This is a genomic window from Saccharopolyspora sp. 6M, from assembly GCF_020176775.1.
Taxonomy (GTDB): Bacteria; Actinomycetota; Actinomycetes; order Mycobacteriales; family Pseudonocardiaceae; genus Saccharopolyspora_C; species Saccharopolyspora_C gregorii.
This window is the reverse complement of record NZ_JAIUJZ010000115.1, coordinates 1-41,367: the sequence shown is the minus strand read 5'-3', so window position 1 is coordinate 41,367 and position 41,367 is coordinate 1. Positions and strand designations below refer to the sequence as shown.

The window sequence follows — 41,367 nt, the reverse complement described above, 5'->3', positions numbered from 1 at the left end:
ACTCGACCCCCGCCGCCGGACCGCCCCCACCGACCGGAGGAACCCCACCGACCGAATCGACCCCGTGCCCATCACCGCTCAACCGCACTCCGGCGGACTGCACCGCCCCGTCCGGGGTGCGCAGCACGGAGGCCGCCGCCCACGCCCCGCGGTCCGCGTCGAGCGCGTCCTCCAGTGCGGCGAGCCAGCCCGGTTCGGGTGCGGCGTCGTCGTTGAACCAGGCCACGAACGGGGTGCCGATCCGCGGCAGCGCCGCCGCGATGCCGCCCGCGTAGCCGAGGTTGCGCCGCAGCCGCAGCACCTCCGGCCGGGACGGGTGCCGGGCGATCAGCTCGGCGGTGCCGTCGTCGGAGGCGTTGTCCACCACCAGCGTCCGATGTGGACGGTTCAGTGCGGCGACCGCGTCCAGGCAGGCGGTCAGGTGCCGCCGCCCGCGCCAGGTCACGACCACGACCGTGCTCCGCACACCGCCTCCGTTCCGCGTCCGGCCCCGAACCCTAGGTGACGGCACCGCGCTTCCCGGCGGTACCGGTGAATTCGCAGCGTAGGGTTCTGCTCGGCGTGCAGGTGGCCGCCGCCCGCGAACCGGAGAGGTGATGAGGTGCCCGAGTTGGTCGTGATCGCCGAGCAGCTGGTCGCCCCGGTGCCGGGCGGAACGGGCCGCTACACCCGCGAACTGCTCGCCGCGCTCGCCGCCACCGCCCCCGCGGGCTGGGAGGTGCGCAGCGCGATCAGCCGGGGCGCCGATCCCGCCCGCGCCGCGGTGGACGGGGTGCGCGCCCCGGCGGTGCTGCCGCTGCCGCGCCGCGCCCTCACCGCGGCCTGGGAGCGCGGCCTGCCGCCGTGGCCGGGCGGCGACTCGGTGCACGCCATGACCCCGCTGGCCCCGGCTCGCAAGCGCGGCCGCGGCCTGGTGGTGACGGTGCACGACACCGTGCCCTGGACCCACCCGGAGACGCTCACCCCGCGCGGCGTCGCCTGGCACCGCCGCGCCATCGCCCGCGCCGCCCGCGACGCCGACGCGATCGTGGTGCCCACCGAGGCCGTCGCCGCCGACCTCGCCACCCGCGTCGCGCTGCGCGTCGACGTGCGGGTGATCGGCGAAGGGGTGCCCGGAGCGCTGCTGGCCGAGCCCGACCCGGACCGGGCGCGCACCGCCGCCGCGAGCCTCCCGTCCCGGTACCTGCTGACCGTCGGCACCTTCGAACCCCGCAAGGGCCACGCGCACCTGATCGAGGCGCTGGCCCGGCCGGAGGCACCTGACCTGCCGCTGCTGCTGGTCGGTGCGCCGGGCTGGGGCGGGGTCGACCCGGTGCGCTTGGCCGAACGGCACGGCCTGCCCGCCGGGCGGGTGCGGGTGCTGCGCGACATCGGCGACGCCGAGCTCGCCGTGCTGCTGCGGCGGGCGACGGCCCTGGTGGCGCCGAGCCTCGCCGAGGGCTTCGGTCTGCCGGTGCTGGAGGCGATGGCGCTGGGCACCCCCGTGGTGCACTCCGACGCTCCCGCCCTGCTGGAGGTCGCCGGGTCGGCCGGGCTCACCGCGCGCCGCGCCGACCCGCGCGCGCTGGCCCGCGAGCTGCGGATCGTCGTCGACGACGCGGACCAGCGCGCCCGGATGTCGGCGGCCGGTCCGCGCCGCGCCGAGCTGTTCGGCTGGCGGCGCGCGGCCGAGCAGGTGTGGCGGGCGCACCTCGAGGCGTGATTTGCGGAACCCCCCACGATCCGCACCGGCACCCCCGTACGCTGCACGCGTGCACAGAGGCGAGCCGCAGCTCCTCGTCGACGCCACCGCCGTCCCCGCGGACCGCGGTGGCGTCGGTCGCTACGTGGATTCCTTGTTGGCCGCGCTCGACCAGGACGGCGCGCAGCTGAGCGTCGCCTGCCAGCCGCGGGACGCCGCGCTGTACGGCAGGCTCGCCCCGAACAGCCGGATCATCCCCGCGGCGGAGGCCGTCGCGACCCGCACCGCCCGCCTCACCTGGGAGCAGACGACGCTGCCCCGGCTGGTGCGCAGGCTCGGCGCGCAGGTGCTGCACTCGCCGCACTACACGACGCCGCTGGCGAACCCGGCGGCGTCGGTGGTCACGCTGCACGACGCCACGTTCTTCACCGACCCGGCGCTGCACTCACCGGTGAAGGCCCGCTTCTTCCGCTCCTGGACGAAGGCCGCGCTGCGCCGCGCCACCCTGTGCGTGGTGCCGAGCGAAGCCACCGCCGACGAGCTCGCCCGCAGCGCCGGGGCCGACCGCTCGGCGATGCACGTGATGTACCACGGCGTCGACCCCGAGCACTTCCACCCGCCGTCGCCCCCGGAGATCGCGGCCGTGCGGGACCGGCTGGGCCTGCACGACCAGCCGTACGTGGCGTTCCTCGGCGCCCTCGAACCGCGCAAGAACGTGCCCGCGCTGATCAAGGGCTTCACGATGGCCGGCCGCGGCCGCTCCGACGACCCGGCGCTGGTGCTGGCCGGTCAGCCCGGCTGGGACACCAGGGTCGAGCGGGCGCTGGAGGCGGTGCCGCACCGCGTGCGGGTGATCCGCGCCGGCTACGTGCCGTTCGCCGAGTTACCCGGTTTCCTCGGTGGCGCGCACGTCGTCGCGTACCCGAGCATCGGCGAGGGCTTCGGGCTGCCCGTGCTGGAGGCGATGGCCTGCGGCGCGGCGGTGCTCACCACCGGACGGCTCAGCCTGCCCGAGGTCGGCGGAGACGCCGTCGCCTACTGCGGGGTGCGGCCCGCCGAGATCGCCACCGGGCTCACCGGGCTGCTCGACGACCCGGCCCGCCGCGCCGCGCTGTCGGCCGCCGCGCAGCGCCGCGCCAAGGAGTTCACCTGGGCCGCGTGCGCGGCGCAGCACCGCGAGGCCTACTCCCGTGCGCACCACCTGCACCGCCGCAGCCGCTGACGGGGCCTCACCGCCCCGCGGCCGCCGAGCGCCGTTCGGCAGAATGTCCGGGCGTGACCGCCTCTTCCCGCAGCCATGGCGACGAGCTCGCCATCGTCATCGTGACCTACTCGCCCGGCGAGACCCTCGACCGCAACCTCGACTCGATCCGCGCTGCCACCGAACGCCCGGTGCGGGTGGTCCTGGCCGACAACGGGTCGACGGACGGGGAACCGGAACGCGCCGCCGAGACCCGCTCCGAGGTCGAATTCCTGCCGACCGGGGCGAACCTCGGCTACGGCGGGGGAGCGAACCGCGGGGTGGCGGCGCTCGGCGAGGAGTACGGCTGGGTGGTGATCAGCAACGCCGACGTCGAATGGGCGCCGGGTGCGCTGGACGAACTGCTGGCCGCGGCCGAGCGCTGGCCGCGCGGTGGTGCCTTCGGCCCGCTGATCAACGAGCCCGACGGCACCGTCTACCCGTCCGCGCGGCTGCTGCCCTCGCTGGGACGGGGAGCGGGGCACGCGGTGCTCGGCCGGATCTGGCCGGGCAACCCGTGGACCCGCGCCTACCGGCAGTCCGAGGCGGTCGTCGAAGAGCGCACCGCGGGCTGGCTGTCCGGCTCCTGCCTGCTGCTGCGCCGCGAGGCGTTCGACGGCATCGACGGCTTCGACCCGCGCTACTTCATGTACTTCGAAGACGTGGACCTGGGGGACCGGCTCGCCCGCAAGGGCTGGCTGAACGTGTTCGTGCCCAGCGCGCGGATCACGCACATCGGCGGGCACGCCACCTCCAGCGCACCGGCGAAGATGCTGGTGGAGCACCACCGCAGCGCTTACCGGTACCTCGCGGACCGGCACCGGGGCGCGGTGTGGGCGCCGCTGCGGCTGGCGCTGCGGGCCGCGCTGGCGGTGCGGGCGCGGCTGGAAGTGCGGGCGCGCGGGAAGTAGCCGGGCGGGGCGGCGCGAGCTCCGCGCCGCCCGTCGAGCCGCGGCTAGTACTGCTGGCGGGCCGCGCGGGAGCCGAGCGGGCCGAACTGGCCCTCGGTGCGCTGCGCTTGGTACGGGTTCGGCGGCAGCTGCTGGCCGAAGTCCTCCTCGGGCCAGCCGTACGGGTCGTTCCGGCCGCTCTGCTGCTGGCCCTGCTGCCCGCCCTGCTGTTGCTGCTGGCCGCTCTGCTGCTGGCCCTGCTGCTGTCCGCCCTGCTGCGGGGGCTGCTGCCCCGACTGCTGCCCGGACTGCGGCCTGCCCTGCTGGTCACCGCCCTGCTGCGGCCGGTTCTGCGGCTGCCCAGACTGCTGCCCCGACTGCTGCTGAGCGCCCTGCCGGGCCTGCCCCTGCTGCCCGGTCTGCTGCGGCCGCTGCTCGGCGCGCTGCTGCTGCGGCCGGGCCGCCTGCTGCTGGGATCCGTGCTGCTGCGGGGGCTGCTGCTGCGACGTGGGCTGCGGGATCGCCGTCGTCGCGTCCGCGTCGACCTGCGCGTGGTCGGCGGCGGCGATCACGGTGCGCGGGATCCGCACGGTCGTCGAGGCGTCCATCGGCGAGGTGGCGCTGTCCGGTGTCACGACGAACGCGCCCCGTGCCCGCGCACGAGCAAGTGTTTCGTCGGCTCGGTCCCGCGGGTCCATAGCGGTGCCTCTCCATGCTTTCGCCGTCGGGTTCTCGGCCGCGTCGCGACCGTCGCGCTACCGCGGTGCGCCGTCGAGGAGCTCGTCGCGCCGCGGTCCCTTCATGTTGTCGCCGTCCCGCGGCAAGGTATGCGTGCCCTGTCCGCGTCCCGGCACGGGGTTCGACTTCGGTCCGCGCCGTGGCGCGGGGTTCGGTCCTGTTCCGCTGCTTCGCACTGTATCCGCCGTTGCCGTTCCGGGGCGGGTATCGGCGGTGGTCGGGCGCCCGGTGTCGTCGCGGCGCGACGATCGTCGTGCCACCACCGGGAGCGCTTCCGCGACGCCGAGGTGGGGCGGAGCCGCGGTCGTTCGGTCGAGTTCGGGGGCGGCCGTCCGGACCCGGGACCTCGCCGCGCCGTCGCGGCGGCCGTCCCGCGCGTGCCACCGGGAGGATGGGGGGTGTGCTGCGGTGCCGGGGCGCCGTGCCCGCGGAACGGACCGGTAGTGACCGATTCCACTGAGCCGGAACCCGGTCTCCATTATGCCGCCGTCGTTGTCACAGTATTCCCCCCAACGGGTTTTCGTCAGGATCTACCGGACGCGCTCGGCACCGGCGCGGGGAAGCCCCCGCCGCCGATGACCGCGGCCGCGTGCCGGTACCGGATGCCGGGACGAGCCCGGCGCGAGGAAGGAGGTCCGGTATGACCGCCGGTCCCGATGGTTCGCCCGGCCCGCTGCACGACGCGGAGGCGGTGGTGCTCGTCGGCGGCAAGGGCATGCGCCTGCGCCCCCTGACGCTGTCCGCGCCGAAGCCGATGCTGCCCACCGCCGGAGTGCCGTTCCTGAGCCACCTGCTCGCGCGGATCCGGGCGGCCGGCATCCGGCACGTCGTGCTCGGCACCTCCTACAAGGCCGAGGTGTTCGCCGAGCACTTCGGCGACGGCTCCGAGTTCGGCCTGGAGCTGGAGTACGTCGTCGAGGACGAGCCGCTGGACACCGCGGGCGCCATCCGCAACGTGGCGCACCTGCTGCGGGAGAAGGACGTGCTGGTGTTCAACGGCGACATCCTCTCCGGCCTCGACCTGCGCTCCCTCGTCGAGACCCACCGCGCCGGCGCGGCCGAGGTGACGCTGCACCTGGTGAAGGTGGCGGACCCGCGCCAGTTCGGCTGCGTGCCCACCGACGGCGACGGCCGGGTCACCGCGTTCCTGGAGAAGACCGAGGATCCGCCGGTCGACCAGATCAACGCCGGTTGCTACGTGTTCCGCCGCCCCGTGATCGAGGACATCCCGGCCGGTCGCCGGGTGTCGGTGGAGCGCGAGACCTTCCCGGGGCTGCTGGCCGCCGGTGCTCGGTTGCAGGGGCACGTGGACTCCTCGTACTGGCTGGACATGGGTACGCCCGCCGCCTACGTCCGCGGGTCGGCGGACCTGGTGCGCGGCGAGCTGCCCTCCGCGGCGCTGCCCGGCACCCCGGGCGAGGCCTTGCTGCTGCCCGGCGCGGACATCGCCGCGGGCGCCGTGGTCGACGGCGGCAGCACCATCGGCGCGGGCGCGGTCGTCGCGGAACGCGCCCGGATCACCGGCTCGATGGTGTTCGACGGCGCGCGGATCGGGGCCGAGACCGAGGTGGACGGTTGCGTGATCGGCGCCGGGGCCCGCATCGGTGCGGGCGTGGCGCTGCGCGGCGCGGTGATCGGCGACGGCGCGGTGATCGGCGACGAGTGCGAGCTGCTGGACGGCGCCCGGGTGTGGCCCGGTGTGGAGATCCCCGCCGGTGGCGTGCGGTTCTCGGCGGACCGGAGATGACCTGATGCGCACCACCTGGCAGCCGCCCGGCCCGCTGGACCTCCCGCAGGTGCTGGCCCCGCTGCGCCGCGGCAGCGGTGATCCCGCCAGCGCGGTCCAGGAGTCCGGTGCGTGGTGGCTGGCGTCGACCACCGCGCACGGCCCCGGGACGCTGCGGCTCGCCGCCGACCCGGCGGGCGCGGTCGTCGCCGAAGCGTGGGGCGACGGCGCGGAACCGCTGCTGGCCCAGGTGCCGGAGCTGCTCGGCGCGGCCGACGACGACGGCGGGTTCGTGCCCGTGCACGACGCGGTCCGGCGCGGCGCGCGGGCCGCCCGCGGCCTCCGGCTCTGCGCGACCGGGGGGGTGTGGGACGTGCTGGTCGCCGCGGTGCTGGAGCAGAAGGTCACCAACCGGGAGGCGTGGCGGTCCTGGCGCGAGCTGTGCCGCCGGTTCGGCACTCCCGCGCCCGGTCCGGCGCCGCGCGGGCTGTGCGCGCCGCCGAGCCCCCGGCAGCTGCGGGAGATCCGGGACTGGGAATGGCACCGGGCGGGCGTGGACGGTGCCCGGCGGCGCACCCTGATCGCCGCGGCCGGCGTGGCGCACCGCCTGGAGCGGGCCGTGGAGCTGGGCGGGGAGCCGGGCCGCGCGCTGCTCCAGCACGTCCCCGGCATCGGGCCGTGGACGGCGGCGGAGGTCGCGCAGCGCGCCTGGGGCGACCCGGACGCGGTCAGCGTCGGCGACTACCACCTGTCGACGATCGTCGGGATCGGGCTCGAAGGACGGCCGATGGACGACGCGGAGATGCTCGACGCGCTCGCCCCGTACGCGGGCCAGCGGCACCGGGCGGTGCGCTACCTCGGCGCGGCCGGGGTCCGGCGCCCCCGGTTCGGGCCGCGTCTGCCGCCCCGCGACTACCGCGTGCTCTGAACCGGGTGCGGGCGGGCCGCGGCCAGCAGCGGGCCCAGGTCGGACTCCGCGGGCAGCGCGTCGATCGGCCACCAGCGCAGGTCCAGCGACTCGTCGCTGCGCACCGGCTCGGCGCCCGCGGGCGCGCGCACCAGGTACCGCACGTCGAAGTGCCGCGTCGGCACGCCCAGCGAGCAGGTGATCGGGTGCACGTCCAGGTGCACCGGTTCCGCGGACACCGCCAGCCCGTCGATCCCGGACTCCTCGGTGGCCTCCCGCAGCGCGGCGCCCGCCAGCGAGGTGTCCTCCGGTTCGCAATGCCCGCCGAGCTGCAGCCACTTCCCGACCCGCGGGTGCAAGGTGAGCAGCACGTGCTCCCCGGCCGCGTCCAGCAGCACCGCCGACGCCGTCACGTGCCCCGGCGCGCAGGCGCGCAGGCACGCGTCCTCGCGCGCGTCGAGCAGCGCCAGGAACGCGTGCCGCAGCGCCTCCTGCCCGTAGTCGGACGGCCGCCATCCGCGCAGCACCTGTTCCGCGTCCGCGTGCAACACCTCGGCCCCCACGACCGAACCTCCTCGCGCTCGCACCCGCTCACTCGGCGGAACCTGCGGTGATGTCAGAGTTCCAGCAGCCCGTCGTCCAGCTCGCGCGGCGGCCGCGGGCCGCCGCCCGGCTCGGCCGGGTGCCCGACGGCCACCGCGCCCAGCGGTTCCCACGACTCCGGCAGCTCCAGCGCCGACCGCACCACGTCGGGGCAGAACATCGTCGAGGACACCCAGCAGGAGGCGAGCTCCTCCGCGGCCAGCGACACCAGCAGCCCCTGCACGGCGGCACCGCCCGCGACGGTGAACATCTCCCGCTCCGCGGCGGTGCGCCGCGCGTCCGGGTAGTCGTGCGCGCCGTCCCGGACCAGGAACGGCAGCACCAGTTCCGGTGCCGCGTACAGCAGGTCGCCGCGGCCCACCCGGCGCTGCGCGGAAGCCTCCTCGCGGCCGTCGCCGCGCAGGTCCGCCAGCCACGCCGTGCGCATCGCGTCCAGCAGCTTCGCCCGCAGCGGCCGGTCCCGCAGCCACACGAACCGCACCGGGCGGGTGTGGTGCGGGGCGGGTGCGGTCAGCGCGGCGGCCACGGCGCGGCGCACCGGTTCCTCGGCCACCGGTTCCGCGCTGAACGAGCGCACCGAGCGGCGCAGCAGCACCGCTTCCCGGCGGCCCTGCGCGATGGCCTCGTCGGTGCCGAGCCGGAACAGGTCGTGCTCCACCGGCCGCGCCAGGTCCCGCGCCGAGGAACCGTCGTCCTCGGTGCTCAGCCCGCGCAGCACCGCCACCGGCACGCCGCCGAGCTTGCCCTTCACCAGGTCCGCGGCGGCGGCGACCTCGTCGGCGATGGCGACCTCGGTGACGGCCAGCTCGTTGCCCTGCGCGTCGATGCTGCCCGCGTACCGGTGCAGCACCCGCAGCCCGGCCGCGCCGATCGCCGCGTCGGTCTGCCCGTTGCGCCAGGTCCGCCCCATCGTGTCGGTGATCACCACGCCGACCTGCACGCCCAGCCGGTCGGCCAGGCCGGCGCGCAGCCTGCGCGCCGAGGCGTCCGGGTCCTCCGGCAGCAGCGCGATCCGGTCCAGCGCCACGTTCGAGGCGTCCACCCCGGAGGCGGCCTGCACGATGCCCAGCTTGTTCCGCGTGATCAGCGTGTTCCGGAACCGCGCCAGCACCTCGGTCGCCTCGGAGCGCACCAGCTCGCGGCGCAGCCGCTCCCGCTCCTCCGGGTCGCGCGGGGTGCGCACCACCCGGCCCTCGACCTTCGAGACGACCTTGCTGGTGACCACCACGACGTCCCCGTCGGACAACCACGGCGCGCTCGCCGCGATGGAGGCCGCCACGTCGTCGCCGGGCCCGAACTCGGGCAGCCCGGTCACCGCGAACAGCTGGAGCCCGGCGGTCGCCGCGTGATCCCTCATGACCCCTCCGGAACCGAGAGCCCGGCCGCGTCGAACGCGGCCCGCGCCATCTCCGCCGTCGCGTCCACGTCGGACATCAGCAGCGGCACGTCCCGCACCGCCACGCCGGGCACGTCGGCGGTGTCGCCGGTGTGCACCAGCCACGCGTCGAGCACGCCGTCGGCGGACTCCGCGCGGGAACCGTAGAGCCTGCCGACCGCCTCGGCGGAGGTCTCCACGCCGATCGCGGTCAGGCAGGCGTCGGCCATGCCGCGCAGCGGGCGGCCGCCGATGATCGGGGACACGCCCACCACGGGCGCCGCCGTCGAGCGCAGCGCCTCCCGGAAACCGGGCACCGCGAGCAGCGTCCCCACGCTCACCACCGGGTTCGACGGCGCGACCAGCACCACGTCGGCCCCGGAGATCGCCTCGGCGACCCCCGGTGCGAGCGAAGCCTCCTCGGCGCCGACCGGCACGATGGCGCCCGCGGCGGGTTCGGCGCGATGGCGCACCCACCACTCCTGGAAGTGCACCGCGGTCGGCTCGCCGGTGGCCGGGTCCTCGATCGCCACGTGCGTTTCGACCCGGTCGTCGCTGACCGGCAGCAGCCGCACCCCGGGCCGCCAGCGGTCGCACAGCGCCTCGGTCACCGCGGACAGCGGGTAGCCGGCGCGCAGCATCCGGGACCGCACCAGGTGGGTGGCGATGTCCCGGTCGCCCAGCCCGAACCAGCTCGGTTCGGCGCCGTAGGCGGCCAGCTCCTCCTTCACCGACCACGTCTCGCCGACGCGGCCCCACCCCTTCTCGGTGTCGATGCCGTCGCCGAGGGTGTACATGCAGGTGTCCAGGTCCGGGCAGACCCGCAGCCCGTGCATCCACACGTCGTCGCCGATGTTGACCACGGCGGTCACCTCGTGCGGGGACGCGCCGTCGCCTTCGCCGAGCGCGGGCATGCCCAGCGCCGCCTTGACCCCCAGCAGGAACCGCGCCCCGCCGACTCCACCGACCAGTGCTACGACCTTCACCCCGCGATCCTCGCACGCGGGCGGGGGCGTCCGAGGCCGGACCGGTGTCCGCTGCGTCACCGGCGGGGCCCGCGGATCAGAACTCCCAGAAGCGGAACGACTCCTGGCCCAGCAGCGCCAGCACCGGTTCGCCACCGACGAGGCCGAAGACGAGGTAGGCCAGCGAGAAGAACGCCCGGCCCACGAACGGCACCGCGAACAGCAGCAGGAACAGCACCAGCGGCGCCCACGGCCGCGCCTTCTCGCCGAGCTCCCGCGCCCGGTACGACAGCCACGGCTCGATCGCGCCGTACCCGTCCAGGCCCGGGATCGGCAGGATGTTCAGCACGAACGCGATCACCTGCAGGAACGCCAGGTAGGACAGCCCGGTGGACAGCCCCTGCGGCATCGGCACCAGCTGCACCGCGGCCGTGATCAGCATCCCGAGCACCAGGTTCGTCAGCGGGCCGGCCAGCGAGACCATCGACTCGACGCGCCGGTTCCGCAGCGCGTGGTGGTTGATCCACACCGCCCCGCCGGGCAGCGGGATGCCACCGGCGATCACGAAGAGCAACGGCAGCACGATGCTGAGTACCGGATCGGTGTAACGGCGGGGGTCCAGCGTCAGGTACCCCTTCGCCGGGACCGAGAGGTCGCCGCCCCGGTACGCGGTGATCGCGTGGCCGAATTCGTGCAGGCACAGCGACGTGGCCCACCCGCCGAGGACGATCAGCACGATGCCGGTGGTCCGGGCGAACGACTGGTCCACGGTGGCCAGGACGCCACCGAGCACCGTCGCGCCGAGCAGGGCCAGGAACAGGGGGCTCACTCGCGTGTTCACCCCACCAGTGTCCCCGGTCGGCCCCGACCGCCGGGTGCCGACGGGTGAAAAGTCGCGATTCGCGCTGCGCGGCGCCGCCACCTGGCGTATCGGCCCGCCGACAAAAGAGTGCCGGAGTTGCGTCATGCGGCGGGAGCGGTGGGGTCCCTCAACGGGTTGGCTCCGCTTGACCGAGTGGAGCTACACCGGTGTAATCACAGCGGTGTCATTCTCCGCTGAAATGATTGCTCGGCGGCGGGTTCGCCGGGCGGTCCACCGCAGAGCGGTCGGCCGCCGGCGGTGAATCCCGGCGAATCGTCCGGTTCGGTTTTCCACCTCGTGGATTTTCCGCCTGCCGGATTTCGAGCGGAGGCCGGGGAAAGGGAGCCCCGGCAGGTGGCCATGGTCGAACGGGCGGGTCCGGTGAGAGGGCCGGTGCGCTGCCCGGGCGGCGACGCGGGGCGCGGTGCGCCTCACGTCCGGAGTGCATCCCGAACGGTCCTGGGGAGGGCCGCAGGGAACGGGAGCGATCGGGGGAGGACCAATGTGGGAGACAGGTCAAGCCCACCTGATGGAACAGGGCCGCTTGATGGAACAGAGTCATCCGCTGCTTCAGGGGAACCTGGTGCAATGGGGGGATCGGCAGGAATCCGAGACCACGGATGCCGATGTGCTCGCTCAGCTCTTCGAACTGGGTGAGCCGGAACAGGAGTGGCAGGAGCGCGCATTGTGCGCGCAAACCGATCCGGAGGCCTTCTTCCCGGAGAAGGGCGGCTCCACTCGCGAGGCCAAACGCATCTGCGCGGGCTGCGAGGTCCGATCCGAATGCCTGGAGTACGCGCTGGAGCACGACGAGCGCTTCGGCATCTGGGGCGGGCTGTCCGAGCGGGAGCGCCGCCGCCTCAAACGACGCGCGGTGTGAAGCCGGGCCCGCGCCCGCAGGTCCGGAGGGGCCGGCGGCGCGCCGGGCCCGGCTCCGCACCGGAGGCATCCGTCCCGGACCGGCCCGCGCTGATCACCTGAGACACCTGCGCGGACGCCCGTCCCGGTTCGGAGACAGGCTCTGAGGTTTCCGGCTCCCGTCCACTACCGTCGTGCGGTGATCGCACCACGGCAGGGGAGGACACTGTGGCCGGGACCGCGCCGCGCCTGAACACCGCGCCCGCACTGGCGGTGCTGGTGTGCCACGACGGCGACCGCCGGTTGCCGGAGGTGCTGGCCGCGCTGCGCGAGCTCACCGTCCGGCCGCGGCACCTGCTCGCGGTGGACACCGGTTCCACCGACGGCACCGCGGACCTGCTGGCGGGCGCCTCCGACCTGGTGGACGGGGTGCTCGACCTGCCGCCGGAGACCGGGTTCGGCGCCGCGGTCGCGGCGGCCACCGAGCACGCCGTCGCCCGCTGGGGCGATCCGGGCCGCTGGTTGTGGCTGCTGCACGACGACTCCGCGCCCGAGCCGGACTGCCTGCGCCGGTTGCTGGACGTCGCCGAGCTCGATTCGGCCGCGGCCGTGCTGGGGCCGCTCGGCCTGGACTGGGACGATCCGCGGCTCGTGGTGGACGCCGGGTTGTCCACCGACGCCTCCGGGCACCGGCAGACCGGCATCGGGGCCGCCGAGGTCGATCCGGAGCTCGCCTGGGCGGAGGCCGATGCGGGCGGGGATGCCGCCGCGGACCCGGGTCGGGACGGTGCGGGACGGGACGATCCGGAACGGTCCACGCCCGAGCGTGCCGAGAACGAGCGTGCCGAGAACGAGCGTGCCGGGGCCGAACGGGCCGGGGCCGAGACCGGGACCGAACCGGCCGGGACCGAACGCTCGGCGACCGAGCACCTCGCGACCGAGCGAGCCCGGACCGAGGAACCCCGGACCGAGGAACCCGCGACCGAGCGAGCCACGACCGAACGATCCGGGATCGAACCCGCGGAGGCAGGGGCTGCGGAGGAGGCGGCCGAAGCGACCGGGACCGGAACGACCGGAGCGCAGCGCGGGACGGGCTCGACCGGGACCGAACCCGCCGCCGCGGAAGCCGGGGACGAACCCGCCGCGGCCGCGAGCACCGCACCCCGGGCCGCCGGGTCCACATCGGACGACCGGCGCTCGGCCCCCACCGACGTCCGCGTCGTCTCCGAAGTCCTGGCCGTCTCCACCGCCGGCGCCCTGGTCCGCCGAGGGGTCTTCGAGCGGCTCGGCGGCTTCGACCCGGCCCTGCCGCTGGGCTTCGACGACATCGACTTCGGCTGGCGCACCAACTCCGACGGGCACCTGGTGCTGTGCGTGCCGAGCGCCCGGATGCGCCACGCGGGCGCGCTGCGCACCGGCGACCGGGCACCCGACGCGACCGGGCGCGGGTTGCGGGCCGCCGAGCGCGTCGGCGGGGTGCGCACCTTCCTGGCCAACGCGCCGCTCCGGTCGTTCCTGCTCGGCGTGCCGCGGCTCGCGCTGCTGGTGCTGCTGCGCGCCGCCGGGTTCGGGCTGCTGTGGCGGCGGCGGGACGCGGCCGCCGAACTCGCCGCGTTCACCGCGCTGGTCACCGGCCGGATGGGGCTGCGCGCGGCGCGCGCCGAGCGGCGCGCCACCACCGCGGAACCGTCCGGGGTGCGCGGCCTGCTCACCAGCCGGGTGACGCGGTTGCGCAACGGGTTCCGGGCCGCGTTCGCCGGGCTGGTGCGGGAGCGGGTGCGCCGCGAGGTGGTGCTCGGCCGCACCCCCGCCGCGCTCGGGCCCGCGCGGGTGACACCGGTGGCCGCCGCGCCGCGTTCCGTCGGCCCCGCCGCGCTCCCCGCCGGGGCGCTCGGCACCCGCAGGCGCAGCGTCGGCGGCCTGCGCCGTCCCACCGGACCCGTGGTGGTGCCGGTGGCGGCCGCGCCCGCGGAGGAGGAGCAGCGGCGGCCCTCCCCGGTGCCGCGCGACGCGAACTCCGCACCGGAACCGGATCGCAGGCTGCTGCTGGTGCAGGTGGACCGGCGCCGGGTGCTGCGGGAACTGGTGCTGGCGCCGCCGGTGGTGCTCGCGGTGGTGCTCACCGCGATCGCGCTGGTCACGCACGGCCTGGTCGCCGAGCACGCCCGGTTCGGCGCCGAGCTGCAGGGCGGTCGGCTGTTCGCGGCCGTCGACCTCGGTTCGACCTGGCGGGAGTACCTGGCTTCCTGGCACCCGGTCAACGGTGGCACCGGCTCGCCCGCACCGGCCTCGCTGCTGGTGCTGGCGCTGCTGGGCACGGTGCTGGCGCCGCTCGGCGGGCCGCAGGCGGTGGTGGCGCTGCTGCTGCTGTTCGGCGTGCCGCTGGCCGGGCTCACCGCGTACGCCGCGACCCGCACGCTGCCGATGCGCGGGAGGCACCGGGCGCTGGCCGCGGGCGCCTACGCGCTGCTGCCGCTGGCCACGTCCGCCGCCGGGCAGGGCCGGCTCGACGTGGTGGTCGCGCACGTCCTGGTCCCGCCGCTGCTGGCGGGCATCGCCTCCGTGATCGGGCTGACCAGGCTGGCGATGCTCGCCCAGTCCCGGCACTGGCTGGGCACGGCCTGCGCGACGGCGCTCGGCCTGGCCGTGCTGGGCGCGTTCGCCCCGCTGGTGCTGGCGCTGCTGGTGGTGCTGGCGCTGCTCGGGTTCGTGGCGGTGCCCGGCGAGGCGCGTCGCGGGGGGCACCGGATGGCCGGGCTGGCCGCGCTGGTGCTGCTGCCGATCGTCTGCCTGCTGCCGTGGCCGGTCGTGCTGGTGCGGCACCCGGAGCTGCTGCTGCACGGGCTCGGCGCGCGGGTCACCGAGCTGCCCGCCGGGTGGTGGCCGCTGCTGCTGAGCGCCGACGGGGATCCGGCGACCTGGGCCGGCGGGCTGCTTGTGCTGGTGGCGCTGCTGGCCGCGGTGCTCGCCCCGCGCCCGGCGATGATCCCGGGCGCGGTGACCGCGGTCGCCGGGTGGGCGGTGGCCTTCGCCGTGGACCGGATCGCGATGACCCCGGTGGCGGGCGGACCGGCCAGCACCGGCGGAACCGGAGCTCCGCTGGTGGTGGCCGCGGCCGGGTTGCTGTGGACGGCGCTGTCCGCGGGACCGCTGCCGGTGCGGGTGCCGAGCAGGGTCCTCGCGGCCGCGTTGACCGGGACGCTGCTGCTCGCCGGGGTGAGCGCGGTGCTCGCCGGGCGCGGGCCGCTGCGGCTGGCACCGACCGGCGGGATCCCGGCGCTGGCCGCCGCGCTCGCCGGGCCCGGCGGCATGCTGCTCGTCGAGCGCGGCCCGGCCCCGGCCCGGCTGGTCGAGGGCCGCGCGCCGCACTTCGGCGATGACGACCTGGTACCGGTGCCGGAAGCGGTGCGCTGGCTGCGGGAGGTCGAGGCGGACCTGCTCTCCGGCGACCCGCAGCGGGTGCGGACCGCGCTGGCCACCGCAGCGGCCCGCGGCACCGGTCACGTGGCGGTGCCGGACGCGGCGACCGCCGACCGGCTGCGGGCGGCGGCCGGTGACCTGGTGACCGATCACGGCGAGCTCGGCGACGGCACCCCGGTGCTGCGGGTGCTGCTGCCGTCCGGCCCGGTGCAGCTGCTCGGCCCCGACCTGGCTCGGCAGTCGCGGCTGGCGGGTACGCCGTCCCCGCAGGCCCGGCCGCTGGGCGTGCCCGCGACGCTGCCGGAGGTCGCGGTGCGCGTCTCGGACGGCGGGGTGGGCCGGGTGCTGCTGCTCGCCGCCGAGCACGAACCCGGCTGGCACGCGGTGATCGACGGACGGGAGGCGCCGCTGGCCGAGGGCTGGGGACACCAGGTCGCGGTGCCGGTGCCGGAATCGGCGAGCGAGGTCCGGGTCGGCTACGGCGACTCGTCCCGCACCGCGCTGCTCGTGGTGCAGGCCGCGGCCATCCTGTTCACCGCCATCGGCGCGCTGCCGTCCCGCCGCCGCTCCGACGAGTCCTGAACCGCCGGGCGGGGCCGGTCAGCAGGGCCTCACTGGCCTTCGATGACGTCCGGGTCGAGGCCGAGGTAGGTGGCGACCTGCTCGATGAGCACGTCGTGCAGCAGGTCGGCCATGTCCTGGCCGTCGCGGGCGCGGGCCTCCAGCGGCCTGCGGTAGAGCACGATGCGTGCGCGGGTCGGCAACCCGCGGCGGTCCACCCCGGCGGGGACGAGCCGCGCCAGCGGCACGTTCGCGTCCACCACCACGTCGTCGTCCCAGACGACCTTCTCGGGGGCGGTGACCTGGACCTCGGGCACCTCGTCGACGGCCACGTCGAGCTCGGTCAGCTCGGCGTGCCAGCGCTGCTCGATCGGCTCCAGGGCTTCCAGCACGATCGCGTCGAACCGCTGCGAACGGCTGCGCGCGACCGGGACCGACGACGGGTACAGGGGGCCGCGCAGGCCGCGCCCTCGACGATCCCGCCGGGCTAGCGTCCGGCGCCGATATCCACGTGCGGTCACCACGGGCTGAGGGTACGCCCTCAGGACCGCCGCGGGGATGCCCGTTCGGGTCGCCTCTCGGCACCGGAGGTGAGCACGCGACGTCACCGGACTGCCCGACACCCGTTCAGCGCAGCGCGAACAAGGTCCGCCACCTGCGCGAACCCGCCGGTGAGCGGCGTGCGCGCCGGAAGATCGGGATCGGGGCGCGAGGACGTTTCCGCGTGCCTCCGGCGCGGGCTGGACGGGGGGCGCTATCGTGCCAGTCGTGCGGAGCGTGAGGCGGTGCTCGCGGACCGGGTGTACCAACCCGGCCGTTGCGACGCTTACGTATGCCTATGCGGACTCGACCGCGGTGGTCGGACCGCTCGCCACGTATGCGGAGCCCCACAGCTACGACCTGTGCGAGGAGCACGCGTTGCGGCTGACGGTGCCGAAGGGCTGGGAGGTCGTCCGGTACGAGGGCGAGTTCTCGCTGCCGGAAGGTTCCGCGGACGACCTGACCGCGCTGGCCGAGGCGGTCCGCGAAGCGGGGCGCTCGGACCGGCCGGTGGATCCGCCGGACTTCTCCGTGGGCGGCGGCAGGCGAGGTCACCTGCGGGCGCTGCCCGACCCCCGCGACGATTAGGGGATCCCGAACGTGACGTGCCGCTCGTGGCCGTCGGGAGCTCTCCGCAAGATCACCGATCGCCGGTAGGCTCGGACCGCAGCGAGGTTGGCCGGACTACGTAGGGATGTGCAGCGTGCGGGACCTGTCGGAGATCGTCAAGGCGTACGACATCCGCGGGGTGGTGGATGAGCAGCTCGACGCCGACGTCGTTCGGGAGATCGGTGCCGCGTTCACCAGGCTCGTCGGCGGTCCGGCCGTCGTCGTCGGGCACGACATGCGGGACTCCTCGCCGGGGTTGGCCGCCGCGTTCGCCGAGGGCGTCACCGGGCAGGGCGTCGACGTGATCTCCATCGGCTTGGCCAGCACCGACATGCTCTACTTCGCCTCCGGCACGCTGGAGCTGCCGGGCGCCATGTTCACCGCCAGCCACAACCCGGCCCGCTACAACGGCATCAAGCTGTGCCGGGCGGGCGCCGCACCGGTCGGCCAGGACAGCGGGCTGTCGGAGATCCAGGAGCTCGTCTCGCACGGCGTTCCCGAGTTCCTGGGCGCGAAGGGCAGCGCCTCCGAGCGGGACATGCTCGCCGAGTACGCGGAGTTCCTGCGCGGCCTGGTGGACCTGAGCGGGATCCGGCCGCTGAAGGTCGTCGTCGACGCCGGGAACGGCATGGCCGGGCACACGGTGCCGAAGGTGTTCGACGGCCTGCCCGTCGAGGTGGTGCCGATGTACTTCGAGCTGGACGGCGACTTCCCGAACCACGAGGCGAACCCGCTGGACCCGGCGAACCTGGTGGACCTGCAGGCGAAGGTGCGCGAGGTCGGCGCCGACGCCGGGCTGGCCTTCGACGGCGACGCGGACCGCTGCTTCGTGGTGGACGAGAACGCCGACCCGGTGGCGCCGAGCGCGATCACCGCGCTGGTCGCGGTGCGCGAGCTGGCGAAGGAACCGGGCGCGACCGTCATCCACAACCTGATCACCTCGCACGCGGTGCCGGAGATCGTCGCCGAGCGGGGCGGCAAGCCGGTGCGCACCCGCGTGGGGCACTCGTTCATCAAGCAGACCATGGCCGAGACCGGCGCCATCTTCGGCGGCGAGCACTCGGCGCACTACTACTTCCGGGACTTCTGGAAGGCCGACTCCGGCATGCTGGCCGCGCTGCACGTGCTGGCCGCGCTGGGCGGTCAGGACGGCGCGCTGTCCGGGCTGATGGCCGAGTACTCCCGCTACGCCGCCTCCGGCGAGATCAACTCGACGGTGGACGACCAGGCCGGGCGGATGCGCGCCGTGGCCGAAACCTACCGGGAACGTTCCGGTGCTCGAATCGACGAGCTCGACGGGCTTACCGTGGAGCTGGCGGACGGCTCCTGGTTCAACATCCGGCCTTCGAACACCGAGCCGCTGCTGCGGTTGAACGTGGAGGCGCCGGACGCCGCCGCGGTCGCCGCGCTGCGCGACGAGGTGCTCGCCGTGGTGCGGGGCTGACCGAGTGATACCGCCCGCTGGGCGTGGACCGGGTGTGGACTCAGGAGGGAACGTGGCCGTGGCCCTGGAACCGACATTGCTGGAGATCCTCGCCTGCCCGGCACCGGACCACGGCGCGCTGCGCGCCGAGGGCGGCACCGCGCAGGACGAGTACTTGACGTGCACTTCGTGCGGCCGCGGCTACCCGGTGCGGGACGGCATCCCGGTGCTGCTGGTCGACGAGGCCGTCGGCGGCCCCGAGGATCCTGGCTCGACCGGGGAGAGGTGACCTCCGGTGCTCGACGACAGCCTCTTCGACGATCCCGACCGGCTCACCGAGGCCGACTCGCGCGGGCTGTTGCGATCCGCGGCGCTCGCGGGTGCGCAGGTGCGGGCGGCTGCGGAGACCGTGCAGGAGATCGGTTTCGACGACCTCGCCGACGGCAGGCCGCGCTCGCTGGTGCTGATCTCCCGGCCCGGCCTCGGCCCGTCCGCGTGCGGGGTGCTGGCCGCGCTGGCCGGCCCGTCCTGCCCGGTACCGGTGATCGTGGCCGAGTCGGTCCCGGTGTGGGTGGGACCGCTGGACGTGGTGTTCGCGCACACCCCGGACCCGGGTGATCCGACGCTGGCCGAAGGGGTGGCGACCGCGACCCGGCGGGGCGCCTCGGTGGTGCTGGCCGCCCCGCCCGACGGACCGGTGGCCGCGTCCGGCGCGGGCCGGGCGAAGGTGGTGCCGCCGCGGATCCCGGTGCCGGACGAGCTGACGTTCGCGCACGTGTTCACCGTGGGCCTCAGCGTGTTCGTCGCGCTCGGCCTGCTGCGCTGCGACACCGATCAGCTGGCCGACGAGCTGGACCGGGAGGCGGAACGCGCCCACCCCGGGCAGGAACCGCTGATGAACCCGGCGAAGTCGCTGGCGCTGCGGCTCGCCGACCACGAGGCGCTGCTGTGGGGCGTGGACCTGACCGCCACCGCCGTCGCCGGGCACGGCTCCTACGCGTTGGGCGTGCACGCGGGCCTCGCCTGCGACGTGGCGAGCCACGCGCAGGCCACCACCCGGCACGCGCTGTACCGCTCGGTGCGCGACACCGGCTCGGACCTGTTCGCCGACCCGGACGAGGACGGCGGCGCGACTCCCCGGGTCTTCCTGATCAGCACCCGGCACGACGAGCGCTCGGAGGCGGACGAACGCGCCGCGACCCGATCGCTGCCGGGCGCGGACCTGGTCGCCCCCGGCGAGTCGGCGCGGGCCGACGCGGTGCTGCGGGCCGCGGTGCTCGCGTTGCGGTTCGATCTCGCCGCGGTCTACCTGGGCCTCGCGGCGGGCACGCTCGGAGGTCCGGGCAGGCAGGCACTGGCCGTGCACTGACCGGACGGGGCGAACCCTGGGTGATTGCCGGGGACGTCCCTGGTGCACTGGTGGCGGAGAGGCGATGTCCTGGTTCCAGGGTCGGCGCCCTACGGTGCTGGTCCGAGGATGCGTGCGCGCCTGACCAGCGGTGAAGAGAGCGAGAAGGACTGTGGAGTTACTGCGGAACGCGGTGCGCCCCTACGCGTGGGGCTCGCGTACCGCCATCGCCGATCTGCTCGGCCGGCCCGTTCCCACTCCGCACCCCGAGGCAGAACTGTGGATGGGCGCGCACCCGGGCGACCCGTCGAAGCTGGTGCGCCCGGACGGCAGCGAGGAATCGCTGCTGGACCTGCTCGACGCGGACCCGGCGCACCACCTCGGCGAGGTGTGCACCGACCGGTGGGGCAGCAGGCTGCCGTTCCTGCTCAAGGTGCTCGCCGCGAACGAGCCGCTGAGCCTGCAGGCGCACCCGTCCGCGGAACAGGCCGCGGAAGGCTTCGAGCGGGAGGAACGCGCGGGCATCCCGCGCAACGCGCCGAACCGGAACTACCCGGATCCCACGGCGAAGCCGGAGCTGGTCTGCGCGCTCACCGAGTTCCACGCGCTCGCCGGTTTCCGGGAGGCGCACCGCACGGTGCGGTTGCTGGGCGAGCTGGACGTGCCGACGCTGCGCCCGCACACCGCGCTGCTGGCGGCGCAGCCGGACGCCGACGGGCTGCGCGCGCTGTTCACCACGTGGATCACGCTGCCCGAGCACTACCTGCGGGGGCTGCTGCCGGAACTGCTCGACGCCTGCGTGCGGCACGTGCGCGAGCACGGCGAGTTCGCGCTGGAGTGCCGCACGGTGCTGGAGCTGGGGGAGGCGTACCCGAACGACGCGGGCGTGCTGGCGAGCCTGCTGCTGAACCGGCTGGTGCTGCAGCCGGGCGAGGCGATCTACCTGCCCGCCGGCAACCTGCACGCCTACCTGCAGGGCACCGGAGTGGAGATCCTGGCGAACTCGGACAACATCCTGCGCTGCGGGCTCACCCCGAAGCACGTGGACGTGCCGGAGCTGCTGCGGGTGCTGGACTTCACCTGCGGGGACATGCGGGTGCACAAGGGCGAGTCGCTGGACGGGAACCTCACCGTCTACCAGACGCCCGCCGAGGAGTTCCGGCTGTCCAGGGTGGACTGGTCCCCGGCGAACTCGACCGCGGTGCGGCTGGACTCGGACGGTCCGCAGATCCTGCTGTGCACGAAGGGCGCGTTGCGGCTGACCGCGCAGCGCCCCGGCGCGGAACCGGCCGAGCTGGAGCTGGGGAAGGGCCAGTCGGTGTGGCTGGCGGCCTCGGACCCGGCGGTGCTGGCGAGCCCGGTGTGCCCGGACGGGACGGCGCAGGTGTTCCGCGCGGCCGCGGGCACCTAGCGGGCGCGAATCCGCTCATACCTGCTCTGTCCGGGTGATCGTGGCGGTAGATTCCCCGCGGAACGCAAGGAACCGAACTCGGGAGCGATACGTGTCAGCAGGTGGCGGAACCAAAGCGATCCTGGCGGCGCTGGCCGCGAACGCGGGCATCGCCGTGGCCAAGTTCGGCGGATTCCTGTTCACCGGGTCCTCCTCGATGCTGGCGGAGTCGGTGCACTCGGTGGCCGACACCTCGAACCAGGGCCTGCTGCTGCTCGGGCAGAAGACCTCGGTGCGCAGGCCCACCGCGGAGCACCCGTTCGGCTACGGGCGGGACCGCTACTTCTACTCGTTCGTCGTGGCGCTGCTGCTGTTCAGCCTCGGTTCGGTGTTCGCGCTGTACGAGGGCGTGCACAAGATCCAGCACCCGGAGCCGTTGACCTCGCCGCTCGTGGCGGTGGTGATCCTGCTGGTGGCGATCGCGCTGGAGTCCTACAGCTTCACCACCGCGATCAAGGAGTCCCGCGCCATCAAGGGCGAGCTGAGCTGGTGGCAGTTCATCCGGCAGGCCAAGACCCCGGAGCTGCCGGTGGTGCTGCTGGAGGACGCGGGCGCGCTGCTCGGCCTGGCGTTCGCGCTCGGCGGCGTGGGGCTGGCGGTGCTGACCGGGAACCCGGTGTTCGACGGCGTCGGCACGGTCTGCATCGGCCTGCTGCTCGGCGTGATCGCGGTGATCCTGATCGTCGAGACGAAGAGCCTGCTGATCGGGGAGGGCGCGAGCCGGTCGGTGCTGGACGAGGTCGTCGGCGAGCTGCGCGGTGGCCGGGTGCGGCGCGTCATCCACATCCGCACCCAGTACCTCGGCCCGGACGAGCTGCTCGTCGCCGCGAAGATCGCCCTGGTGCCGTCGCTGGACGTGGCGGAGGTCGCAGCGGAGATCGACGCCGCCGAGGCGCGGGTGCGGGCGAAGGTTCCCGCGGTGCGGCTGATCTACCTCGAACCGGATCTGGACCGCGGAGCGGTCTCGGAACCGGCGGTGGATCCGGGTTCCGCGACGGACTCGGAACCGTCGATCGAGCCGCCTCGGGACTGATTCGCCGCAGATCTTTCTCCGTTCGCGGGGGCTTTCCCGATGATCTGCGGATAACCGGGAAATCGTGCCACCGGGCGCCGGTCTACCTGCAATGACACCGCTGCTGTGTGCGGACTGTGATCGCTTGGAGGCATTTGGCGGATCAACTTGTCCTCCGGGTGGACGGGGCGGTCACAGAGCATTAACGAATCGCGACCCCCACACTGTTTCCTAGCTAATCCGGTGCAACACTCCCCCGCTAGGGTGCGTTCCACCATTCGGGTTGGAAGAGGAGGGCGACAGTGCCAGGGACCGGGCTGTGGCGAACGAAGACGGTCGAGCAATCGATCAAAGACACCGATGAGCCGGACACGAAGCTCCGAAAGAACCTCGGTGCCTGGGACCTGATGGTCTTCGGCGTCTCGGTCGTCATCGGTGCGGGGATCTTCACGCTCGCCGCCTCCACAGCGGGGGACGTGACCGGCCCATCGGTATCGCTGTCCTTCGTCTTCGCGGCGATCGCCTGCGGGCTCGCCGCGGTCTGCTACGCGGAGTTCGCCTCGACCGTGCCGGTCGCGGGCAGCGCGTACACGTATTCGTACGCGACGTTCGGCGAGTTCATCGCCTGGATCATCGGCTGGGACCTGATCCTGGAGTTCGCGGTCGCCGCCGCGGCCGTCAGCAAGGGCTGGTCCAGCTACCTGCAGCAGGTGCTGCAGCTCATCGGGATCAACGGGGTCCCGACGAAGTTCGAGCTCGGGCCGCTGCAGTTCGACTGGGGCGCTTTGCTGCTGATCGCCGGGCTCACCGCGGTGCTCGCGCTGGGCACCAAGCTGTCGGCGCGGGTCAGCCTCGTGATCAGCGCCCTCAAGGTGTTCGTGGTGCTGCTGGTCGTCGTGGTCGGGCTGTCCTACATCAACCCGTCCAACTACACGCCGTTCATCCCGCCGGCCGAGTCCGGCGCGGAGGACGCCTCCAAGCTGGACCAGTCGCTGCTGTCGCTGCTGCTGGGCGGTGAGACGAGCAGCTTCGGCGTCTTCGGCCTGCTCGCCGGTGCCTCGCTGGTGTTCTTCGCGTTCATCGGCTTCGACGTCGTCGCCACCACCGCGGAGGAGACCCGCAACCCGCAGCGCGACGCGCCGCGCGGCATCTTCGGCTCGCTGGCCATCGTCACCGTGCTGTACGTGGCCGTCGCCGTCGTGGTGACCGGCATGGTCAACTTCAAGGACCTGGCCACCGTGAACGGTGAGAAGGCCACGCTGGCGACCGCCTTCCAGCTCAACGGCGTCACCTGGGCCGCCGGGGTCATCACGGTCGGCGCGCTCGCCGGCCTCACCACCGTCGTCATGGTCATGTTCCTCGGCCAGGTGCGGATCCTGTTCGCCATGTCCCGCGACGGGCTGCTGCCGCGCGGGCTGGCCAAGACCCACGAGGAGCACGGCACCCCGGTGCGGGCGACGCTGCTCGTCGGCGGCATCGTGGCGCTGGCCGCGGCGTTCTTCCCGGCGGACAAGCTGGAGGAGATGGTCAACGTCGGCACGCTGTTCGCGTTCATCCTGGTGTCCGCCGGCGTGATCATCCTGCGCCGCTCGCGGCCGGACCTGCCGCGCGGTTTCCGGGCGCCGCTGGTGCCGCTGGTCCCGATCCTGGCGATCATCGCCTGCCTGTGGCTGATGCTGAACCTGACCGCGCTGACCTGGGTGCGGTTCATCGTCTGGATGATCGCGGGCGTGGTGGTGTACTTCCTGTACAGCCGCAAGCACTCGCGGCTCGGCCAGCAGCAGCGGGAGGTCGCCGCGGGCGGCTCCGTCTGATCCGCCGTTCGCGCGCAGCGGGGCCGTTCCCCTCCGGGGGAGGGGCCCCGCTTCGTTGCGCACCCCGGCCGCGCGGAGTGCACGCTTGGCATCTACTTGCCGATGTGCGTACACTTTCCATATGGAAAATGAATCGAACGCCTCCGGACGCGACCAGCTCGGCCAGCTCGACCAGGTCGCCGACGCGCGCCGCCGCATCGCCACCCACGTCGGGTTCCCCACCGCCTACTGGGTGGTCTACGGCGTCCTGCTCGTCGTGCTGGCCGGACTGCCGATCTGGATGGACCTGCTGGGCGCGGACTACAGCGCCTACCTGTCGTGGGGATTCGCGGTGATCGCCATCGGCTCGGCCTTCTTCACCGCCGCCCGGCGCCGCCGCTCCGGCGTCTACCTGCCCAAGCGCATCGGCTCCTACCCCGGCGCCCGGCCGTTCTGGCTGGCCGCGCTCGGCATCACCGCGGTCGGCTTCGGCGCCATCGCAGTGCTGGTCAGGTACCAGCAGCAGGGGATCGCGCTGCTGGTGCTGCCCGTCGTGGCCGTCGCGGTGTTTGCGGCGCAGGTGAAGACCCGGGCGGCGATGCGGCGCGACCTCGAAGAAGGCCGGGTCCGGCCGTGACGGGTGCGCACCACGAAGGCGACGGGCGCCAACCCCTCTTCGAGACCGGGCCCAGGCTGGCGCTGTGCGCTCTGCTGCAAGGCGCCGAGTGGGTCGACTTCGCGACCGCCCGGGACATGCTGGGCGTCAGCGACTCCGTCCTGTCCAAGCACAGCCGGGCGCTCGAAGAAGCCGGCCACCTCGAAGTGCGCAAGGGCTCGGTCGGGCGCAGGCCGCGGACCTGGTTCCGGCTCACCCCGGAAGGCAGGACCGCGATCAGCAACCACCTGAACTGGCTCTCCGGCCTCCGGGCGGCTTTGGACGGGGAGTGGTGAGGTGGTCCTGCTGCGAGGGGGACGGGTGACGGAACGTCACCACCTGCCTTCGAACCCTGCCCCGCGGGTCGTGTCCCGCGTCCTGTCAGCGGCGAAGCCGCTGGGCCGCCGACCACCGAAGCAGCCCGACCACCGGCGGGTTCTCAGCGGTTCCCCCGCGAGGACGGCGAGTTCGCTGTGCATGGACGTACATGAGAAATCGATCCCGCAGCGAGGGAACCGCTGAGGTTCCGCTACCCCAGTGCTACGCAGCAGAAGTAGAGCGACAGAGCTCAGCGGTCCGCGGCTCGGAGGGCGTTGCCTCGTTCCCAGGGAGCTGCTCGGCCGCGCGGGTCGGTGAGTTCGGGGAGCGCGGAGCGGGAGGGCTTCTCCTCGTCCGCGGAGGTCTCGGCAGCCCCGGTCTCGCCGGTGCCTGCCACCTCGTCCGGTTCCCAGCCCAGCAGGTCCGACACGGAAGCCGACTCGTCCTCGCCGAGCTCGGCGTCGGCGCCGTCGGCGGTGCGCTCCGGCCCGGTGCGCTTTGGCTCGGGGCGCCGCGGCTCGGCGAGCGCGCCCAGCGGATCCGCGGTCTGCTGCGCCACCGCGGTCGGCGTGCGCAGCGGCAACGTGGCACCCCGCACCGGGATCTCCAAACCGGCCGCCATCGCGACCGCGCGGTCCCACTCCGGGTCCCCGCTGTAGTCCGTGTGCCCCAGCACGCCCGGCACCCAGCGGCGGAACGAGAACGGCCCGCGCTGCGGATCCGGCAGCCAGTGGTCCCCGCCGAGCACCAGCGCACCCGTCGGCCCCCGCGTCGCAGGCGGCAGCGGACCCTGCGTCCCGTCCGGCCGCAACCCGACGCCGATCAGCATCCCGTCGAAGACCTGCCGGTTCCAGGTGGTCACCGCGCCGCCCAGCGGATCGGTGCCCCGGCACAGCGACCGCCAGCGCCCGTTCAACGATCCGGCCAGATCCCGCAGCGACCCGTGCGGCACCACCCCCGGGAACGCCCGCGGATAGGCCCACTGCAGCTGGGAACCCGCGGTGACCAGCCCGACCCGTTCCCGGTCGGCCTCCGGCAGCGTCTCCAGCAGCCGCGCGGTCGCCACCGCCGCCAGCAGGCTGCCCTGGCTGTGGCCGACGAGCACCACCCGGGTGTCCGGCTCGGCGAGGTGCTCGGCCGCGCGCGCCGCCAGCTCCGGCACCACCTTCAGCGCGTAGCACGGCGGCACCACCGGGTGCGCCTCGCGCGGCCAGAACAAGGTGAGGTCGCACAGGATTCCCAGGTACCGCCCCGCGGTCCGCTCCTTCGCCGCCAGCTGCACCATCCGCAGCAGCCCCGCCGCGAGCAGACCCAGCGCCAGCACGCCCAGCGCCCGCAGCCAGTCCGCCCACTCGGTGCGCGGGAAACCCCACGCCCGCAGGGCCACCGCCAGCAGCGTGCTCGCGGTCAGCACCGCGGCGACCAGCAGCAGCACGTGGTGCGAGTAGCGGCGCTGCACGTCCGCGGTCCGCCACGAACCCGCCGCGTTGCGCTGGTCCTGCTGCCTGCCCGCGTGCAGCAGCGCCACCTGCTCGGGCACGTCCTCGACCCCGCTCGGCAACCAGCGGCGGACCAGCATCCAGCACCCCAGCGCCAGGCCGCCGACCAGCAGCAGCACCGCCGCGCTGCCCCAGAACAGCGCCACGTCGTCGTAGGCGTCCGGCAACCGCAGCCGCTCCGGACCGCCCAGCGCCTGCCGGAGGCTCAGCGCGAGACCCGCGCCGAAACCGGCGCCCAGCATGCACGCCAGCATCAGCACCGGCGCCGCCATCCAGCCGCCCGCCCACGGGCGCAGCTCCCGCGGCACCGAAGCCCAGCCGGGCCGGGCCAGCAGCGCCGCCGGAACCAGCAACGCCGCCACCGCCGAGCAGGTCAGCAGCAGTCCCACCGTGATCGCGTCCACGGTCGCCCCGGAACCCGGCAGCGGCGCGTTCAACGGCCCCGGCAGCACCGCCACCGCGAACAGCAGCACCGCGGCGGTCGCGACCACGACGCGGCGCGCGGTGCGGCTGAGCAGCCCGCGCACCACCGCGGCCACCGGGCCGGAACCCATCCCGCTCGGATCGTCCAGCAGCAGCGTGCCGCCCACCGACAGCACCAGCAGCAGTTCGGCGAGGATCCAGCGCGGATCGGGGTTCGGCGTCAGCGGCCCGCCCAGCGCGAGCACCGAGATCACGGCCAGCGCCCCCACCACGTGCAGCGCCCGCAGCGCAGGCGTGTCCGGGTCGGCGACGACGTTCGCGCCCGGCAGCAGCGGGGCCCGCGCCGAGTGCTTGGCGGACTCGGTGCGCCCGCCGAACGTCCGCCACGAACCGGAGACCTGCCACGACACGCTGGAGAGCCGGTGCATCAGCAGCACGACCAGCCCGAGCAGCAGCATCGCCGGTACCGCACGTACCGCCGGCACGAGGCGCAACGACTCCGGCACCTCGTCCAGGCACGGCGAACCGGGGCGCAGGCACTGCGCGGCGAGCAGGTCCAGCAGCACCACGGCCAGCTGCGCGACGAACAGCATCGTCAGCAGCAGCGCGCCCACCCGCAGCAGCGCCCGCAGCAGGCGGGACAGCAGGGCACCGACGCGGTCGCCGGACCGGGGCGGCGGCAGCATCCAGTGCGCCACGTTGCTCAGCGCGAACGGGAACATCAGCGCCCAGCTGGCCTTCGCCCAGCCGCCGGAGGTCATGCCGCCCCACACGTAGCCCTCGACGATCCGGGGCACGGTGCGATCGCCCGCGGTGAGCATCGGGCCGGGCACGGGACGGCGCAGCCGGTCGGCGGGGCGCACGATGCGCCCCACCCCGTCGCCCGCCACGTCGACCGAGGCCACGGAGTCGGTGAGCGCGTCCCCGGTGGTCCCGAGGATGCCGTGCACCCGCAGCTCGACCACGCGGGTGTCGGGCCCCGGTATCTGCACTTGTGCCTCCTGGCCATCGGGTGTTGATCACTTGCCCGTGATTGTCCACCGCAGATCGACTCGTGGCGAGCCCTCGGCCACTCGATTGTGACGGCCTTCGCCCGCGCCTGTCCCGGGTTCGCCGTTGCTCGATCGAAATGCCAGGTCAGCGGATCGAGAAGGGCTTGCGCGCGCACGCAACCGGGCACGTCCGGGTGAGGTGCAGGCGTGTCGCGGGGCAGCGGCCGCGGTGCACCCACCCCCAGCGGGTGCACGGCGGCCGCCGGATGGCGGAACCGACCCCTCCGCGATTCCTCCAGCCGCGATCAGGCCCCGCCGCTCAGGCCGTTGATGTCCCTGGCCTGCCCGATCTGCAGCACCGAGCCGTTGGTGGTGCCCGAGAAGTTGTTGTGCACGACCACCCCGCGCTGCGGCTCCGGCTCCACCGCGCGCCGCTGGTCCTGCTCCAGCCGTTCCCGGTCGACCCGCGCGGCGTCGACGCCGTCGAGCAGTTCCGGGTTCACCGAGTGCTTCGGGGTGTAGAGGTAGGCGTGGTCCTCGAAGTTCTTCACCTTGACCGCGTTCGCGGCGAACTGGGAGGCGCGCTTCTTGACGTAGCCGCCGCGGACGACGTCGGTGAACACCCGCTGGGACAGGATCGCGGCCACGTAGGTGACGTCCGCGTCGGAGGCGGTGAGGATGCGGCGCACCGGTTCCGCGTCGAGCAGCCGGTGGGTCTCGTTCATCGAGGTGGACAGCCCGCTCTCCGGCACCGGCCCGAGGTGGACGCTGGCGCGCAACCGCAGCTTGAGCGCGCGGTCCCGGGCGCGGACGACCTCGTCGTGCTCGTCGAGCACCTCGTTCAGCTCGTCCAGGAACGGGTCCACCAGGAACGGGGTGTCCATCGCGTCGACGCCGAAGTAGTAGCCGTCGCCGGTGGAACTGGCGAACACCTTCGTCTGCCACAGCCGGGAGAGCCCGCACTGCTCCAGTGCCCGCTCCAGCAGCTGCGGGACGTCCCGGCTGAGCCGCTCCTGGTGCGCGCTCGGGCTGAGGCTGAAGTCCTTGGTGTCCACGGCGAACACCGCGCGGTACGGCGGGAGCTGGCTGCTGCGCCGGGCGTTCGGACTGGGTGGCATGTCTCGTCCTTCCTGGAGCGGGAGCACCCGCGGGCCGGTGCTCGCCTGGGACCAGCATCGGGCGGGGGCGCGCGAACCGGAGTCCGATTTCGGACACCGCGGTGAGTGGTCGCGATCACATCTATCGGGATCGGTGGATCTCGTCCAGCAACGCCGCCGGATCGAGCACGTGCACCCCGCCCTGCTCGGTCCGCAGCAGGCCCAGCGCGCGGAAGTCGGCGAGGCTCGCCGCCACCGAACTCCGCGCCAGTCCCAGCAGGTCCGCCAGATCGCGTTGCGGCAGCGGCACGAAGTCGTCCTGCCCGGCGCTGGCCGTCAACCGGCACAGCAGCCACGCCACCTTCGACCGGGCCGACGAGCGGGACAGCTCCGAGATCATGCTGCCGTTCGACCGCAGCTTCATGCTCAAGTAGCCGGTCAGCTGGGTGCCCAGCCCGCGGCGGCGGACGAACGCGGTGAACTCGGGACCGCGCAGCCGCTGCCCGCGGCACTCCACCACCGCGAACGCGCTCGCCGACCGCGGTCGCTCGTCGATGGCGGCCTGCTCTCCGATGGTGTCGCCCGCGGCGCGCAGCGCCAGCAGCGACCGGCCGTGGTCCGCCCGCGCGCCGACCACCTTGCACAGCCCCGAGGTCAGCACGAACACGTGATCGCCGCCCTCGCCCTCGTTGAGCAGCGCCGCACCCGGCGCGCAGCGGAACGGCCCGCCGATGCGCAGCAGCTCGGCCCAGTCCGCGGCGGACAGGTGGTCGCGGAAGCTGCGGTAGTCCTCGTCGAGCGCCACGGTGATCGATTCTGGAGCACCGGATCCGAGGTGGACGATTTTCGCGCCAGGTCAACCCTAATGGCGGTCCGCGGCCCTCGGCTGCGTATCGTCCCCGCCGTGGGGCGGCTGATCGTGATCGAAGGACTGGACGGGGCGGGCAAGCGCACGCTCGTCGACGGGCTCACCGCCCGGCTGCGGGAACGCGGCCGCAGCGTCGCGCACGCCGCCTTCCCCCGCTACACCGCCGACGTGCACGCCGAACTCGTCGCCGAAGCGCTGCACGGCGAGCACGGCGACCTCGGCGCCTCCGTGCACGGGATGGCCGTGCTGTACGCGCTGGACCGGCGCGGCGCCGCCGACGACCTGCGCGCCGACCTCGCCGCGCACGACGTGGTGCTGCTGGACCGCTACGTCGCCTCCAACGCCGCCTACGGCGCCGCCCGGCTGGGCCAGGACGTGGACGGCGACTTCGTGCGCTGGGTGCGGGAGCTGGAGGTGGAGCGCTTCGGGTTGCCGCGCCCCGACCTGCAACTGCTGCTGCAGGTGCCCGCCGACGTCGCCGCCGGGCGCGCCGAGCACCGCGAACGCACCGAGACCCGCCGCCGCGACCGGTTCGAGTCCGACTCCTCGCTGCAGCGGCGCTGCGCCGAGCTCTACGCGCGGCTCGCCGAGACCGGCTGGTGGTCGCCGTGGCTGGTCGTCGACGGCTCCGCGCGGCCCGACCACGAGGCGCTGGCCGCTCGCGTCCTCGGCTGACCGGCCACCGAGCTCCGCGGTGCCGTCGCCCGCGGCCGACTCCCCCGTTCGGCGGTACACCGCGCTCCGCGTTCGGTGCAGGCGCGACGACCTGCGGTGACGATCGGCGGGTGCTGCACGCCCCGGGAGTGAGAAGTGCAACCATGTGGGGCATGAAGGCGCGCGTGCTCGTGGTGGACGACGATCCGGCCCTGGCCGAAATGCTGACCATCGTCCTGCGGGGCGAGGGGTTCGAGACAGCCGTGGTCAGCGACGGCACCAAGGCGATGCCCGCGCTGCGCGAACTGAAACCCGACCTGGTGCTGCTCGACCTCATGCTGCCCGGCATGAACGGCATCGACGTGTGCAAGGCGATCCGCACCGAATCCGTGGTGCCCATCGTCATGCTCACCGCGAAGAGCGACACCGTGGACGTGGTGCTCGGGCTCGAATCCGGCGCCGACGACTACGTCGTCAAGCCCTTCAAGCCGAAGGAGCTCGTCGCGCGGCTGCGCGCCCGGCTGCGCCGCACCGACGCCGAACCCGCCGAGGTCCTCGCCATCGGCGACCTCAGCATCGACGTCCCCGGCCACGAGGTCACCCGCGACGGCGTGCCCATCGCGCTCACGCCCCTGGAGTTCGACCTGCTCGTGGCGCTGGCCCGCAAACCGCGCCAGGTGTTCACCCGCGAAGTGCTGCTCGAACAGGTCTGGGGCTACCGGCACGCCGCCGACACCCGCCTGGTCAACGTCCACGTGCAACGGCTGCGGTCCAAGGTCGAGCGCGACCCGGAACGGCCCGAGGTGGTGCTGACGGTCCGCGGCGTCGGGTACAAGGCCGGCCCCCCGTGATCCGGAGACCGGCGCGTTGAGCGGATGGGCGAGCCGGGGCGGCGTGCTGCACCGGTGGGGGGCGCGCGCCCGCGTCGAGGTCCGCGAGCGCTGGCAGCGCTTCGAACGCGTGTGGCGGCGGTCCATGCAGCTGCGCGTCGTCGTCAGCACGCTCGCGCTGTCGTCCGTGGTCATCTGCGTGCTCGGGATGGTGCTGCAGACGCAGATCACCTACCAGCTGATGACCGCGAAGGAAGACGCCGCGATCTCGCAGGTCCGCTACAGCCTGCCCGTGCTGGAACGCGAGCTGACCGCGGTCGACCCGAACTCCGACGACGTCTCCCAGCAGCTCGAACAAGCGCTCAACCGGCTCACCACGCCCAACTCGGGACGTCCCAGCACCGAAGCCTCCGCGGGCGCCTTCGACCCGGTGCTCGTCGACGGCTCCGACGCCGAATCCGAGGCGCAGCCCTCCGCCGGTCCCATCGACGACGTGCCCGAGGAACTGCGCCGGTTCGTCGAGCAGGGCGAGCTCGCCAAGCAGATCACCACCGTGCAGCGCGGACCCGAGCCGGTCACGATGCTCGTCGTCGGCACCCCCGTGGACAGCTCGACCCGGTCCTTGCAGGCCTACCTGTTGTTCCCGCTGACGTCCGAGAAGGACACCCTCAACGTCGTGCAGAGCACGCTGCTCGTCGGCGGTCTCGTGCTCGTGGTGCTGCTCGGCGCCATCACCAACCTCGTCACCCGCCAAGTGGTGCGCCCCGTGCGGCAGGCCGCGGAGAACGCCGCGCGGCTCGCCGACGGCGACCTCGACCAGCGGATGCGGGTGATCGGCGAGGACGACGTGGCCCGGCTGGCCGAATCCTTCAACGAGATGGCCGACAGCCTCAAGCAGCAGATCAAGCAGCTGGAGGAGTTCGGCCAGCTGCAGCGCCGCTTCACCTCCGACGTCTCGCACGAACTGCGCACCCCGCTGACCACCGTCCGGATGGCCGCCGACGTGCTGCACGCCTCCCGCGAGCAGTTCCCGCCCGGGCTGGCCCGCTCCACCGAACTCCTCGTCGACGAGCTCGACCGGTTCGAATCGCTGCTCGCCGACCTGCTGGAGATCTCCCGGCTCGACGCGGGCGTCGCCGAACTCTCCGCGGAACCGCTCGACCTGCCCGCCATCGTGCAGCGCGCCGTCGACTCGGTGCGCGGCATCGCCGAGACCAGCGGCGTCCCGCTGCGCGTCGAAGTGCCCGCCGTCGACCTCGACCTCGTCGCGGACGCGCGCCGCGTCGAGCGGATCGTGCGCAACCTCATCGCCAACGCCATCGACCACGCCGAAGGCGGACCCGTCGAAGTGCGCTTCGGCGCCGGCCAGGACGCCGTCGCCGTCAGCATCCGCGACTACGGCGTCGGCCTGCGGCCCGGCGAAGCGGAACTCGTGTTCACCCGGTTCTGGCGCGCCGACCCGTCCCGCAACCGGCGCACCGGCGGCACCGGGCTCGGCCTGTCCATCAGCTCCGAGGACGCCCGGCTGCACGGCGGCGTGCTCGACGCGTGGGGCGAGCCGGGCTCCGGATCCTGCTTCCGGCTCACCCTGCCGCGCGAACCCGGCCGCGAGTTCGGCGAAAGCCCGCTGGCCCTGCCGTCGGGACGACGCATCGCCGCACCCGGCGCGCTGCTCGCCCGCACCGTCGACGCGCACGCCGACGGCGAACCCGACGGCGAACCTGCCGTCCGCGACACCGGCCCGGCACGGTTGTCCGAACCGGCCCCGGCCGAGCCCCCGCCGCACGCCCGGCCGGCCCGGGCACGGCTCGAACCGGGACGTTCCGACCGGGCCGGGGAACAGGTCGCCGAACGAGGTGGGGAGGACCCGAGATGATCAGCCGCCGGCTCGTCGCGCTCGCCGTGGCGGTGCTCCCGCTCGCCGCCTGCGCCTCCATCCCGGAACGCTCCGACCCGATGGCCGTGCCGCTGACCGACCACGGCGTCTCCCGCACCACCACGCCGGAACCGCCGCGCGCCACCGATCCCGTCGACATCGTGCGCAGCTTCGTCGACTCCGGCTCCACCCGGGAGACCGGCTACGCGTTCGCCCGCACCCACCTCATCCCCGAAGCCGAGCGGCGCTGGGAACCGGCGAGCTCGGTGCTCATCGTCGACAACATCGACACCATTCCGGTGCCCCCCGCCCCGGGCCAGCCCGACGGGGAACGCCTCGTCAGCCTGCAAGCGGACCGGGTCGGGCGGCTGCGCGCCGATTCCTCCTTCGTGCCCGAGACCGGGCCGTACGAAGTGCGCGTCCCCGTGCAGCGGGGCCGGGACGGCCGGTGGCTGATCGCCGTGCCGCCGTCCGACATGGTCATCAGCCGCACCTCGTTCGAGAACGACTTCATGCCGGTGCCGATCTACTTCGCCGACCACGACGGCGCCGGCGTCGTCCCCGACCTGCGGTGGATCGGATCGCAACCCGACAGCACGCTGCCGCGGCGCGTCGTCGAGCTGCTCATCGGCGGCCCGTCCGAGGGCTTCGAGAAGGCGATGGGCAGCAAGCTGCCGCCGAACGCGAGCCTCAAGACCAACGCCACCGAAGCCGACGACGGTGCGCTCGTGGTCAACCTCGGCGAACTCGGCGAACCCGACCTCGAAGCCCGCCGGATGATCGCCGCCCAGGTGGTGCTGTCGCTGCAGAGCGTCAGCAAGGCGCGCGTCCGGCTCCAGGAGGACGGGGTCGAGCTGCTGCCCGGCGAGCGGGACCTGCAACCCGCCGACGTCGCCTCCTACGAGAGCGACAACGCGTTGCGCCCCGGCACGCCCGGCCTCGTCGTGATCGGTGAACGGCTGCACGCGCTCGACGAGGACACCCGGCCCGTGCCCGGCCCCGCGGGGTCCGGCGCGCTGGAAGTACTGCAAGGCGCGCAATCCATCGACGGCACCCGGCTCGCGGCGGCCACCCGCAACCCGTCCGGCCAGGTCGACCTGCGGATCGGCGCGTACGGCTCCGCCGACCTGCCCGCGGTCCCGCTCACCGGCAGCTTCATGTCCCGCCCCACCTGGCGCGACGAAAACGAGGTGTGGACCGTGGTCAACGGGCGCGGGGTGTTCCGCGCGATCGAGGAGAACGGCAGCTGGACCGTCCGGCCGGTCGACGTCGCCGAGTTCGCAGGCGGACGGGAGATCAAGGAACTGCGGCTCTCGCACGACGGGACCCGGGCCGTCGGCGTCGTCGACGGGACCATCGTCGTCGCCGGGGTCGTCGACGAGGACGGCCGCGTCGCGCTGCGGCACCCCGTGGTGCTCGGCGCCGACCGCGGCTTCGACGTCACCCACGTCGACTGGCTCACCGACCGGTCGCTCGTCGCCACCACCGACGGGTCCTCCCCGGTCATGGAGGTGTCCGTCGACGGGTTCAAGTGGACCGGGTACGCCTCCGCGAACCTCACCCAGCCGATCAACGCCGTCACCGTCGGGCCCGGCAAGCGGGTCGTCGTCGCCGACCAGAGCTGGCTGTGGGAGGCGGGGGAGCCGAAGGCGGTGTGGAGCGTGCTGCCCGGCCAGATCGGCGGGAACTCGATCCCGTTCTTCCCCGGCTGATCTTGGCCCTGCCGCGTCGACGGGCGGGTGGCGGAGCCTCGGCGGGTTCCCCGCCGCGGGAACGGTCGTCACCGGTGGCTGCGCCGCAGGAGGCGACGCCGTCCCCGCGAGGACACCGCTGGACCCGCGGGGGTCCTGCTGCTCCGGTGGCCGGCTGTGGGATCGACCGCCCCGGTTCGGCGGTGCCGCCGACTCGCTCCGGTGTGTCGGATGGGGAGATCGCGCAGGATCGGGGCGTGCGTGGATCGGGTGAGCAGTGGGGGAGAGCGGGCGGGGCCGTCGCGGTCGCGATCGGCGGACTGGTGGACCTGGTGCTGCCGCTGCGGTGCGCGGGGTGCGCGCGGCCCGGCACCGGGTGGTGCACCGGCTGCGGGCGGGAACTCGGCGGGCTGCGCAAGGTGGTCCGCGAGCTGCCCGCGCCGCCCGGCGCTCGTGCCCCGATGCCGCCGGTGTTCGCGCTCGGCCGGTACCGCGGCGCCGCGCGGCGCGCCATCATCGCCTACAAGGTCGCCGGCCGCCGCGACCTGGCCGAACCCTTCGGTCGCGCGCTCGCCGACGGGCTCGGCGGAATCACCGGGTGGGCACCGGAGCTCGTGCCCGCCGCCCGGGCGGCGCATGCGTCCGCCGGGCCGTCCGGTCCGGACCGAGCGGTCGAGGCCCCGCGCTGGAACCTGGTGCCCGCCCCGTCGCGCCCGATCACCTCGCGCCGCCGGGGCGGCGCGCACATGAGCCGGGTGGCGCGCCGGGCCGCCGCCGCGCTCGCCGACCGCGGCACGGACGCGACCGTCGCCGACTGCCTGACCACCGGACCGGGCGCCCGTGACTCGGCGGGCCGCACCGCGCAGCAGCGGCTGCACGATCTGGCGGGCCGCTCGGCGGTGCTGCCGGACCGCGCGCCCCCGCCGGGAGAACCGGTGCTGCTGGTCGACGACGTGCTCACCACCGGCGCCACGGTCGCGAGCTCGGTGGGTGCGCTGGCGGTCCACGGCGTGCCGGTCACCGCCGTCCTGGTGCTGACCGCGACCGGCGGTTGACCCGTTCGTGCGGACCGGCATCCGGGTGGAACTCCGCCCGGCCCTTCGTTCGTTCAGTGGGTATGAGCAGTCGACAGGATCCGGCGCCGGGCGCCGCGCCCGGCGGGGACCGGGCATCGCGCCCGTTGCGGCACGTAGCCGCAAGTCGATCTAGCTTCCCCCGAACGAGTGAGACGAGTGGGATGGGACACGCCGACGGAACGCGTTGCGCGAGCCTCGCGCGTCGCCCGCTCAGCCCCGCACATCACGCTCGGTGGCGGCTTGACGTCGCCCGTCTCGGGGGCTGTTTCCCGTTGGCGAAGTTAGCTAACGTGCCTGCATTCAGTCGTACCCGGGCTTTCGGGAAGGAGTGAGAACCCCATGTCCCTGGCGCCGGAAGCGAGCTGAGAACACCGCTGCACCGGCGCCTCCGTGCGGACACGTCCACGGGATGTACGCGAGGAACGGAGGTCGTGAATGGACATCGTCGTCAAGGGTCGCAACGTTGAGGTTCCCGAGCACTACCGGGAGCACATCGCTGAGAAGCTGACCCGGCTGGAGCGCTACGACAGGAAGACCATTCGGGCGGACGTGGAGCTGTTCCACGAACGCAACCCGCGACAGGCGAAGAGCTGCCAGCGCGTCGAGATCACCTTGAAGAGCCGCGGCCCCGCAGTGCGGGCCGAAGCGTGCGCAGGTGACTTCTACGCCGCGCTCGACTCGGCGACGAGCAAGCTGGAGAACCGGCTCCGCCGCATGCACGACCGCAGAAAGGTCCACTACGGCCGGCACAAGTCCACCTCCGTCGCCGAGGCCACCTCGGCGAACACCTCCCAGACCGTCGCGGCGGCGGGTTCCAGCGCCGTCGGATTGCTCGAAGCCCCCGCGGAGGAAGCAGTGGAAGCCGACGTCGACATCGACCTCCCCGCAGGCACCGGCGCGACCGGGACCGGCCGCGGTGTCCCCCAGCCGCGCGGCAGCTCCGACGACGGCTACGAACCGGGCCGGATCGTCCGGGAGAAGGAGCACACCGCCACACCCATGACCGTCGACCAAGCCCTCTACGAGATGGAACTGGTCGGCCACGACTTCTACCTGTTCTCCGACGCCGACACCGGCTGCGCGAGCGTGGTGTACCGGCGCCGAGGATTCGACTACGGGGTGATCCGGCTGGCAGGCTGACCCGATGATCGACCGGGCGTCCGGCGAGTCTGCGCCAGCGCCCGACCCCGCCGACCGTCCCCCGCGTACCGTGTGCGCGGGGGACGGTCGCCGTCCGGGGCCCGGTACCGACCGATCGCTCCTCGGGAATCGCCCACCGGGTGACCCGGCTCTAATACGATGACCACAAGGCGTCCTTGACGGGCGCATCACGATCAGCTAGTGAGGTCGACCGGATGGTCCTGTCCCGACTGCTCCGCGCCGGCGAGGGCAAGACGCTCAAGCGCCTCCGCGCCATCGCGAAGCACATCAACGAGCTCGAAGACGAAGTGCTCGCGCTCTCCGACGCAGAACTGCGGGCCAAGACCGACGAGTTCAAGCGCCGCTACAACGACGGCGAGACCCTGGACGAACTGCTTCCCGAGGCGTTCACGGTGGCACGCGAAGGTGCGCACCGCACTCTCGGCCAGCGGCACTACGACGTCCAGCTCATGGGTGGCGCGGCCCTGCACCTCGGCCAGATCGCCGAGATGCGCACCGGTGAGGGCAAGACCCTGACCTGCGTCCTGCCCGCCTACCTGAACGCCATCGCGGGCAAGGGCGTCCACGTCGTCACGGTCAACGACTACCTGGCCAAGCGCGACTCCGACTGGATGGGCCGCGTGCACCGCTTCCTGGGGCTCGACGTCGGTGCGATCACCGCCGACATGACCCCGGAGCAGCGCCGTGCCGCCTACGAAGCGGACATCACCTACGGCACGAACAACGAGTTCGGCTTCGACTACCTGCGCGACAACATGGCGTGGAGCCTGTCCGACTGCGTGCAGCGCGGGCACTTCTTCTCCATCGTCGACGAGGTCGACTCGATCCTCATCGACGAGGCCCGCACGCCGCTGATCATCTCCGGCCCCGCCGACCAGTCCTCGCGCTGGTACCAGGAGTTCGCGCGGCTCGCGCCGATGCTGCACAAGGACGTCCACTACGAGGTCGACGAGCGCAAGCGCACCGTCGGCGTCACCGAGGACGGCGTCACGATCATCGAGGACCAGCTCGGGATCGAGAACCTCTACGAGGCCGCGAACACCCCGCTGGTCGGCTACCTGAACAACGCGCTCAAGGCCAAGGAGCTCTACAAGCGCGACAAGGACTACATCGTCCGCGACGGCGAAGTCACCATCGTCGACGAGTTCACCGGCCGAATCCTGCACGGTCGCCGCTACAACGAGGGCATGCACCAGGCGATCGAGGCCAAGGAAGGCGTCGAGATCAAGGCCGAGAACCAGACGCTGGCCACGATCACGCTGCAGAACTACTTCCGCCTCTACGAGAAGCTGGCCGGCATGACCGGTACGGCCCAGACGGAGGCCGCGGAGTTCCAGGGCACCTACAAGCTCGGCGTCGTCAGCATCCCGACGAACGAGCCGATGGCCCGCAAGGACCAGCCCGACCTGGTCTACAAGAGCGAGGCCGCCAAGTTCGAGGCCGTCGCCGAGGACATCGAGGAGAAGCACCGCACCGGGCAGCCGGTGCTGGTCGGCACCACCAGCGTCGAGCGCTCCGAGCACCTGGCGAAGCTGCTGACGAAGAAGGGCGTGCCGCACAGCGTGCTCAACGCCAAGCACCACGAGTCGGAGGCGGGCATCGTCGCCGAGGCGGGGCGCAAGGGCGCGGTCACGGTCGCCACCAACATGGCTGGCCGCGGTACCGACATCGTGCTCGGCGGCAACGTCGACCACATCGCCGACGCCGAGCTGCGGCGCCACGGCCTCGACCCGGTGCAGCACCGCGAGCAGTACGAGGCGGAGTGGCCGGGCGTCGTCGAGAAGGTCAAGGCCCAGGTGAAGGCGGAGGCCGAAGAGGTCCGCGCCGCGGGCGGCCTGTACGTGCTGGGCACCGAGCGGCACGAGTCGCGCCGCATCGACAACCAGCTGCGCGGTCGTTCCGGCCGCCAGGGCGACCCCGGTGAGTCCCGCTTCTACCTGTCGCTCGGTGACGAGCTGATGCGCCGGTTCAACGCGGCCATGGTCGAGACGGTGATGACCCGGCTGAAGGTGCCGGACGACGTGCCGATCGAGAACGGCATGGTCACCAAGGCCATCCGCAGCGCTCAGACCCAGGTCGAGCAGCAGAACATGGAGATCCGCAAGAACGTCCTCAAGTACGACGAGGTCATGAACCAGCAGCGCACGGTGATCTACGCCGAGCGCCGCCGGGTCCTGGAGGGCGAGGACCTGCGCGAGCAGGTCCGCCACATGATCAAGGACGTGACCGCGGCCTACGTCGGCGGCGCCACCGCCGAGGGCTACGCCGAGGACTGGGACTTCGACAAGCTCTGGACGGCGCTGAAGGCGCTGTACCCGGTCCAGCTGGACTGGGAAGAGCTGGTCGAGTCCGAGGAGGACGTCAGCAAGGAGCTGCTCCAGGAAGCCGTCCTCAACGACGCCTGGGACGCCTACGACCGCCGCGAGGCCGAGGTCGACGGCAAGGTCGGCACGGGCGCCATGCGTGAGCTGGAGCGCCGGGTGGTGCTGAGCGTGCTGGACCGCAAGTGGCGCGAGCACCTCTACGAGATGGACTACCTGAAGGAAGGCATCGGACTGCGTGCCATGGCGCAGCGCGACCCGCTGGTGGAGTACCGGCGGGAAGGCTTCGACATGTTCCACGCGATGCTGGAGGCGTTGAAGGAGGAGTCGATCAGCTTCTTGTTCAACGTGCAGGTGGAGGCGGCCGAGCCGGAGCCCGCTCCGGAGCAGCCGTCGGTGCCGGTGTCGGTGAGCCGTTCCGACGGGTCCGACTTCCCGACCGACGTGCAGCCGGCCGTCGCGCGCGAACCGCGGGGCGCCGCCGCTGCGCAGCCGACCGGCGAGGCCGCGCAGCCGCGGTCCAAGCGCGCCAGGGCGGCCGGACCGGCGATGAGCCAGCTCGGCGGTGGCACGGTCGGCGGCGACGGCACGCAGAACGCGTTCGGCGGGCAGGGCTTCGGCACTCCGCCGCAGCGTCCCCGGCTGAACTACTCCGGCCCCAGCGAGTCGGGCGAGGTGCGCACCAACACCGAGCGCGGCACCGGTGAGGACGCCAACGGCGGTACCCGGCGCGAGCGCCGTGCCGCGGCCCGGGAAGAGGCCAAGAAGAACAAGCGGAACTGACCTTCCGCCCGAAGCACCACCGCGGGGGCGCCGCCCCCCCCCCCCCCCCCCCCCCCCGGCGCCCCCCCCCCCCCCCGGCGGGGGGGGGGCCCCCGTCGTGTCGGGGCCCGGCTTTCAGACGGCGGCCAGGAAGGTGCACAGCCATCCCGCCTCACCCCGCTCCCAGCGCAGCACGACCGCGCGGGTCCGCTTCGGAGAGGAGATGACCGCGCAGCCCTCGACCAGGTCCGCGCCCACCGGACGCGCGTGCAGGGAGTGCAGCCGGGCCCGCGGCTCGTGCAGGACCTGCCGCAGCGCGTTCGATTTGAGCAGGGCGTGCACGGCGGGGGAGATCCGGGACTTGATCTGGCTGAGCGGCCGACGACCGAGCAGCACGTCCACCACCGGTTCGCCGAGCCTGGCCGCGAGCGCGCCGGAGCTGCGGTCGGCCGGTGCACCGGCCGGGTTGGCGAACAGGGTGCGCCGTGGAACGGCCGGCGCTCGTTCCGGGGCCGTGCGTTCCGGGACCGTGCGTTCTCGGGCCGGGCGGACCGGAGCCGGGATGACCGCGGAAGCGTGGACCGGGTGACCGGGAACCGCGTGCACCGGTTCTCGGCGGACCGGGTTCCCGGTGGAGCGAGCAGTGGGCGGCAGCGGTGTGGCGGGGGCGGGCATGGCACCTCCAGGGCGGTTCGCGGCGACCGGAGTCGGCCGGTCTCGTGGGGTAGAGGGCCGAGACCCCGGATCGCGGTCGTCTCCCGGCGAGATCGCCCCGAAGGTGTGAGCCGAGGCCCGAGCCGGCGCAACCCGGCGTTCATCCGCCGTGACCTGCGATTTCCCCTTAAGAGGGGGGTGGTGTTCAGGGCCCTGTGGGCGTCCTGTAGATTTCTTTCTGCCAGCACGGAACGGGCCGAAAACGAATCGGGCCGGGTGCGGCGGGGTCGCGAAACGGGCTTCCAGGTGACTGGTAGAGTGAGTGACCTGATGGATCAACTCTAAACGGCAGGCCGGTGGCGGATGTTTCGCCTGTGGGTGTGGCGGGATGCGGGAACGCGGAACTGACCCCCCCCCTGAAACGGCCGGAAATCGGGCCTGCTAGAGTTTGGAACATCGCAAGAACGAAAGACGGAATGAACTGACTCC

General features: G+C 73.6%; 34 protein-coding genes. 23 read left to right on the top strand and 11 right to left on the bottom strand.

Translation table 11 applies throughout. The features are described 5' to 3' along the window. On the bottom strand, positions 1–466 hold a 466-nt coding region (locus LCD31_RS16775), incomplete at its 3' end, for a glycosyltransferase family 2 protein (RefSeq protein WP_224959295.1). A gap of 135 nt (positions 467–601) precedes the next feature. On the opposite strand from LCD31_RS16775, the gene LCD31_RS16770 reads away from it, so the two are divergent. Genes LCD31_RS16770 through LCD31_RS16760 form a run of 3 tightly spaced genes read left to right on the top strand, consistent with a single transcriptional unit; the run spans position 602 to position 3,832 of the window. Beyond that, on the top strand, positions 602–1,702 hold the full coding sequence (locus LCD31_RS16770) for a glycosyltransferase family 1 protein (RefSeq protein WP_224959293.1): 1,101 nt from the start codon (positions 602–604) through the stop codon (positions 1,700–1,702). A 49-nt stretch (positions 1,703–1,751) separates the two neighbouring features. Further along, a complete protein-coding gene (locus LCD31_RS16765) occupies positions 1,752–2,903 on the top strand; it encodes a glycosyltransferase family 1 protein (protein ID WP_224959291.1) in 1,152 nt (383 codons plus the stop codon). A 53-nt stretch (positions 2,904–2,956) separates the two neighbouring features. Beyond that, positions 2,957–3,832 (top strand): glycosyltransferase family 2 protein, encoded by an 876-nt coding sequence (locus tag LCD31_RS16760; protein ID WP_224959290.1) that lies wholly within the window; start codon positions 2,957–2,959, stop codon positions 3,830–3,832. A gap of 44 nt (positions 3,833–3,876) precedes the next feature. Here the strand turns inward: LCD31_RS16760 and LCD31_RS16755 are convergent, their stop codons facing one another. Then, the gene (locus tag LCD31_RS16755) at positions 3,877–4,446 is read right to left on the bottom strand and encodes a hypothetical protein (RefSeq protein ID WP_224959289.1); all 570 of its coding nucleotides are present in this window, start codon (positions 4,444–4,446) and stop codon (positions 3,877–3,879) included. A gap of 743 nt (positions 4,447–5,189) precedes the next feature. On the opposite strand from LCD31_RS16755, the gene LCD31_RS16750 reads away from it, so the two are divergent. After that, entirely contained in the window at positions 5,190–6,296 is a 1,107-nt protein-coding gene (locus LCD31_RS16750; RefSeq protein WP_224959288.1) for a sugar phosphate nucleotidyltransferase, read from the top strand. A 4-nt stretch (positions 6,297–6,300) separates the two neighbouring features. Next, positions 6,301–7,203: a DNA-3-methyladenine glycosylase gene (locus LCD31_RS16745; RefSeq protein WP_224959287.1), complete on the top strand. Its 903-nt coding sequence runs from the start codon at positions 6,301–6,303 to the stop codon at positions 7,201–7,203. On the opposite strand, the gene LCD31_RS16740 is transcribed toward LCD31_RS16745, so the two are convergent. The 4 genes from LCD31_RS16740 to LCD31_RS16725 form a co-directional block, all read right to left on the bottom strand. After that, a complete protein-coding gene (locus tag LCD31_RS16740; protein WP_224959286.1) occupies positions 7,188–7,745 on the bottom strand; it encodes an NUDIX hydrolase in 558 nt (185 codons plus the stop codon). The genes LCD31_RS16745 and LCD31_RS16740 overlap by 16 nt on opposite strands. Positions 7,746–7,798: 53 nt before the next feature. Beyond that, positions 7,799–9,142, bottom strand: a complete 1,344-nt coding sequence (locus LCD31_RS16735) for a coenzyme F420-0:L-glutamate ligase (RefSeq protein ID WP_224959285.1) — start codon at positions 9,140–9,142, stop codon at positions 7,799–7,801. Beyond that, positions 9,139–10,146 carry a 2-phospho-L-lactate transferase gene (cofD, locus tag LCD31_RS16730; RefSeq protein WP_224959283.1) on the bottom strand — a complete coding sequence of 336 codons (1,008 nt, stop codon included), beginning with the start codon at positions 10,144–10,146 and terminating at the stop codon, positions 9,139–9,141. The genes LCD31_RS16735 and cofD overlap by 4 nt, the downstream gene beginning before the upstream one ends. A gap of 76 nt (positions 10,147–10,222) precedes the next feature. Next, positions 10,223–10,966, bottom strand: coding sequence for a site-2 protease family protein (locus LCD31_RS16725; protein WP_224959281.1), 744 nt, complete (start codon positions 10,964–10,966; stop codon positions 10,223–10,225). Positions 10,967–11,534: 568 nt separating this feature from the next. Between LCD31_RS16725 and LCD31_RS16720 the strand changes: the two genes are divergently transcribed. Both LCD31_RS16720 and LCD31_RS16715 read left to right on the top strand, forming a co-directional pair. Then, on the top strand, positions 11,535–11,867 hold the full coding sequence (locus LCD31_RS16720; RefSeq protein WP_224959299.1) for a WhiB family transcriptional regulator: 333 nt from the start codon (positions 11,535–11,537) through the stop codon (positions 11,865–11,867). Positions 11,868–12,073: 206 nt separating this feature from the next. After that, positions 12,074–15,847, top strand: a complete 3,774-nt coding sequence (locus LCD31_RS16715) for a glycosyltransferase family 2 protein (RefSeq protein WP_224959279.1) — start codon at positions 12,074–12,076, stop codon at positions 15,845–15,847. A gap of 29 nt (positions 15,848–15,876) precedes the next feature. Here LCD31_RS16715 and LCD31_RS16710 read toward each other — a convergent pair whose 3' ends face one another. Then, a complete protein-coding gene (locus tag LCD31_RS16710; RefSeq protein WP_184482313.1) occupies positions 15,877–16,350 on the bottom strand; it encodes a metallopeptidase family protein in 474 nt (157 codons plus the stop codon). A gap of 244 nt (positions 16,351–16,594) precedes the next feature. On the opposite strand from LCD31_RS16710, the gene LCD31_RS16705 reads away from it, so the two are divergent. The 9 genes from LCD31_RS16705 to LCD31_RS16665 all read left to right on the top strand — a co-directional run bounded on the left by LCD31_RS16705 (position 16,595) and on the right by LCD31_RS16665 (position 24,952). Beyond that, positions 16,595–16,954: a DUF3499 domain-containing protein gene (locus tag LCD31_RS16705; protein WP_224959277.1), complete on the top strand. Its 360-nt coding sequence runs from the start codon at positions 16,595–16,597 to the stop codon at positions 16,952–16,954. Between the two features lie 115 nt (positions 16,955–17,069). Continuing rightward, positions 17,070–18,419 carry a phosphomannomutase/phosphoglucomutase gene (locus tag LCD31_RS16700; protein WP_224959275.1) on the top strand — a complete coding sequence of 450 codons (1,350 nt, stop codon included), beginning with the start codon at positions 17,070–17,072 and terminating at the stop codon, positions 18,417–18,419. A gap of 52 nt (positions 18,420–18,471) precedes the next feature. After that, positions 18,472–18,687 carry a Trm112 family protein gene (locus LCD31_RS16695; protein ID WP_224959273.1) on the top strand — a complete coding sequence of 72 codons (216 nt, stop codon included), beginning with the start codon at positions 18,472–18,474 and terminating at the stop codon, positions 18,685–18,687. Positions 18,688–18,693: 6 nt separating this feature from the next. Then, positions 18,694–19,767 carry a hypothetical protein gene (locus LCD31_RS16690; RefSeq protein WP_224959271.1) on the top strand — a complete coding sequence of 358 codons (1,074 nt, stop codon included), beginning with the start codon at positions 18,694–18,696 and terminating at the stop codon, positions 19,765–19,767. A gap of 151 nt (positions 19,768–19,918) precedes the next feature. Then, positions 19,919–21,157, top strand: coding sequence for a mannose-6-phosphate isomerase, class I (manA, locus tag LCD31_RS16685; protein ID WP_224959270.1), 1,239 nt, complete (start codon positions 19,919–19,921; stop codon positions 21,155–21,157). Between the two features lie 91 nt (positions 21,158–21,248). Next, positions 21,249–22,229 carry a cation diffusion facilitator family transporter gene (locus LCD31_RS16680; RefSeq protein WP_224959269.1) on the top strand — a complete coding sequence of 327 codons (981 nt, stop codon included), beginning with the start codon at positions 21,249–21,251 and terminating at the stop codon, positions 22,227–22,229. A gap of 281 nt (positions 22,230–22,510) precedes the next feature. Next, positions 22,511–24,022: an amino acid permease gene (locus LCD31_RS16675; protein WP_224959268.1), complete on the top strand. Its 1,512-nt coding sequence runs from the start codon at positions 22,511–22,513 to the stop codon at positions 24,020–24,022. A 121-nt stretch (positions 24,023–24,143) separates the two neighbouring features. Continuing rightward, positions 24,144–24,638: a hypothetical protein gene (locus LCD31_RS16670; protein WP_224959267.1), complete on the top strand. Its 495-nt coding sequence runs from the start codon at positions 24,144–24,146 to the stop codon at positions 24,636–24,638. After that, entirely contained in the window at positions 24,635–24,952 is a 318-nt protein-coding gene (locus LCD31_RS16665) for a transcriptional regulator (RefSeq protein WP_224959266.1), read from the top strand. Before LCD31_RS16670 ends, LCD31_RS16665 begins: the two co-directional genes overlap by 4 nt. Before the next feature lie 272 nt (positions 24,953–25,224). Here LCD31_RS16665 and LCD31_RS16660 read toward each other — a convergent pair whose 3' ends face one another. From LCD31_RS16660 to LCD31_RS16650, 3 genes are all read right to left on the bottom strand, one after another. Further along, positions 25,225–27,888, bottom strand: coding sequence for a hypothetical protein (locus LCD31_RS16660; protein ID WP_224959265.1), 2,664 nt, complete (start codon positions 27,886–27,888; stop codon positions 25,225–25,227). 305 nt (positions 27,889–28,193) lie between these two features. Beyond that, positions 28,194–29,006, bottom strand: coding sequence for a hypothetical protein (locus LCD31_RS16655; protein WP_224959263.1), 813 nt, complete (start codon positions 29,004–29,006; stop codon positions 28,194–28,196). Between the two features lie 121 nt (positions 29,007–29,127). Beyond that, positions 29,128–29,790: a Crp/Fnr family transcriptional regulator gene (locus LCD31_RS16650; protein ID WP_224959262.1), complete on the bottom strand. Its 663-nt coding sequence runs from the start codon at positions 29,788–29,790 to the stop codon at positions 29,128–29,130. A gap of 99 nt (positions 29,791–29,889) precedes the next feature. On the opposite strand from LCD31_RS16650, the gene LCD31_RS16645 reads away from it, so the two are divergent. The 7 genes from LCD31_RS16645 to secA all read left to right on the top strand — a co-directional run bounded on the left by LCD31_RS16645 (position 29,890) and on the right by secA (position 40,245). Continuing rightward, positions 29,890–30,528: a dTMP kinase gene (locus tag LCD31_RS16645; RefSeq protein ID WP_224959261.1), complete on the top strand. Its 639-nt coding sequence runs from the start codon at positions 29,890–29,892 to the stop codon at positions 30,526–30,528. 152 nt (positions 30,529–30,680) lie between these two features. Beyond that, positions 30,681–31,358, top strand: a complete 678-nt coding sequence (mtrA, locus tag LCD31_RS16640) for an MtrAB system response regulator MtrA (RefSeq protein ID WP_224959260.1) — start codon at positions 30,681–30,683, stop codon at positions 31,356–31,358. Between the two features lie 16 nt (positions 31,359–31,374). Beyond that, on the top strand, positions 31,375–33,213 hold the full coding sequence (mtrB, locus tag LCD31_RS16635; protein ID WP_255615415.1) for an MtrAB system histidine kinase MtrB: 1,839 nt from the start codon (positions 31,375–31,377) through the stop codon (positions 33,211–33,213). Further along, a complete protein-coding gene (locus LCD31_RS16630; RefSeq protein ID WP_224959259.1) occupies positions 33,210–34,925 on the top strand; it encodes an LpqB family beta-propeller domain-containing protein in 1,716 nt (571 codons plus the stop codon). The genes mtrB and LCD31_RS16630 overlap by 4 nt, the downstream gene beginning before the upstream one ends. A gap of 236 nt (positions 34,926–35,161) precedes the next feature. Further along, the gene (locus tag LCD31_RS16625) at positions 35,162–35,959 is read left to right on the top strand and encodes a ComF family protein (RefSeq protein WP_224959258.1); all 798 of its coding nucleotides are present in this window, start codon (positions 35,162–35,164) and stop codon (positions 35,957–35,959) included. 456 nt (positions 35,960–36,415) lie between these two features. Continuing rightward, positions 36,416–37,120, top strand: coding sequence for a ribosome hibernation-promoting factor, HPF/YfiA family (gene hpf, locus LCD31_RS16620; protein WP_224959257.1), 705 nt, complete (start codon positions 36,416–36,418; stop codon positions 37,118–37,120). A 215-nt stretch (positions 37,121–37,335) separates the two neighbouring features. Further along, complete coding sequence (gene secA / locus LCD31_RS16615) at positions 37,336–40,245, top strand: preprotein translocase subunit SecA (RefSeq protein WP_224959256.1); 2,910 nt, start codon at positions 37,336–37,338, stop codon at positions 40,243–40,245. A 114-nt stretch (positions 40,246–40,359) separates the two neighbouring features. On the opposite strand, the gene LCD31_RS16610 is transcribed toward secA, so the two are convergent. Continuing rightward, complete coding sequence (locus tag LCD31_RS16610; RefSeq protein WP_224959255.1) at positions 40,360–40,899, bottom strand: Rv3235 family protein; 540 nt, start codon at positions 40,897–40,899, stop codon at positions 40,360–40,362. Between the last annotated feature and the right edge of the window lie 468 nt (positions 40,900–41,367).

Coding starts and splice junctions, on each gene's coding strand:
- LCD31_RS16630 (WP_224959259.1), top strand. CDS start 33,210: ATGATCAGCCGCCGGCTCGTCGCGCTCGCCGTGGCGGTGCTCCCGCTC.
- LCD31_RS16750 (WP_224959288.1), top strand. CDS start 5,190: ATGACCGCCGGTCCCGATGGTTCGCCCGGCCCGCTGCACGACGCGGAG.
- secA (WP_224959256.1), top strand. CDS start 37,336: ATGGTCCTGTCCCGACTGCTCCGCGCCGGCGAGGGCAAGACGCTCAAG.
- LCD31_RS16610 (WP_224959255.1), bottom strand. CDS start 40,899: ATGCCCGCCCCCGCCACACCGCTGCCGCCCACTGCTCGCTCCACCGGG.
- LCD31_RS16670 (WP_224959267.1), top strand. CDS start 24,144: ATGGAAAATGAATCGAACGCCTCCGGACGCGACCAGCTCGGCCAGCTC.
- LCD31_RS16655 (WP_224959263.1), bottom strand. CDS start 29,006: ATGCCACCCAGTCCGAACGCCCGGCGCAGCAGCCAGCTCCCGCCGTAC.
- mtrA (WP_224959260.1), top strand. CDS start 30,681: ATGAAGGCGCGCGTGCTCGTGGTGGACGACGATCCGGCCCTGGCCGAA.
- LCD31_RS16745 (WP_224959287.1), top strand. CDS start 6,301: ATGCGCACCACCTGGCAGCCGCCCGGCCCGCTGGACCTCCCGCAGGTG.
- LCD31_RS16720 (WP_224959299.1), top strand. CDS start 11,535: ATGGAACAGAGTCATCCGCTGCTTCAGGGGAACCTGGTGCAATGGGGG.
- hpf (WP_224959257.1), top strand. CDS start 36,416: ATGGACATCGTCGTCAAGGGTCGCAACGTTGAGGTTCCCGAGCACTAC.
- LCD31_RS16735 (WP_224959285.1), bottom strand. CDS start 9,142: ATGAGGGATCACGCGGCGACCGCCGGGCTCCAGCTGTTCGCGGTGACC.